The sequence below is a fragment of the Pseudooctadecabacter jejudonensis genome (assembly GCF_900172275.1).
GTDB classification, from domain to species: Bacteria; Pseudomonadota; Alphaproteobacteria; order Rhodobacterales; family Rhodobacteraceae; genus Octadecabacter; species Octadecabacter jejudonensis.
This window is the reverse complement of the sequence record NZ_FWFT01000004.1, coordinates 169,048-224,190: the sequence shown is the minus strand read 5'-3', so window position 1 is coordinate 224,190 and position 55,143 is coordinate 169,048. Positions and strand designations below refer to the sequence as shown.

General features: G+C 59.0%; 56 protein-coding genes (2 of these 56 cut by a window edge). 34 read left to right on the top strand and 22 right to left on the bottom strand.

Going from position 1 to position 55,143, the window contains the following annotated elements:
• Positions 1-2,531, top strand: partial view of a DNA polymerase III subunit alpha gene (dnaE, locus tag PSJ8397_RS13240; RefSeq protein ID WP_085865087.1) — the 3' portion only. Its footprint begins 976 nt before the window's first position; the window shows 2,531 of its 3,507 coding nt (coding positions 977-3,507); its start codon lies beyond the left edge, outside the window; its stop codon occupies positions 2,529-2,531.
• 114 nt (positions 2,532-2,645) lie between these two features.
• Positions 2,646-3,560, top strand: coding sequence for a hypothetical protein (locus tag PSJ8397_RS13235; RefSeq protein WP_085865086.1), 915 nt, complete (start codon positions 2,646-2,648; stop codon positions 3,558-3,560).
• Positions 3,561-3,625: 65 nt separating this feature from the next.
• Here the strand turns inward: PSJ8397_RS13235 and PSJ8397_RS13230 are convergent, their stop codons facing one another.
• The gene (locus PSJ8397_RS13230; RefSeq protein WP_085865085.1) at positions 3,626-3,829 is read right to left on the bottom strand and encodes a SlyX family protein; all 204 of its coding nucleotides are present in this window, start codon (positions 3,827-3,829) and stop codon (positions 3,626-3,628) included.
• Between the two features lie 125 nt (positions 3,830-3,954).
• Here PSJ8397_RS13230 and hisS point away from each other — a divergent pair, with 125 nt between their 5' ends.
• Genes hisS through hisG form a run of 3 tightly spaced genes read left to right on the top strand, consistent with a single transcriptional unit; the run spans position 3,955 to position 7,219 of the window.
• Positions 3,955-5,442, top strand: a complete 1,488-nt coding sequence (hisS, locus tag PSJ8397_RS13225) for a histidine--tRNA ligase (RefSeq protein ID WP_085865084.1) — start codon at positions 3,955-3,957, stop codon at positions 5,440-5,442.
• Complete coding sequence (locus PSJ8397_RS13220; protein WP_085865083.1) at positions 5,439-6,530, top strand: ATP phosphoribosyltransferase regulatory subunit; 1,092 nt, start codon at positions 5,439-5,441, stop codon at positions 6,528-6,530. Before hisS ends, PSJ8397_RS13220 begins: the two co-directional genes overlap by 4 nt.
• Positions 6,527-7,219, top strand: coding sequence for an ATP phosphoribosyltransferase (gene hisG, locus PSJ8397_RS13215; protein ID WP_085865082.1), 693 nt, complete (start codon positions 6,527-6,529; stop codon positions 7,217-7,219). The genes PSJ8397_RS13220 and hisG overlap by 4 nt, the downstream gene beginning before the upstream one ends.
• A 100-nt stretch (positions 7,220-7,319) precedes the next feature.
• Here hisG and PSJ8397_RS13210 read toward each other — a convergent pair whose 3' ends face one another.
• Positions 7,320-7,751 carry a DUF1489 family protein gene (locus PSJ8397_RS13210; RefSeq protein ID WP_085865081.1) on the bottom strand — a complete coding sequence of 144 codons (432 nt, stop codon included), beginning with the start codon at positions 7,749-7,751 and terminating at the stop codon, positions 7,320-7,322.
• Between the two features lie 102 nt (positions 7,752-7,853).
• Here PSJ8397_RS13210 and PSJ8397_RS13205 point away from each other — a divergent pair, with 102 nt between their 5' ends.
• Positions 7,854-10,145 (top strand): adenosylcobalamin-dependent ribonucleoside-diphosphate reductase, encoded by a 2,292-nt coding sequence (locus tag PSJ8397_RS13205; protein ID WP_085865080.1) that lies wholly within the window; start codon positions 7,854-7,856, stop codon positions 10,143-10,145.
• Between the two features lie 130 nt (positions 10,146-10,275).
• Here PSJ8397_RS13205 and PSJ8397_RS13200 read toward each other — a convergent pair whose 3' ends face one another.
• From PSJ8397_RS13200 to PSJ8397_RS13180, 5 genes are read right to left on the bottom strand one after another with little or no spacing between them, the layout of a single operon-like run.
• Positions 10,276-11,043 carry a hydroxypyruvate isomerase family protein gene (locus tag PSJ8397_RS13200; protein ID WP_085865079.1) on the bottom strand — a complete coding sequence of 256 codons (768 nt, stop codon included), beginning with the start codon at positions 11,041-11,043 and terminating at the stop codon, positions 10,276-10,278.
• Positions 11,040-11,690, bottom strand: coding sequence for a 3-oxo-tetronate 4-phosphate decarboxylase (gene otnC / locus PSJ8397_RS13195; protein ID WP_085865078.1), 651 nt, complete (start codon positions 11,688-11,690; stop codon positions 11,040-11,042). Before otnC ends, PSJ8397_RS13200 begins: the two co-directional genes overlap by 4 nt.
• Positions 11,687-12,955, bottom strand: a complete 1,269-nt coding sequence (gene otnK, locus PSJ8397_RS13190; protein ID WP_085865077.1) for a 3-oxo-tetronate kinase — start codon at positions 12,953-12,955, stop codon at positions 11,687-11,689. Before otnK ends, otnC begins: the two co-directional genes overlap by 4 nt.
• Complete coding sequence (gene ltnD, locus PSJ8397_RS13185) at positions 12,952-13,869, bottom strand: L-threonate dehydrogenase (RefSeq protein ID WP_085865076.1); 918 nt, start codon at positions 13,867-13,869, stop codon at positions 12,952-12,954. Before ltnD ends, otnK begins: the two co-directional genes overlap by 4 nt.
• A 45-nt stretch (positions 13,870-13,914) precedes the next feature.
• Positions 13,915-14,565 carry a GntR family transcriptional regulator gene (locus tag PSJ8397_RS13180; protein ID WP_085865075.1) on the bottom strand — a complete coding sequence of 217 codons (651 nt, stop codon included), beginning with the start codon at positions 14,563-14,565 and terminating at the stop codon, positions 13,915-13,917.
• A 137-nt stretch (positions 14,566-14,702) separates the two neighbouring features.
• Between PSJ8397_RS13180 and PSJ8397_RS13175 the strand changes: the two genes are divergently transcribed.
• The 9 genes from PSJ8397_RS13175 (at position 14,703) to PSJ8397_RS13125 (ending at position 23,682) form a co-directional block, all read left to right on the top strand.
• Positions 14,703-15,974: an ABC transporter substrate-binding protein gene (locus tag PSJ8397_RS13175; RefSeq protein ID WP_159453150.1), complete on the top strand. Its 1,272-nt coding sequence runs from the start codon at positions 14,703-14,705 to the stop codon at positions 15,972-15,974.
• 93 nt (positions 15,975-16,067) lie between these two features.
• Complete coding sequence (locus PSJ8397_RS13170; RefSeq protein WP_085865073.1) at positions 16,068-16,952, top strand: carbohydrate ABC transporter permease; 885 nt, start codon at positions 16,068-16,070, stop codon at positions 16,950-16,952.
• Positions 16,949-17,764, top strand: coding sequence for a carbohydrate ABC transporter permease (locus tag PSJ8397_RS13165; protein ID WP_085865072.1), 816 nt, complete (start codon positions 16,949-16,951; stop codon positions 17,762-17,764). The genes PSJ8397_RS13170 and PSJ8397_RS13165 overlap by 4 nt, the downstream gene beginning before the upstream one ends.
• A 12-nt stretch (positions 17,765-17,776) precedes the next feature.
• The gene (locus PSJ8397_RS13160) at positions 17,777-18,826 is read left to right on the top strand and encodes an ABC transporter ATP-binding protein (protein ID WP_085865071.1); all 1,050 of its coding nucleotides are present in this window, start codon (positions 17,777-17,779) and stop codon (positions 18,824-18,826) included.
• Positions 18,827-18,857: 31 nt separating this feature from the next.
• A complete protein-coding gene (locus PSJ8397_RS13155) occupies positions 18,858-19,976 on the top strand; it encodes a cupin domain-containing protein (protein WP_159453149.1) in 1,119 nt (372 codons plus the stop codon).
• Positions 19,976-20,779, top strand: coding sequence for an HpcH/HpaI aldolase family protein (locus PSJ8397_RS13150; protein ID WP_085865069.1), 804 nt, complete (start codon positions 19,976-19,978; stop codon positions 20,777-20,779). Before PSJ8397_RS13155 ends, PSJ8397_RS13150 begins: the two co-directional genes overlap by 1 nt.
• Positions 20,769-21,473 (top strand): alpha/beta fold hydrolase, encoded by a 705-nt coding sequence (locus tag PSJ8397_RS13145; protein ID WP_085865068.1) that lies wholly within the window; start codon positions 20,769-20,771, stop codon positions 21,471-21,473. Before PSJ8397_RS13150 ends, PSJ8397_RS13145 begins: the two co-directional genes overlap by 11 nt.
• Positions 21,457-22,170, top strand: coding sequence for an RraA family protein (locus tag PSJ8397_RS13140; RefSeq protein ID WP_407691749.1), 714 nt, complete (start codon positions 21,457-21,459; stop codon positions 22,168-22,170). The genes PSJ8397_RS13145 and PSJ8397_RS13140 overlap by 17 nt, the downstream gene beginning before the upstream one ends.
• A gap of 1,041 nt (positions 22,171-23,211) precedes the next feature.
• Positions 23,212-23,682: a Dps family protein gene (locus tag PSJ8397_RS13125; RefSeq protein WP_085865066.1), complete on the top strand. Its 471-nt coding sequence runs from the start codon at positions 23,212-23,214 to the stop codon at positions 23,680-23,682.
• A gap of 9 nt (positions 23,683-23,691) precedes the next feature.
• Here the strand turns inward: PSJ8397_RS13125 and PSJ8397_RS13120 are convergent, their stop codons facing one another.
• The 4 genes from PSJ8397_RS13120 to PSJ8397_RS17055 all read right to left on the bottom strand — a co-directional run bounded on the left by PSJ8397_RS13120 (position 23,692) and on the right by PSJ8397_RS17055 (position 24,898).
• Complete coding sequence (locus PSJ8397_RS13120) at positions 23,692-23,943, bottom strand: DUF1289 domain-containing protein (protein WP_085865065.1); 252 nt, start codon at positions 23,941-23,943, stop codon at positions 23,692-23,694.
• A 159-nt stretch (positions 23,944-24,102) separates the two neighbouring features.
• A complete protein-coding gene (locus tag PSJ8397_RS13115) occupies positions 24,103-24,579 on the bottom strand; it encodes a hypothetical protein (protein WP_085865064.1) in 477 nt (158 codons plus the stop codon).
• Positions 24,576-24,707 carry a hemin uptake protein HemP gene (gene hemP, locus PSJ8397_RS13110; protein WP_235000761.1) on the bottom strand — a complete coding sequence of 44 codons (132 nt, stop codon included), beginning with the start codon at positions 24,705-24,707 and terminating at the stop codon, positions 24,576-24,578. The genes PSJ8397_RS13115 and hemP overlap by 4 nt, the downstream gene beginning before the upstream one ends.
• 29 nt (positions 24,708-24,736) lie before the next feature.
• The gene (locus PSJ8397_RS17055; protein WP_159453148.1) at positions 24,737-24,898 is read right to left on the bottom strand and encodes a hypothetical protein; all 162 of its coding nucleotides are present in this window, start codon (positions 24,896-24,898) and stop codon (positions 24,737-24,739) included.
• Between the two features lie 271 nt (positions 24,899-25,169).
• Here PSJ8397_RS17055 and PSJ8397_RS13105 point away from each other — a divergent pair, with 271 nt between their 5' ends.
• The 6 genes from PSJ8397_RS13105 (at position 25,170) to PSJ8397_RS13080 (ending at position 30,963) form a co-directional block, all read left to right on the top strand.
• On the top strand, positions 25,170-26,081 hold the full coding sequence (locus tag PSJ8397_RS13105; RefSeq protein WP_085865062.1) for a lipid A-modifier LpxR family protein: 912 nt from the start codon (positions 25,170-25,172) through the stop codon (positions 26,079-26,081).
• 117 nt (positions 26,082-26,198) lie between these two features.
• Positions 26,199-27,263, top strand: a complete 1,065-nt coding sequence (locus PSJ8397_RS13100) for a Hint domain-containing protein (protein WP_085865061.1) — start codon at positions 26,199-26,201, stop codon at positions 27,261-27,263.
• Between the two features lie 338 nt (positions 27,264-27,601).
• A complete protein-coding gene (gene rpsD / locus PSJ8397_RS13095; RefSeq protein WP_085865060.1) occupies positions 27,602-28,222 on the top strand; it encodes a 30S ribosomal protein S4 in 621 nt (206 codons plus the stop codon).
• Positions 28,223-28,346: 124 nt separating this feature from the next.
• Positions 28,347-29,435, top strand: a complete 1,089-nt coding sequence (hisC, locus tag PSJ8397_RS13090) for a histidinol-phosphate transaminase (protein WP_085865059.1) — start codon at positions 28,347-28,349, stop codon at positions 29,433-29,435.
• Positions 29,432-30,361, top strand: a complete 930-nt coding sequence (locus PSJ8397_RS13085; protein ID WP_085865058.1) for a prephenate/arogenate dehydrogenase family protein — start codon at positions 29,432-29,434, stop codon at positions 30,359-30,361. Before hisC ends, PSJ8397_RS13085 begins: the two co-directional genes overlap by 4 nt.
• A complete protein-coding gene (locus tag PSJ8397_RS13080) occupies positions 30,358-30,963 on the top strand; it encodes an extensin-like domain-containing protein (RefSeq protein ID WP_085865057.1) in 606 nt (201 codons plus the stop codon). The genes PSJ8397_RS13085 and PSJ8397_RS13080 overlap by 4 nt, the downstream gene beginning before the upstream one ends.
• 122 nt (positions 30,964-31,085) lie before the next feature.
• Here the strand turns inward: PSJ8397_RS13080 and PSJ8397_RS13075 are convergent, their stop codons facing one another.
• The gene (locus PSJ8397_RS13075; RefSeq protein WP_085865056.1) at positions 31,086-32,087 is read right to left on the bottom strand and encodes a DUF2125 domain-containing protein; all 1,002 of its coding nucleotides are present in this window, start codon (positions 32,085-32,087) and stop codon (positions 31,086-31,088) included.
• A 65-nt stretch (positions 32,088-32,152) separates the two neighbouring features.
• Here PSJ8397_RS13075 and PSJ8397_RS13070 point away from each other — a divergent pair, with 65 nt between their 5' ends.
• The 3 genes from PSJ8397_RS13070 (at position 32,153) to PSJ8397_RS13060 (ending at position 35,992) form a co-directional block, all read left to right on the top strand.
• A complete protein-coding gene (locus PSJ8397_RS13070; RefSeq protein WP_085865055.1) occupies positions 32,153-32,674 on the top strand; it encodes a gamma-glutamylcyclotransferase in 522 nt (173 codons plus the stop codon).
• A gap of 69 nt (positions 32,675-32,743) precedes the next feature.
• On the top strand, positions 32,744-33,925 hold the full coding sequence (locus PSJ8397_RS13065) for a biopolymer transporter ExbB (RefSeq protein WP_085865151.1): 1,182 nt from the start codon (positions 32,744-32,746) through the stop codon (positions 33,923-33,925).
• Positions 33,926-33,928: 3 nt separating this feature from the next.
• On the top strand, positions 33,929-35,992 hold the full coding sequence (locus PSJ8397_RS13060; RefSeq protein ID WP_085865054.1) for a peptidoglycan -binding protein: 2,064 nt from the start codon (positions 33,929-33,931) through the stop codon (positions 35,990-35,992).
• 125 nt (positions 35,993-36,117) lie between these two features.
• Here the strand turns inward: PSJ8397_RS13060 and PSJ8397_RS13055 are convergent, their stop codons facing one another.
• The 3 genes from PSJ8397_RS13055 to gloB form a co-directional block, all read right to left on the bottom strand.
• Positions 36,118-37,059, bottom strand: coding sequence for a M23 family metallopeptidase (locus PSJ8397_RS13055; RefSeq protein WP_235000747.1), 942 nt, complete (start codon positions 37,057-37,059; stop codon positions 36,118-36,120).
• Positions 37,060-37,073: 14 nt separating this feature from the next.
• On the bottom strand, positions 37,074-39,395 hold the full coding sequence (clpA, locus tag PSJ8397_RS13050; RefSeq protein WP_085865053.1) for an ATP-dependent Clp protease ATP-binding subunit ClpA: 2,322 nt from the start codon (positions 39,393-39,395) through the stop codon (positions 37,074-37,076).
• Positions 39,396-39,607: 212 nt separating this feature from the next.
• A complete protein-coding gene (gene gloB, locus PSJ8397_RS13045; protein ID WP_085865052.1) occupies positions 39,608-40,369 on the bottom strand; it encodes a hydroxyacylglutathione hydrolase in 762 nt (253 codons plus the stop codon).
• Positions 40,370-40,430: 61 nt separating this feature from the next.
• Between gloB and PSJ8397_RS13040 the strand changes: the two genes are divergently transcribed.
• The 6 genes from PSJ8397_RS13040 (at position 40,431) to PSJ8397_RS13015 (ending at position 46,391) form a co-directional block, all read left to right on the top strand.
• Positions 40,431-41,177, top strand: a complete 747-nt coding sequence (locus tag PSJ8397_RS13040) for a methyltransferase domain-containing protein (protein ID WP_085865149.1) — start codon at positions 40,431-40,433, stop codon at positions 41,175-41,177.
• Positions 41,178-41,535: 358 nt separating this feature from the next.
• A complete protein-coding gene (locus tag PSJ8397_RS13035; RefSeq protein ID WP_085865051.1) occupies positions 41,536-42,096 on the top strand; it encodes a F0F1 ATP synthase subunit delta in 561 nt (186 codons plus the stop codon).
• Positions 42,096-43,634 (top strand): F0F1 ATP synthase subunit alpha, encoded by a 1,539-nt coding sequence (gene atpA, locus PSJ8397_RS13030; RefSeq protein WP_085865050.1) that lies wholly within the window; start codon positions 42,096-42,098, stop codon positions 43,632-43,634. Before PSJ8397_RS13035 ends, atpA begins: the two co-directional genes overlap by 1 nt.
• Positions 43,635-43,652: 18 nt before the next feature.
• Entirely contained in the window at positions 43,653-44,528 is an 876-nt protein-coding gene (locus tag PSJ8397_RS13025) for a F0F1 ATP synthase subunit gamma (protein ID WP_085865049.1), read from the top strand.
• 18 nt (positions 44,529-44,546) lie between these two features.
• Positions 44,547-45,968, top strand: coding sequence for a F0F1 ATP synthase subunit beta (atpD, locus tag PSJ8397_RS13020; protein ID WP_085865048.1), 1,422 nt, complete (start codon positions 44,547-44,549; stop codon positions 45,966-45,968).
• 21 nt (positions 45,969-45,989) lie between these two features.
• Positions 45,990-46,391 carry a F0F1 ATP synthase subunit epsilon gene (locus PSJ8397_RS13015; protein ID WP_085865047.1) on the top strand — a complete coding sequence of 134 codons (402 nt, stop codon included), beginning with the start codon at positions 45,990-45,992 and terminating at the stop codon, positions 46,389-46,391.
• 53 nt (positions 46,392-46,444) lie between these two features.
• Here the strand turns inward: PSJ8397_RS13015 and PSJ8397_RS13010 are convergent, their stop codons facing one another.
• On the bottom strand, positions 46,445-47,044 hold the full coding sequence (locus tag PSJ8397_RS13010) for an inner membrane-spanning protein YciB (protein WP_085865046.1): 600 nt from the start codon (positions 47,042-47,044) through the stop codon (positions 46,445-46,447).
• Between the two features lie 99 nt (positions 47,045-47,143).
• Positions 47,144-48,112 carry an SGNH/GDSL hydrolase family protein gene (locus PSJ8397_RS13005; protein ID WP_143515474.1) on the bottom strand — a complete coding sequence of 323 codons (969 nt, stop codon included), beginning with the start codon at positions 48,110-48,112 and terminating at the stop codon, positions 47,144-47,146.
• Between the two features lie 210 nt (positions 48,113-48,322).
• On the opposite strand from PSJ8397_RS13005, the gene PSJ8397_RS13000 reads away from it, so the two are divergent.
• Positions 48,323-49,525 (top strand): MFS transporter, encoded by a 1,203-nt coding sequence (locus PSJ8397_RS13000; protein ID WP_085865045.1) that lies wholly within the window; start codon positions 48,323-48,325, stop codon positions 49,523-49,525.
• A 97-nt stretch (positions 49,526-49,622) separates the two neighbouring features.
• On the top strand, positions 49,623-49,973 hold the full coding sequence (locus PSJ8397_RS12995) for an H-type lectin domain-containing protein (protein WP_085865044.1): 351 nt from the start codon (positions 49,623-49,625) through the stop codon (positions 49,971-49,973).
• 6 nt (positions 49,974-49,979) lie between these two features.
• Here PSJ8397_RS12995 and PSJ8397_RS12990 read toward each other — a convergent pair whose 3' ends face one another.
• A complete protein-coding gene (locus PSJ8397_RS12990; protein WP_085865043.1) occupies positions 49,980-50,996 on the bottom strand; it encodes a ribose-phosphate pyrophosphokinase in 1,017 nt (338 codons plus the stop codon).
• 97 nt (positions 50,997-51,093) lie between these two features.
• Here PSJ8397_RS12990 and PSJ8397_RS12985 point away from each other — a divergent pair, with 97 nt between their 5' ends.
• On the top strand, positions 51,094-51,690 hold the full coding sequence (locus PSJ8397_RS12985) for a 2-hydroxychromene-2-carboxylate isomerase (RefSeq protein ID WP_085865042.1): 597 nt from the start codon (positions 51,094-51,096) through the stop codon (positions 51,688-51,690).
• Positions 51,626-52,462, top strand: coding sequence for an alpha/beta fold hydrolase (locus PSJ8397_RS12980; RefSeq protein ID WP_235000745.1), 837 nt, complete (start codon positions 51,626-51,628; stop codon positions 52,460-52,462). Before PSJ8397_RS12985 ends, PSJ8397_RS12980 begins: the two co-directional genes overlap by 65 nt.
• Before the next feature lie 83 nt (positions 52,463-52,545).
• On the opposite strand, the gene PSJ8397_RS12975 is transcribed toward PSJ8397_RS12980, so the two are convergent.
• The 4 genes from PSJ8397_RS12975 to PSJ8397_RS12960 form a co-directional block, all read right to left on the bottom strand.
• The gene (locus tag PSJ8397_RS12975; protein WP_085865041.1) at positions 52,546-53,586 is read right to left on the bottom strand and encodes a threonine aldolase family protein; all 1,041 of its coding nucleotides are present in this window, start codon (positions 53,584-53,586) and stop codon (positions 52,546-52,548) included.
• Positions 53,587-54,057 carry a YcgN family cysteine cluster protein gene (locus tag PSJ8397_RS12970; protein WP_085865040.1) on the bottom strand — a complete coding sequence of 157 codons (471 nt, stop codon included), beginning with the start codon at positions 54,055-54,057 and terminating at the stop codon, positions 53,587-53,589.
• Complete coding sequence (locus PSJ8397_RS12965; protein ID WP_085865039.1) at positions 54,050-54,982, bottom strand: bifunctional riboflavin kinase/FAD synthetase; 933 nt, start codon at positions 54,980-54,982, stop codon at positions 54,050-54,052. The genes PSJ8397_RS12970 and PSJ8397_RS12965 overlap by 8 nt, the downstream gene beginning before the upstream one ends.
• A 61-nt stretch (positions 54,983-55,043) precedes the next feature.
• On the bottom strand, positions 55,044-55,143 hold the final stretch of the coding sequence (locus tag PSJ8397_RS12960) for a MaoC family dehydratase (protein WP_085865038.1). The gene runs 344 nt beyond the window's last position; only the last 100 of its 444 coding nucleotides appear in the window; its start codon lies beyond the right edge, outside the window; its stop codon occupies positions 55,044-55,046.

The following is a 55,143-nucleotide window of genomic DNA, read 5'->3' as shown; positions in this document are numbered from 1 at the left end:
TGGATTTTGAGCTGAAGATCATCGAAGGGATGGGATTCCCGGGCTATTTCCTGATCGTGGCGGACTTCATCAAGTGGTCCAAGGAAAACGCCATTCCTGTGGGGCCGGGGCGGGGATCCGGTGCGGGATCCTTGGTGGCCTACGCACTGTTGATCACAGACCTTGATCCTTTGCGCTATTCGCTTTTGTTTGAACGCTTTCTGAACCCCGAACGGGTGTCGATGCCGGACTTTGACATCGACTTTTGTATGGACCGCCGCGAAGAGGTGATCCGCTACGTTCAGGACAAATATGGCCGCGACAAGGTGGGGCAAATCATCACGTTTGGGGCGTTGTTGTCCAAGGCCGCTGTGCGGGACGTGGGGCGGGTGTTGCAACTGCCTTATGGGCAGGTCGACAAGCTGTCGAAGATGATCCCTGTCGAGGGCGTCAAACCCGTCAGCATCGAAAAGGCGCTGGCCGATGAGCCGCGGCTGCGGGAAGCGGCGAACAGCGAAGAGGTCGTGGACCGCCTGTTGACCTACGGCCAGCAGATCGAGGGGCTGTTGCGCAACGCATCCACCCATGCGGCGGGCGTGGTGATCGGGGATAGGCCGCTGGATGCGCTGGTGCCGCTGTATCAGGATCCGCGATCTGACATGCCCGCGACCCAGTTCAACATGAAGTGGGTGGAGCAAGCAGGCCTCGTCAAATTTGATTTCCTCGGCCTCAAGACGTTGACGGTGATCCAGAACGCCATGGATCTGATCCTGAAATCGGGTCGCGATATTCACATTGCTGCGGATGGCACGCAGCTTTATGAGCCTGCGGCGGGTGCTGTGAACGAGATCAACGCAATCCCGCTGGATGATGAGGCGTCTTATAAACTTTACGCCGCGGCCAAGACGGTGGCTGTCTTTCAGGTGGAATCCAGCGGCATGATGGACGCGCTGCGGCGTATGAAACCGGACTGTATTGAAGACATCATCGCGCTCGTGGCGCTGTATCGCCCCGGCCCGATGGAGAACATTCCGAAGTTCTGTGAGGTCAAGAACGGACTGTCTGAGCGGGACACCTTGCATCCGTCGATTGACCATATCCTGGATGAAACCCAGGGCATCATCGTCTATCAGGAACAGGTGATGCAGATCGCGCAGGAAATGGCGGGATACAGCCTTGGCGGGGCCGATCTGTTGCGCCGCGCCATGGGTAAGAAAATTCAAGAGGCGATGGACGCGGAACGGCCCAAGTTCATCGCCGGGGCCAAGGAAAACGGGGTCGACGACAAGAAGGCGTTAGAGGTTTGGAACCTGTTGGACAAGTTCGCCAACTACGGTTTCAACAAATCCCATGCGGCGGCCTATGCTGTCGTCAGCTACCAGACGGCATGGTTGAAGGCGAACCATCCGGTTGAATTCATGGCCGGTGTGATGAATTGCGATATTCATCTCACGGATAAGCTGGCGGTGTATTTCCAAGAGGTCAAAAAGGGGCTGGAGCTGCCATGGGTGGCCCCTTGCGTGAACACGTCTTTGGCGACGTTCGATGTGCAGGACGGCAAGTTGGTTTATGGCCTTGGGGCGCTGAAAAACGTCGGTGTCGAGGCGATGAAGCTGATCGTTGAGGCGCGGACCGCAGATGGTACACGGCCCTTTGCCACGCTGTTTGACTTGGCCCGCCGTGTCGATCTGAAACGTGTGGGCAAGCGGCCTCTTGAGATGTTGGCGCGGGCTGGCGCGTTTGATCAGCTGGACCCGAACCGTCGGCGTGTGTTCGACAGCCTTGATGCTTTGGTCAGCTATTCTGCTGCAATTCACGACCAGAAAAACTCCAACCAGGTCAGCCTGTTTGGAGAGGCAGGCGATGATTTGCCGGAACCAAGACTGAGTGCAGCCGCAGACTGGCTGCCTGCGGAACGGTTGGCCGAAGAATTCAAGGCCGTGGGCTTTTATCTGTCCGGCCATCCGTTGGATGATTATATGGCCGCGCTGAAGCGCACCGAAAAGGTGATGACGCTAGATGAAGTGATGGCCAAGGCCGAGAAGGGCCCCCATGTGGCCAAGATGGCGGGCACCGTGGCCGGGCGGCAGGAACGCAAATCTGCCCGTGGCAACCGGTTTGCCTTTGTACAGTTGAGCGATCCGACGGGACAATACGAGGTCACGATGTTCTCGGACACCTTGGAAAACGCCCGTGACCATCTTGAAACCGGCACGCAGGTGGTCGTTGCGGTCGAGGCCACGATGGAATCCGAGCAGTTGAAATTGTTGGGGCGGTCCGTGATGCCCGCGGATATGGCGGTGGCCAATGCGGGATCTTCGGGGCTGCAGGTCTTTATTTCGGATGCGGCAGCGATCCCCACGGTCAGCGATGTCTTGACCAATGCGTTGCGCGACAAGGTCAAGGGCGGGCGGGGGCCCATCCGGTTCACGATCGACGATCTGGAGCTGGGCGAAATTGATCTGGAGTTGGATCAGGATTTCCCTGTAAATCCGCAGATCAAGGGCGCGCTGCGGTCCCTCAATGGTGTGGTCGAAGTGCTGGAAATCTAGACCAAAGCCGACCGGCGAATGTTCGCCTGAGGGCACGCACCGGTAGACCTGAGGCGGGCACAGCGATAGAAAGCCATTAGGGAAGACCCGAACAGGGCAACGAGGGGGGCAGGCATGCGTGGTTTGGTTTTCGGGATCGGTGCGATCGCTTTTTTGGGAGGGTGCGGAAACCCGTTGGACGGCACCGCCCGTCTGAGTGAGGTGACGTCCAACGCGCCTTCTGCCTCTGTCGCGGCGACGCAAACCTCATCGGGGCAGGGCGGTTTGTTTGGGCGCCTTTTGAACCGCACGCCGGATGATCCTGCAAACGCCGCCGTGGCGGCCGCCCTTGCTGATGTGGCCACCACCGCAGACGTAGAGCCCGCAGCCGCTGCGGCAGACACACCTGCACGCGGGGGCCTGTTTGGACTGTTTCGCGGTAACCGATCCAGCACCGCAGAGGCGGAGGTGACACCTGCGCGCGCGCCTTCGCCCGCGCGTTTTGGCGGGCTGTTTGGCGGCGACGGCGCCAGCGATGCGCCCCGCACCGGCCCTGACGCCACGGATGTCGAGGCCGGCACAATACTTCCGTTTGCGCAGATTGCGCGGGTGTGCGGCGTTGGTCGTCGTGATTTGGGCACCGCCCTGGGATCTGGTGGCGGGTTTACTGTCTTTGACACCAACCCCAACCTGACAACGCCACGCCCGTTCTACATCACAGGGTTTGCAGACAATTGTGCGCGGACGTTTACTGGTGCTGTGACTGTGGCGGGCGATATCCAGACCCATGAATTTATCCGGTATCAACCCAGCAACGAACGGATTGCCTACACGACGGCAGACAATGCCTATGAGGCGATCAAGGCCAGTGTGTGTCGTGTAGGCCGTGGGCAGCCGTGCGGTGCGCGGGCGGACCGGCTGAACCGCAACACCTATTTCATCTCTGTCTACAGTTTCTTTGGCGGCACGTTCAGCGCTGTGCCAACTGAATGGGCGCAGATCCTGTTGCATGACGGATCTGTTCTGGCTGTTTCTGTGAAAGACGGCTGATGTTTGCGCGTGCTGCGCGTCTTGGAATTTGAGTTTTTCTGGTCAGATGAAGGGGCGGCCCCGCCCTACCAGTGGGGTGGTTTCTGATCGGCCAGCGGGATGGAGCCGCCTGCGTCGTATTCGCGGCTGGCTTCGCGTTCCATCAACATTTGCACGCGGTGGGTGAGGCGGCTGATCTCACGTTCTTGGCGTGCGATGATGTCGGACAACTCATCCACGGTGCGGGTGAGGTGGGCGATTTTTTCTTCGAGGTGCGTTTGATCGGACATGGGTGTCATATCGGCGGTTCGGGGCGGTTTGCCAAGCCCCCAATGGCGCGGCGGTGAAGGCTGTGGTTGCGCGGAGCGGGCCTGCGCGGTAAAGCGCGGACAGATCAGATGCAGGACCCCACGTCATGGCCAAGACCAAGAAGACACCCCGTCCCAAGGCGCAGACCCCCAAGGGCTTTCGCGACTATTTCGGTGCCGAAGTTGCGCAACGCACGCAGATGCTGCGCACCATCGCGGGTGTTTATCATCGCTACGGGTTTGAAGCCCTTGAAAGCAGCGGTGTTGAAACGGTTGAGGCGCTGGGCAAGTTTCTGCCCGATGTGGACCGCCCGAATGAGGGGGTGTTTGCCTGGCAAGAGGACGACGCCGAGGGCAAAGGCGATTGGTTGGCGCTGCGCTATGATCTGACCGCGCCTTTGGCCCGTGTTTACGCACAGCACCGCAATGACCTGCCGACCCCCTACCGTCGCTTTGCCATGGGCCCTGTGTGGCGCAACGAAAAGCCGGGACCTGGACGGTTTCGCCAGTTTTATCAATGTGATGCGGACACAGTGGGCAGCGGGTCTGTCGCGGCCGATGCTGAAATCTGTGCGATGTTGTCCGACACATTGGAGGCCGTGGGCATTGAGCGCGGCGACTACGTTGTGCGCATCAACAACCGCAAAGTGTTGAACGGCGTGCTTGAGGTCATGGGTCTGGGTGATGAGGCCCAAAAGGCTGACGTACTGCGCACGATCGACAAGTTCGATAAGGTGGGCGAGGCTGGCGTGCGCGAGTTGTTGGGCAAGGGGCGTCTGGATGCCTCGGGCGCCTATATCGACGGGGTTGGCCTGTCCGAGGTGCAGGCCGAACCTGTCATTGCATTCTTGACGTCTAAGGCAGGCGACACCGCTGGCACACTTGCGAATTTGCGCGCGGCGATCGGGGACAGTGCAACCGGTGCGGCAGGTGTGAATGAACTGCAGCAGATGGCAGATCTGCTGGACGCGGGCGGCTACGGCCCCGACCGCATCATTATTGACCCCTCGGTTGTGCGTGGCCTTGGCTACTACACCGGCCCCGTGTTTGAGGCGGAGCTGACGTTTGAGATCAAGGACGATAAAGGCCGTCCACGCTCCTTCGGGTCTGTCGCTGGTGGGGGGCGCTATGACGATCTGGTGAAACGGTTCACCGGTCAAGAGGTCCCGGCGACGGGCGTGTCCATTGGCGTGGATCGTCTGTTGGCGGCGCTGCATATGAAGGGGCGTTTGACCACCGACACCACCGGCCCTGTCGTTGTGACTGTCATGGATCGCGACCGGATGGCGGATTACCAAGCCATCGTCAGCGAGCTGCGCAGCGCGGGCATCCGTGCGGAGGTTTATCTGGGCAATCCCAAGAATTTTGGTAACCAGTTGAAATATGCCGATCAGCGCAATTCGCCCATTGCGATCATTCAAGGTGGCGATGAGTTGGCCAATGGCACGCTTCAGATCAAGGATTTGATCCTTGGCGCCAAGATCGCGGAAACCGCCACGCAAGATGAATGGGCGGAACGTCCGCAGCAATTCGAAATTCCGCGCGATGATCTGGTGGCCCGCATCACCGCGCTTTTGGCGGAGCAGGCAAAGTGAGCCTTGATCAAGCACGTCTGATCTGGGACCGCGCGCGGAACTATACGGATGTTCTGACGCAGCAGGGGGCTGTCCTGACCGATGCGGATTATCTGCAACCGGCCGACACGCTTTTGGATCTGTATGGCGAAGACATCCGTGCGCGCGCCTTTACGACGCAGGACCCCGCCCGCGGGGAAATGATGTTGCGCCCCGATTTCACCGTGCCTGTGGTCCAGACGCACATGGCCCACGGGGCAGAACCTGCGCGTTACACCTACATGGGCAAAGTGTTCCGCAAACAAGAAGACGGTGGTGATCGCCCGACAGAGTTCGTGCAAGTGGGCTATGAGGTCTTCGACGGCACCGACCCTGCCGCCGCCGATGCAGAAGTGTTTGCGACGATCGCGGGACTGCTGAACACTGTGGCCGCGACCCCAGTGACGGGCGACATTGGCATTTTGCGCGCCGCCGTTCGGGGGCTGAAAACGACCGAACGCCGCCGCGCGGCTTTGCAACGTCATCTGTGGCGCCCTGTACGGTTCAAGGCGCTGTTGGACCGGTTCGAAGGGATCACCCCACCGTCCAGACACCGGACCGATCTTCTGGCTCAGGCGGATCCAATGGTCGATGCGCCTGCGCTTTTGGGCCTGCGCTCTTACGCGGAAATCACGGCGCGCATTGATGCATTGAGAGAGGACGCGGCAGCGGCACCGGTCTCATCCGAAGAACGTGCGCTTTTGGATGCGCTTCTGGCGGTCGCGGAGACTGCACCAAATGCCTTGTCTGCCTTGCGTGATATCGCCGTAGACCTTCCGTCGATTGCGGCAGCTGTTGATGGCTTTGCGGCCCGCTGCGATGCGCTGGCTGCCCGTGGGGTTGCAGTGGAGACGTTGATGTTTGAGGCAAGCTTCGGCCGGACGTCGATGGAATACTATGATGGCTTTGTGTTCGGCTTCGCGTCAGCGGCAGCCCCGCACCTGCCGCCCATGGCCACCGGCGGGCGCTATGACGCGCTGACGACTGTCTTGGGCGGGGGCACGGGCGTTCCTGCTGTGGGCGGTGTGATCCGCCCTGCTCTGGTGATCGCAGCGGAGGACGTGGCATGACCCTCAAACTCGGTGTGCCCTCCAAAGGGCGTCTTATGGACAAGACGTTTAAGTGGTTCGAAGACCGCGGAATTACCTTGGCCAAATCAGGCAGTGACCGTGAATATGCCGGCCACGTCGATGGCATTGATGGTGTGGAGCTTGTGTTGTTGTCGGCGGGAGAAATTCCGCGCGAACTGGCAGCTGGTCGTATTCATCTGGGCGTCACGGGATCCGATCTTGTGCGTGAAAAACTGACGGCGTGGGACAGCCAAGTGGTTGAATTGGCCAAGATGGGCTTTGGCGGTGCTGACCTGATCATTGCGGTGCCTGACGGTTGGGTCGACGTTGATACGCTCGACGATCTGGACGCCGCTGCAGCCGCCTTCCGCACCACCCACGGGTTCCGCCTGCGGATCGCGACCAAGTACCACCGGCTGGTGCGGGAATTCCTGCGCGACAATGGCGTGGCCGATTACCAGCTGGTTGACAGCCAAGGGGCCACCGAAGGCACGATCCGCAACGAGACCGCGGAAGCCATCGCCGACATCACCTCCACCGGGGAAACCCTGCGCGCCAATGGCCTGAAAATTCTGTCAGACGGGATGATTCACGCCAGCCAAGCGACTTTGTTTCGCGGCCGGCGAAGTGAGTGGTCCCAAGACCAGAGAGAGATTTTGAGACAGCTGTTAACAACACTCGGCCTCTGACTTCTTTGGGTCAAAAATACCTGCCCCGCAGGGCCAGATTTTTGAATAAAAATCTGTAGCCAAAATTCGCAGAATTTTGGCCTCCCGCCCGCCGCAGGCGCTAGAGAACCCCAATTTCTGCCAGCGCTGCGTTCAATGTGGCAGGCAGTGGCTCCTCTGCCTCGCGCCCTTTCGGCAGGTCCATTGGCGCATCCTCGGCCTTCAGATAGCGCCATCCTTGAAAGGGCCGTTTGAGCGTCGGTACGACACGGATCAACTCAGGCTCCAACACCACGGCACAGCGTCGCACACCGTCTGCACTGTCGTATTCGTTAAATCGGTTGATGCGTTGACGACACAAAATGGACCCTTTGATGACCCAGTACATCGACCCACCGGCCAAAACCTCATCGGTGCGTTTGGGCCACATCCGGGTAATATGTCGCGGCAATCCATCCGGGGCTTGCGCGCGTTTGGTGTTTTGCCACGCAGCAAGGTCTGCTACGGTCTCAGTCCCGACAGATAATTTTTGCAGATGTAGGGTCTTGGTCATCTAAGTCTCCACACTATCTTCGCAATTCGTTTCGCTTACACACCACATCTGGTAGGTTAATCGTCCACCATCGATTCTGCCATCAAATACAGAGGTTCTTCCATGACCCGCTTTGCCGCCCCGATCGCCGAACAAATTTGGGACATGAAATATCGCCTAAAGGAGGCAGATGGGACGGCCATCGACCAATCCGTAGAGGACACATGGTCACGTATCGCCAAATCGCTGGCCTCCGTCGAAAAAGACCCGGCCAAGTGGGAACCGAAGTTCTACGCAGCGCTCGAGGATTTTAAATATCTGCCCGCAGGCCGCATCACCGCAGGGGCCGGCACGGACCGCAGTGTAACCCTGTTCAACTGTTTCGTCATGGGCACGATCCCTGACACGATGGTGGGCATTTTCGATGGCCTTAAAGAGGCCGCGCTGACAATGCAGCAGGGTGGCGGCATCGGTTATGATTTCTCTACGATCCGGCCCAAGGGTGCGATCGTCAAAGGTGTGGCTGCGGACGCCTCTGGCCCTTTGTCTTTCATGGATGTCTGGGACGCGATGTGCCGGACGATCATGTCCGCAGGATCGCGTCGCGGGGCAATGATGGCCACCATGCGTTGCGATCACCCTGATGTTGAGGATTTCATCACCGCGAAATCCGACCCCGCCCGCCTGCGCATGTTCAACATGTCCGTCCTGGTGACGGATCCCTTCATGGAGGCCGTGAAGGCGGACAGCACCTGGGATCTGGTGTGGGAGGGTGAGACCGTCAAAACCGTGCAGGCCCGCGATCTGTGGGATCAGATCATGCAGTCGACCTATGATTATGCCGAACCGGGTGTGATTTTCATCGACCGCATCAATGCCACCAACAACCTTAACTATTGCGAAACCATCGCCGCCACAAACCCGTGCGGCGAACAGCCCTTGCCGCCCTATGGCGCCTGCTTGCTGGGCTCAATCAACCTTGCGCGTTTGGTGGCCAATCCTTTCGAAGCCAAGGCCGAGATTGATGAAGATGCGCTGGGCGATTTGGTGGCCACGGCTGTGCGAATGATGGACAACGTCGTGGATGCATCCAACTTCCCGCTGGACGCTCAGGCGCAAGAAGCCGCTGCCAAACGTCGTATCGGGCTGGGCGTGACAGGCCTCGCCGATGCCTTGTTGATGGTGGGCCTGCGGTATGGCTCCGAGGAGGCTGCAGCGCAGACCGAGGACTGGATGCAGCTGATTGCCAACGCCTCGTACCGCGCGTCGGCTGAACTGGCCGCCGAAAAGGGCGCGTTCCCGCTGTATGACGCGGACAAATATTCAGCCTCGCCCAATGTGCAGGCTCTCGATGCGGAGGTGCAGGCGTTGATCGCTGAAAACGGCATCCGCAATGCGTTGCTGACCTCTGTGGCGCCCACGGGCACGATCAGCCTTTATGCGGGCAACGTCTCATCCGGGATCGAACCCGTCTTCGCCTATGCCTATACCCGCAAAGTCCTGCAGAAGGATGGCACACGGACCGAGGAAGAAGTCGTGGACTACGCCGTAAAGATGTGGCGCGACAAAATGGGCGACGCAGACCTGCCCGATTACTTCGTCAACGCCCAAACCTTGCCCGCCATGGATCACGTGCGCATGCAGGCGGCGGCGCAAAAATGGGTCGACAGTTCAATCTCCAAGACGATCAACGTCCCCGAAGACATCAGTTTTGACAGCTTCAAAGAGGTGTACATGGAGGCATGGGACACCGGGTGCAAAGGCTGCACCACCTATCGCCCCAACGATATTACTGGATCGGTCCTGAGCGTGGAGCCTGCCAAATCCGAGGACGCCGCCCAGGCGGAGGAGGCCGTGGCCGAGGTGGTGGCCGACCAGAACGCGGGCGACGTCATCTACATGACCGAGCCGCTGGATCGTCCCGAAGATCTTGAGGGCCAGACCTATAAGTTGAAGTGGCCGGACAGCGAACATGCGATCTACATCACCGTGAACGATATCATCCACCAAGGTCAACGGCGCCCGTTTGAGGTGTTTATCAATTCCAAGAACATGGAACATTTTGCCTGGACCGTGGCCCTGACGCGGATGATTTCCGCTGTGTTCCGGCGCGGTGGCGATGTGTCGTTCGTGGTTGAAGAACTCAAAGCGGTGTTCGACCCGCGGGGCGGCGCGTGGATTCAGGGCAAATACGTGCCGTCGATTTTGGCGGCGATCGGTGGCGTGATCGAAAAGCACATGGTCGCGACAGGCTTTCTGGCGGGCGAAGGCATGGGGCTGAAATCAGACCCCCAAGCCGATGTGGTTGCCATGGCGCCAAAGGGCAAAGCCTGTTCCAGCTGTGGCCAATACACCATGCGGATGGTCGAAGGATGCATGACCTGTTCCGACTGCGGCTATTCCAAATGCGGATAGGGACAGAGTCGTTGCTTGACGTTGTGCAGACACATAGAACCTAACCTTTGAGGGTTGTTTTTTGACCCTTTGGCACAAATCAAAAGGCCGCTGAGGGCTACGTCTTCAGTGGTCTTTTCTTTAGAAAATGCTACCCGGATATTTGTGCCTTAAGCCAGTCCAGCGAATGTGCTGTTTCACTGGTGGGCCTGTACTCCGCCCCGATCGGCGCGTCGTATCCGAGGCCCGCTATAACACCAAAAACATGATCGTAGTTGATTTCACCGTGATCCGGAGGGCCGCGATCTGGAACTGACGCGAATTGGATATGGCCGATGTGGGGCAGCAGATCTTTGATCCGATGGGTCAGATCGCCCTCCATCAGTTGGACATGGTAGCAGTCGAACATGAGCTTCAGATTGGGGGCCGCAACCTCCTCAAGGATGCGCAAGGCCTGATCCGTCGTAAGCAGGAAATACCCAGGCGCGTCGTATTTATTGAGGGGTTCGATCAGGATGGTGAGACCCGAAGACGCCGCCATATCGCAGGCATATTGCAGGTTTGCGACAAACGTTTGATGCGCCGCCTCGCCGATGGCGAACCCAGCCATGACATGAACATTGGGCGTGCCGATGACGGTCGCATAGGCGATGGCTTCGTCGATGGCCGCCCGGGCCTCTGCCTCGCGTCCGGGAAGAGCGGCAAGCCCGTTGTCGCCTGCCGAAACGTTTCCGCGGCGGGTGTTGAGCCCCAGCATCTGCAGTCCGGTTTCGGCCAGTGCGGCCTTAACTGTGTCCGCTGGCACCTCATAGGGCCAATGGCATTCCACCGCGTCAAACCCAGCGGCCTTTGCGGCACGAATGGCATCAGGGAGGGGGCGGTCGGTCCATAGAAAACCAAGATTGGCAGAGAATTTCATGCGTCCCACTCCACATCAAATTTGGTGATCAGGGCCTGCACTTGCGGTTCGGTCAGGCCGCGCGGGTTCATCCCGCGGGTCATCATGGCAAGGCGTGCGGTGTCTTCCAGTTCTTCAATGGCGTTGCATGCGGCCTCGATGTCCTTTCCGGCCACCACGGGGCCGTGATTGGCCAGCATGACCGCGCTACGCTTCCCTGCCAGCCCGCGCACGGCCTTGCCCATTTCAGGATCACCGGGCAGGAAGAAGGGCAACAGTTTCACGCGCCCCAGCTTCATGATCCCATAGGGTGTGAGAGGCGGCAGGAAGTTGTCTTCGTCAACGTCCGGCATCATTGACAGCGCAACCGAGTGGCATGAATGAAGGTGCACAACGGCACCCGCGGTGCTGCGCGTGTCATAAAAGGCGGCGTGCAGGGGCATTTCCTTGGTCGGCTTGTCGCCGCTGATCAGATGGCCTTGCGCGTCGAACCGCGACAGGCGCCCTGGGTCAAGTCGTCCGAAACTGGTGCCGGTGGGGGACACCAGAAGCCCGCCATCCTCCGTGCGGGCAGAGATGTTGCCGGTGCTGCCCCCTGTCAGTCCACGGTCGAACATGGATTTGGCCAGAAGGCAGATCTGTTCGCGCAGTTGGGTTTCAGTCGTCATGTGGAAAGTTTCGCTTGTGCGTCGGTAAAGAAGGTTTCGGACCCGAAGTTGCCGGATTTCAGGGTGAGTGCGATATCAAGTCCGCCTGACTGACAGTAGGTCCATGGCACGCCAGGCGCAATTTCTGCCCCAATGTTGAGCTGTGTCACACCAAGGGTCTTGGTGACGGCCCCCGACGTTTCGCCGCCTGCCACAATGATCCGGCGCGCGCCTGCGTCGCGCGCGGCCACGGCGCAGGCCGACAGCGTCGCCTCGATCAGTTCACCAGCGGCGGCGACCCCCAGCTTGTCTTGTGCGGCGCGCACGCTTTCGGGGTTTGCGGTGGCATAGACCAGCGGGGCTTTCGACAGATCTTGCGCGGCGAGCCAATCCAGCACAGGACCAGGGCCGTTTTCGGTCAGCGCGAGGGGATCCAATTGATAGGACGCCGCGCCAGTTGCTTTGTAGTGGGCCACTTGCGCATTGGTCATGGCAGAGCAGCTGCCTGACAGCACGATTGTTGTGTCGTTAAGCTTCGGTGCAACGGCCTTGGGGGCATCTGCCGATAGGACGCCATCGGCCAGATACAAGGCGGGCAGGGGCATGGCGACCGCACTGCCGCCTGTCATCAGTGGCATGTCGCGGCATGCGTCGGCGATGACATAAAGGTCTTCGTTGGCGACGGCGTCCACCACCACATGGGCCACGCCTTGTCCTTTGAGGGTGTCCAACCGCGCCCGCAGCGCCTGCGCCCCTTGCGCGACGGTTAGCCGGTCGGCCAGACCGGTGGCTTTGGTGACTTGCGGACCCAACAGCCGCATCAGGTTGCTGTCCCGCATCGGTGTTAGCGGGTGGTCCTTCATCGGGCTTTCAGACAGGGGCTGTTGGCCTACAAACAGATTGCCCATGAAGATTGAACGCCCGTTTTCCGGGAACGCCGGACAATAGATCGTCTGATCGGTGCCCAGATCATCCATCAAGGCCTCGGCGACAGGGCCGATGTTGCCCTCGGGCGTGCTGTCGAAGGTGGAACAGTATTTCCAGAAAAATCGTTTGGCCCCCGCCGTTTGTAACCATTTGAGGGCGGCCCGTGTCTCGGCCACGGCCTCAGTCACCGGGGCCGTGCGGGATTTCAGCGCGATGACTTCAAACGCGGCGGGGTCGGTGGGTGGCTCGGACGGGATGCCAATGCGCAAGCTGACCCGCACACCGCTGCGGGCCAGCAGTCCGGCAAGATCGGTCGCGCCCGTGAAATCATCAGCGATGCACCCTAAAACCGTTGTCATATGTCTTCTCCTGGCAGCGTAAGCTTCGCGTTACGTGCATAAACCTTGGCGACTGCGGCGTCGTCTTCCCATCCATGGCCCATGCCCGCCGCTGCAACGAATTGCTGAAGCGCCGCAGCTGTAACCGGTGCGCTGAACTGCGCTGATTTGGCCACGTCCAAAACGATACCCAAATCCTTAGGCCAAATGTTCACCGCGCTGTGCGGCGTATAATCCCCGGCCACGATATGGGGCGCGCGGTTCTCCAACATCCAACTGGTGCCAGCACATTTGCTGATGACGTCAACAAACGTATCGGGCGTGATCCCTTGGGTCATGCCAAAGGTCAGGGCCTCGGCCATCGTCGCGATGTGAACACCTGCCAAGAGCTGGTTGACAGCCTTCATGGCGCTGCCCGCTCCGGCCTCGTTGCCAAGCTCAAACACGGTCTCGGCGATACTGTCCAGAAGGGGCCGCGCCGCGGTGAAAGCTTCGGGCGTGCCGGAGGCCATGATCGAAAGCTGGCCGGTTGCAGCCTTGGCCGACCCGCCCGAAATAGGGGCATCCAGATAGTGAATGCCGGCCTTCAGACAGCGCGCGCCCATGTCTTTGGCGAAGTCCGGCGGGACCGTCGCACAGGCCAGAACGACCGCGCCAGCCCTCAAGTGCGGGACGATGCCGGTGGCGCCGAACAGGACGTCTTCGGTCTGGGCGGCATTCAGAACAACAACGGCGACGGCATCCAAAGTGTCCGCAACCTGGATCAAGTCACCGGATTGGCCGCCCTCTTTCCGGAATGCGTGGACTTGATCCTCGTTTACATCGGCCCCCCAAACCTTGTGACCCGCCCGCAAAGCCGAGGATGCGATTCCATAGCCCATGGACCCAAGCCCGATGGTCGCGACGTTGTAGCGCGTGTTGGGTTGTAGGCTCATCTGGTCTCCGAAAATTCTGGTGGCAGCTGTCTTGGTTCGAATGGATCAGGCCGTGAAGCGCCCAAAGCGGCGTTCGTAGCTTTCCCGATAGGCTTCAGCCGAGGCAGGAAGGTGCGCGCGAACCGCTTTCACCAGCTTTTCAGATGACGTGCCGCGCATGGCTTCAATGATGTCAAAGTGCTGCTGTACGATGGTTTGCATATGGCCCTCGTCCTCGTATTTGATCACGCGGATCGGTTGGGCGACGCGGGCGTGGTTCGCGATCAGGCGCGCCAGACGCGCGTTTTCGCAACATGAGAACTGAAGTTCGTGAAACTCTTGGTTCAGCCAGAAAACTGTTCGGTAATCCTTTGCAAGAATCGCCTCTTTATGACGGCCTGCGACGTCTTCCATTTTTTGCAGAATGTCCGGTGGGCAGGGCAGCGGCGTTTGCGCGGCCGCCGCGGTTTCAAGGATAATTCGGACGCCATAAAGATCGTCGACCTGATCGGGCGTGAACTCTACCACCTCCACGCCCTTGTTCGGCTTCCGGACAAGCAACCCGCGTGATTCGAGGGCCGCGAAAGCCCCGCGGACCGCATGCCGTTTGGCGTTGTAATGTTCCATCACCCGGTCTTCGATAATTCGGGCGCCGGGCGCATATCGGCCAAAAATAATGTCGTCTTCGAGCTCTTCTTCGAGCGCACGTTCAGGCATGAGGCCCCCCGCAAATCACTTATTTTTATGGTGTATCACGTCCTTGTCTCGCTCACCAGAATAAAATTATCAATAATCTTATTGACGAAATGTTTGCATTGGCCCTATCAATTGACGGGTCACTAGGGAGGACAATTATGAAGAATCTTACGAGCAGCCTTGCGATTGCTGCATCACTTTTCGCCACCTGCGCACTGGCATGGGAAGCCACGGAAGGGCGTCCGTTCGAGGGCCAGACCGTCAACGTTCTGGCGGTGAAGTCCAGCCAGTTTGAGGCGCATGAAGCACGGGTCGCGGCGTTTGAAGAGGCCACCGGTATCGACGTCGTTTACGACTACATCCCGTTCCCGAATATGAAAGAAGCGCTGACCACAGAAATGGTCGCGGGTGGGGATTACGACGTTGTGTCCGTGATGGACCAGTGGGTCACGTCGCTGGCGATGTTGATGGAGCCGATCAACGACGAAATCGCAGCGCAGGGCACGGACCTGAGTGATTTCCCCCAGGCGCACATGCGTCACGGCTATATCGGTGATGATCTGGTCGGCCTGCCTGTGCGCGGCCACGTCCAGCTGATGTTTTACCGCAAGGACTTGTTTGAGGCCGCTGGCCTGACCGCGCCGTCCACATGGGAAGAGATGGTCACGACCGCCAAAGCGGTACAGGAAAGCTCTGACGCGGCAGGCATTGCGCTGCCGTATGGAAAGCTGAACGGCCAGAACCTGATGGTCTGGATGAACCTGCTATGGGGCAATGGCGGCGATCTGTTTGATGCAGATGGCAATCCGGCCTTCAACTCTGACGCGGGTGTCGCTGCGACGGAAACATATGTTGGCTATCTGGCCGAGGAAATCGTCCCTGCAGGGTCGGCGGTGTTTGTCGAACAGGACGCGGTCAACAGCTTTAAGCAAGGCAATTCCGCCATGCTGCCCGTCTGGTGGTGGGTGAATTCCCAGCTGACCGATCCGGAGCAGTCCACGCTGACAGCAGATCAGGTCGGTTTCACGTCCTTGCCGTCTGTCGCTGGTGCAGACCGGTCGACCTTTACCAACACATGGATCTTCGGGGTCACCCAAGGATCTGACAACAAGGACGCGGCTGCGGAGTTCCTGGGTTGGCTGACAGACCCTGCGTTGGAGCGTGACGTGCTGTTGGACCCTGAGCTGTCCGAAGTTGTGGCAGTGCATATGTCCAACCTGACCGATGCTGAGGTCAATGCCCGTTGGGGTGGTATGCATCAGGCAGCTGCCGATGCGCTGGCCACGGCCGAGGGTATCGAGTTCGGTGACAACTGGCCACGGATTGCGCTGATCCTCGAGACAGCGATTTCAAGCCTTGCCTCTGGTGAGGAAACCGACGTCAAAGCTGCTCTCGATGCGGCTGCTGAAGACATCGCGGCGATCCGCTAACGCGTCTCCCATGGGCCGGGCGGCCCTCCACAACACTTTGGCCGCCCGGCTCTAAACGTCTCACCACCATCCTTCCCAAAGCGAGGTATCCCCGTGCAAGACCGGTTGCTTCCCTATTGGCTGCTAATTCCGGCTTTCGTCATTGTTTTGGCGACGACGATTTACCCGCTGGCCTATTCATTTTTCACATCCTTCCGTGCCTGGGACCTTACACAGTCTCGCAGGCCCGAAGGCTTTGTCGGCTTGGAGAATTACGTCTACGCCGCATCCGAGGAACAATTTCTGAATTCCCTTTGGGTGACATTCATTTTTGTCATTACATCGGTTTTTCTGACGGTCGTGCTGGCCATGGCGCTGGCCTTGCTGCTGCGCCGCAAGGGGCCGATGCACACCTTCACGCGCATCGTGCTTATTCTGCCGTTCGCCATGAGCCCCGCGCTGATCGGCGTCAGCTATCGCTTTATGTTTAATCCCGAATTCGGCGTTCTCGCCAAAGGGTTGGGCGCAGTCTTCCCCGCCCTCGAAGGTGTGCCGTGGTTGGCGGACCCGCAACTTGCGATGGGGATCCTTGTGCTGACAGATGTGTGGCATTGGACGCCCTACATGACGTTCATGTGTCTGGGCGGCCTTGCGTCGATTCCCCGTGAAACCGAGGAAGCCGCGCGGATCGACGGGGCATCCAACCTGCGGATCGTTTTCGGGATCATCCTGCCACAGATGAAGGGCGTGATTGCGGTCATGGCCGTGCTCAAGACCATCTTTGCCCTCAAGATGTTCGATCAGGTCGTTACACTGACAGGCGGCGGGCCCGGTACATCGACCGAAACGCTTGCTTACTTTATCTTCAACGTGGGCTTCCGCTGGTTTGACATGGGCTATGCCTCAGCGCTCGCCTGGATCCTGACGGCGATCATGATGGTCATCTCAATCTGGTATGTCCGCATGCTTCTGTCTGAAAAGAAAATGGCCACAGCATGAGAAAAACACTTTCATATCTCGGCGAACGTGCGCTGCTCGTCCTTGTCTCGGTTATCGTGCTGTTCCCGATCGTTTGGATGTTCCTAACCGCGTTCAAGCAATCCCGCGATGCCTATTCCGTGTCGCTGAATTTCAAGCCGACGCTGCAGAACTTTGTCACTGTGTTCTCGGACCCTTGGAACCTTGGTTCGATGGTGCTCAACTCGGTGATCGTGGCCACTGTCACGGTGGCGATTGCGGTGCCCTGTGCGACACTTGCGGCCTATTCCTTCAGCCGGTTTCGGGTCAAGGCGCGCAAGTTCCTGTTCTTCCTGATCCTGTCGACGCAGTTTATTCCCGCCGTCGTCATCGTGCTGCCGTTCTTTTTGATGTTCCGTCAGCTGGACATGCTGGACACGCGGCTGGCGTTGATCATCGTGAACCTCGCGATCGTGACGCCTTTCGTCATCTGGATGATCAAGGGGTTCATCGACGCGATCCCCACGGACAGCGAAGAGGCCGCGATGATCGACGGGGCGTCACGCCTGCGGGTGATCAAGGACATCGTCCTGCCCGTGGCCGCCCCCGGCATCATGACCTCGTCGATCTTCTGTTTCATCCTGACGTGGAACGAATTTCTGTTCGCCCTGATCCTGTCGCGACGGGACGCGGTCACACTGCCTGTGGGCCTTGTCAGCTTCCGCACCGAACAGGGCGACCTGTGGGAGTTGATGAGCGCAGCGGGCGTCATGATCACCGTGCCGATCTTCATCATGGCATTGTTCATCCAGAAACATTTTACGCGCGGCATGACGGCCGGCGCGGTCAAATAAGGAACCAAAGATATGGCCGAAGTCCGTCTTGTGGATATTGAAAAGAAATACGGCAATTTCCTTGCCGTGCCGCAACAAAGCCTGACCATCGAGGATGGGGAATTTCTGGTGCTGCTGGGCCCGTCGGGCTGTGGCAAGACCACGACGATGCGCATGATCGCGGGGCTCGAAGACATCACCGCAGGCGACATCATGATCAAAGGGGAGCGCGTGAACGACAAGCCGCCCAAGGATCGTGACATCGCCATGGTGTTCCAGAACTACGGTTTGTATCCGCATATGACCGTGCGCCAGAACATCGAATATCCGCTCAAACTACGTGGAGTAGCCAAGGCCGATCGTCGCAAACGGGCAGAAGAAACCGCAGCCAAGGTGGAATTGGATGCCCTGCTGGAACGCCGCCCGTCTGAACTGTCCGGCGGTCAGCGTCAGCGTGTCGCCTTGGCCCGCGCGATTGTTCGGACCCCGTCGATCTTCCTGATGGATGAGCCTTTGTCGAATCTGGACGCCAAGTTGCGTGTGACGATGCGGGCGGAACTCAAGCATCTGCACCACGAATTGGGTGTCACAACGGTCTATGTGACCCACGACCAGATGGAGGCCATGACCCTGGCAAATCGGGTCGCCGTTATGCGTGAAGGTCGGATTGTGCAGCTGGACACACCCAAGAAGATTTATGCCGAACCTGCCGATCTGTTTGTGGCGGGCTTTATAGGGTCGCCTTCGATGAACCTGATTGACGGCACCGTGTCAGGGGGTGTTTTCCGCGCCGAGGGCGTCGACGTTCCGATCGACATGCCCGACCGGGAAGGCGTGGTCTTGGGCATCCGCCCCGAAGAGCTTGAGATCGCACCGGGGGGCGCGGCTTTCACCGGCAAGCTTTATGCCCTAGAGCTGACCGGCGACAGCACTTTGGTCACTCTGCGGGCGGGCAAAACCAGCGTCTGTGCGCGCGGCCACGCCGACTTTGAGGCAGACATCAATACAGATTGCCATCTTGCCCCGAAAGACGGCGCAAGGTTCCACCTTTTCGACCGCGCCTCGGGCGAGCGGTTGATCTGAACACGACGAGGGAGAAACGCACATGGACATCATGACACAGGACCTGGCGGAGGCACGGCACGTCAAACGGGAAGATTACGTGTCCTGCACAGTGGCCTTCATCGACTGCAAAAAACCGGGCAGCCATTTGAAAGAGAACTATTCGATCATCGGGCCGGGCGTGACGTCGTCAGATGATCAAGTGATCAACCTTCCCGAGGCCCATGGGTTCAACATCGGCGCCGCCGCCATGCCCAACGGGATCACCAACAACCTGCACATCCACTTCACCGCAGAGGTGTTCATCGTGCAGGCCGGTGAATGGACTTTCCGCTGGGGATCGAACGGCGAGAATGAGATCAAGGGAACAGCAGGCGATATCGTCTCTGTGCCCACGTGGATTTTCCGCGGCTTTACCAACACCGGTCCCGATGACGGCTGGCTGTTCACGATCCTTGGGGGCGACAACACAGGCGGCGTTATCTTCCACCCCGAGATTATCCGCGAGGCTGCCGATTATGGCCTTTATATCTCGTCCGACAACCGCCTGATTGACACATCGCGCGGCGATGCGGTGCCCGACGAGAGCGGGCGCATCCCACCCATGCCTGATGAAGACGTGGCCGCGCTGCGTGAGGTCGGGCGCGACGAGATGATGTCACGGATCGTGGCCAAGAACGCACGCGATTTCAAACCGGGCTTTATTGACAGTGGTCTGCCCGGACGCGGTGCCGAACTCGCGCCGGTCATCGGCCACGGGATCACCCAGAACCGCGAACATGCAGCGCCCATCACCAACCCCCACGGGTTCTCGGCAGAATGGTTGCGCTTGCCTGCCGGTGGCACCGTCGGACCCTTTACGTTGGACGAAAAGATGGTGCTCATGGGCCATGAGGGACGGATGTGCATTGAATACGTGGATGGCGGCGGTGCGACGGTTGAGGTGAACGCATGGGATACCTATTCGGTGCCCGCGTCGCGTCAGATCCAGATCACAGCCCTGGACGATGTCACCGTAGAGGCGCTTTTGGTTGTCACGGGGGATCATCGCAAACGCCCCGCCTTCAAGGCTGAGGTCATTGCCGAGGCGTTGGACGCAGGACAGGGCCTTGATGCGGGGGGCTTCGTGGCCAAGGCATCACTGCTGCCCACCTACGGACGAGCAAGCTGATGCGGGCCAATACAATTCGCAAGAGGCTGGCCGACGGCAAAACCGTGATCAACGGCTGGCTGTCAATCGGATCGGGCTATTCGGCCGAAGGGATCGGCCATTCGGGCGCTCATGCTGTGACAGTTGATTTGCAGCACGGGATGCTCGATTTCTCGATGGCGCTACACATGCTGCAGGCGATTTCAGCCACGCCCGCGATGCCTCTGGTGCGGGTGCCCTCGCTTGACCCGCCGAAGATCATGCAGTTGTTGGATGCAGGCGCGTACGGTGTGATCTGCCCGATGATCTCAAGCCCAGAGGAAACACGAGAGTTTGTCGCCGCCTGTCGGTATCCCCCTCAAGGGAACCGGAGCTTTGGGCCGTCTCGTGGGCTTCTCTATGGGGGGGGAGACTATGTCGCAAAGGCGAATGAGACGGTCATGGCGATACCGATGATCGAAACCGCAGAAGCTGTTGAGCGGATAGACGAGATCCTCGACGTGCCTGGCATCGACATGGTCTACATTGGTCCCAACGATTTGGCGTTTGAATTGGATGGCGGCGTCAGCGTACCGCGCACGAAATCGGAGGCCGCCCTCGATGCTGTTCTGAAGGCCGCGACCAAACGTGGCATCCCCTGCGGCATCTTTTGCAGCGGCGCAGAGGAGGCCAACAAACGGATCGCACAGGGCTTCTGTCTTGTGACGCCGGGCAATGATTTTGCCCATCTGACACGGTCGATGAAAGAGGCCGTGGCCCAACTGGTCGCAGAAGATGAGCGGGGCGATGCCGGCCTGGAAAGAACTGCGACCAATGGCTATTGATGAACTGATCGAACGTGACTGGATCCTGCTGCCCGGAACCTTGTGCACCGAAGACGTTTTTACACCGATGTTGGAGGCCATAGGCGTGCCATTGCACCAAAGGCATGCCATCCGGCTGGATCGCCCAACGATTGAAGATTACGCAGAGGTCTGCACCCGCAGCGAAGGGGCCGTCGTTTGCGGCTTTTCCCTTGGCGCAATCGTGGCCGCGCATCTGGCCGATCGCCTAAAGGCCGCGCGGATCATCCTGTTCGGCGTCAATCCCCTTGCGGACGATCCCGCCAAGGCGGAGGGGCGGCGTGCTTTGGCGTGGGATGTGATTATGAAAGGCGGTGGGGCAGCACTGGACGCACGGTTGCCGCCTTTGAACGGCGCTCGTCCGGATGTGGCCCGCGCAAAAGTTCTGGGGATGGCAGAGAGGGCAGCGGCTGACTGCGATGCGCAGACGGCCCTCGCCCTGTCGCGTCCTGGCGCGTTGGGGGTTTTGGCCAAGACCGAGTGTCCGGTGCTGGTCCTGACGGGGACGGATGACACAATGGCACCGCCAGAGTTGGGCCGCCAAGCGGCGGACGCGGCCCCCAGGGGGCAGTTTTTTCCGCTGACCCGTTTGGGGCATTACGCCTTGCTGGAATCGCCTGCGGCCTGCGCCGTGGCCTTGCACAACATGGAGGCCCGTCTTGAACGCGCCGCTTGATCTGGATCCACTGATTGCGCGCCTGCGCAGCTGCGACACGCCCACCGTGTGCAACGCCATCGAAGTGGCCCAAGGCAGGCGTGGGTTTGATGGCTTTACCCATGCCACAATGCAGTGGTCCGGTCCCGTTGACGCGCGAATTGTCGGTTTTGCGCGGACTGCCAAGATCGCGGGGCGCGTTCCTCCGTCCGAGCCCACGGATGTGATCCGCGCGCGACGTATGGAATATTTCCGTGCGATGGCGGCGGGGCCGCGTCCTGCAGTGGCGATAGTTGAGGATGAGGATGGTGAGGCCGCAATCGGCGCATGGTGGGGTGAGGTTCATGCGCAGGTCCACAGCAAGGTTTTTGGGCTGCAAGGGGCTGTCACCAATGGTGTGATGCGGGATCTGGGCGATATGCCGAATGATTTTCCGGTGCTGGCTGGCAAAATTGGGCCCAGCCATGGCTTCGTCCATGTCCGGGACATCGGAACACCGGTGACGGTTTTTGGAATGCAGGTCTCCGAAGGGGATCTTGTCCATGCGGATCGACATGGTGCCGTCGCAATCCCGCCTGAGGTTTTGCCCAAACTGAATGCCGCCTTGGATGTCTTGTTCACGTCCGAAGAGATCGTCCTTGGCCCGATCCGCGACGGCACCGTCACTTTGGCTGAGTTTGAGGCGCTTTGGGCGGATTTTGAAAAGGCCCGCACCTGAGCCGGTCTCGCGGCAGTGCTGCCGTCCAGAAAGGCGCATATATTAAAAGGGCATCGCAAAGCGGTTGGCATCTGCGCCGCTGATCCTCTCTTCGGGGCGTGCAAAGGTGTAGCCATCAGGGCTGCATCGTGGCGGGTTCTTATGGCTCCACCCGATGCCTGACCCTTACAGTTTGCTGCGTTTGCAGACCACCACCAGAGGTGACACTCTGTCTCCGGCAATGGGGAAGACCACCGATACACTCGGACGGGGCGACTGTGCTGTGGTCGTGACCCTATCCGCCGTCTATCTGGCGCCGAGGTTACCCGTCACCGTCACCACGAAGATATGGGCCACCTCAGCGCCGCTGCCAAACACGACTTCATTCTGAAACGCCGATAGACATCTGCGGATGGGATCAGGCGCAAACCTTTCATCTCCCGCTAATACCTTATAGATATACTCAGGAATTAGATTGAGCGAATCGAACACCCCTTTTGCACACGGACCCGTTGACCATGTCGTCATTGCCCCTGCACAGTTATAAGGCCGAAGCCAAGAAACGACCCCAACCCGCACAGGTTTTGACGGGCTCAGAGCGGGGCACGTTGAATGCTTTGCGCATGGTTGCGATGGCCTGTCGATCTGCTGCGCGGACGGACTTGTTTCAGGCTTGTGCCTTATTGTCCGGTGAAAGATCGGTCGCCCAAGACGCCCACGCTCGGGCTTTGACGCGCGGCCTGCATCAAGCACTGGGGCGCAGACCGTTATTTTACCGCTCAGGCGAGGTTGATGTCACGTTTGATGAGGCCTGGATCATCCGTGCGATCAGTGCGTCCCGCACAGGGGATTTTGACAGTTTTCAGTTTCTTTTGCGCTCGCGCATCGCGAAGCCTTACCGCCGTCAGATCGCGTTCTTGGTGCACGCAATTGCCGAGCGTTTCTGTCAAGATTAGAATAATTCTAAAATAGGTCTTGCAAGGTCCGGTCTTAGGGTTAAATTATTGGTCAGCCAGCCAACGCCAGCCAAATTATTGCAATTCGATGATGACGGAGACGACCATGACACAAACTGCAATGGCATTGAGCACTGACGCACAGGCCGAGATCGGCGAGGCGCTCAACCAGTGTGTGGCCGAAACCTCCGTGGCGACAATGTTGGCCCAGAATTTTCACTGGAACGTCAAAGGAATGTCCTTTGGTCCACTGCATGATCTGTTCCAGAAAGTGTACGAAGACCACTTTGTGGCCCAAGATGATCTGGCCGAACGCATCCGCGCGTTGAATGTCCATGCCGAGGGCACATTGGCGGGTATGATCAAGCGGTCCAAAGTTGACGAACATGACGGGCACGCGACCGATCGAGAGATGATTGCCAAGCTGCTTGAGGCGCAAGAAACGCTGGCCGCGACTTTGGCAGGTGCTGGGGAAATCGCAGCCAAGCATGGCGATACGTTGACCGAGGATTTGTGCATCGCACGCGGTCAGGAGCATGAAAAGTTTGCTTGGTTCCTTCGGGCGCACCTCGCCTAAAGCTGCGGATCAACCGGGATCGGGAAAGGGCGCTTCGACGCCTTTTTTCGTGCACTTTTTAGCGTAGGCAATGCGCCAGCCGCTGTAGGCACCCATTTGGTCCTGTTGGGCCATCAGCATTTCGACGAAACCCGCACGGTGGCTGTCTTTCTTCAGCCCCTTGAACAAAGACTTTTGCGCTTTGGTCATGGAACATCCGATGCAATGACCTTGCCGTTTGAATTTGCAAACATCGATGCAGGGACTTGGTGTTTTGGCCATGGCGTAGGGCTCCGGCTGGGTAGGGTAGGGGCGAGGCGTATCAACGACCTTGAATGTGATGTAAGATGGCTTTGTCTTATTGAAAGGTGACTTTTCGACACCAAAAGTGTGAGGGTTTGATCGCCAAATCTGACGTGAGGGTGTTAAGACGTTTTCTCTTTAGTGAAGTGTCCGAGGGGTGACCTCGGGTGCGATGTCGCGCGGGGCGGCAAGACACATCCGTTTCAAGGCAAAGCCCACGTCCGCGGCCAGTGACGCCAAGAGAGGAGCCACGTCGGCCCGTACCAATAGCGTGGCAATCAGCATGGCATCTTCACGTTCACCCAAGGCCGCCGTGGCGATAAAATTGGCAAAGCAACTTTCATCAGCCCCAAGGCATTTGCAATGTATGCCGTGCCGCATCAGCGGGCGCCGGCCATGCTGGGCGCACAGGCTGCACAGTTGATCAAAAGACTTCAGCGCCCGACGCCCCTGATCGGCGCCCAAGGTATTGGCAAAGTCGGTCCAGACCTGCGATTTCGCGTCAGGCCCGTCGGACCAAAGCCGCAGGTAAATCACCGATGCCGCCTCAACAGCATCGAGTTCGGTCAGATAGCCCACGGGTGCGCCGCCGCGTCGGTGTGTGGCGTTGGTCATTTTGTCAGGATCAGTTTGCCAGCCCGCGTGATGCGCAGGGTGTAGGTTTGAGTGCCGAGGATGATCTGTGCGGTGTCGCCACCTTTCACGAGGTCTTCGGCGCGGTAGGCCGGTGGCCGGGGCATCATGTCTTGCTCAGCGGGGGCGGGCAAAACGGTCATCCTTTATTCTCCTGCTGTGTCGGTTTTTGTTCAAACAGGGCCATCACTTCGGCTGTGGTCACCTCGTCCATGACCGGAAGCTGTTCATAAAGTTCAGCCCGCCCTTTGCGCCGTGGTGCTGGCACAGAAAAGGGCTTTGATGTTTGGTCATGCGGCATGGTGCTGTCCGGCTCTGGCAATGAGGTTCGGTCGGGCTTGCACGCGATGAGGCGCGTTGGCTGGACACTGTAAAGCTGAGTGATTTTGTCAGAATTGTCAACCTGACAAATTTAGTAAGGTTTATTGCACAGTCATTGCGCGCGCTCTTCCTGCGCTGTTGCCATCAAAGCGTGGCGACAATGACATAATTTGACCGGAATTGTTTCTTAACACTCAACACCTAAGAAGGGCGCGGTCTATAGATGACTGCCTTAGACATGGGATTTGACGATGCGAAAACTGTTCATTCTTCTGGCGGCTGTAATCCTTGCCAGCCCCGCTGCCGCGTTTGAACGCGAACAGATCGGATTTGGACGTTTGTTCACCAACGATTATTTTGGCGACAACGAAGACCGCTGGCGCACAGGGTCTTATGCGTTTTCTCTCGTACAGGGGCCGCCGTGGTCTGGCACAGCGCCGACTGAATTCGGCGCGCTTCTGGAATATCGGTTGCGGTCGGAAATTATTGCGCCCGCTGCCTTGAACGGCGCCGGATCGGATGATCGCGCCTATGTGGGCGCTTTGTCTGCCGGCCTTCACAGCCACATCAGCAAAGGAAACTGGGATCTGTCTGCCGGGATTGATCTGGTCGTGACGGGACCGCAGACTGGATTGGCTGATGCGCAGGATTGGTTCCACAATCTGGTGGGCGCGCCCGCCGTTGGGGCCATTGTCTATGACAACCAAGTCAGCAACGCCGTCTATCCGACCCTTTTGGCCGAGGCTGCCTATACAATGCCACTGGCCGCCAACGCGACCCTGCGCCCGTTTGCCGAACTGCAATACGGCGTCGAGGATCTTATCCGCGTGGGGTTTGATGTCTTGATTGGTGGTGTCCTAGAGGGCGATTTGATGATCCGTGACAGCCCGTCCGGGCAGCTTTATGCAGGCGTGGACAGCGGCCAATACGGGACCGGTTTTGTCTTTGGCGCTGACTATGCGCACGTTGGTGACAGTGCCTATTTTCCGGCAAGCTTTGGCACAGATGCAACAGATGAACGCTGGCGCGTGCGCGCAGGGTTTCATTCGCGATCTGCAGCGGGGACGTCACTTTTTTACGGTTTGACGTACCTTTCAAAGGAATTCGTGGGCCAGGACGAAGGGCAACTCGTCGGTTCACTGAAGCTAAATTTCAACTTCTAAAGAAATAGTTAACGCCCGGCCTTAAAGTGTCTTGATTTGCCGTAAACGCCCTTTGTAGGGTGTCTGCATAACGGACCCCGCGCCAAATGACGGGGCCAGACAGAGGCAGTAACGGGCATGAAGACGGGCTTTAAGGGCACGTTCGTCATCTCATGGTCACAGACGGAACTCGATGGGTTCTGGTCCGCTCCGCTTGAAAACTTGCGGGTGGGCACGTCATGGGGCTGGACGGGCGAAGCGGTGCGGGTGGACGGACCCGCAGATATTCTTCCATTGGGCGACGCCGAAGGCGAAGCGGACTTGCGCAAGCGGGCAGCGCTGTCGGTGCGACGTTTGTTGAAGGCCGTCGAAATCAACACCAACCGTCTGGATTTGGTGGAGGTTGAGCCCGCAGCCTCGGATCAGAGTTTTACGATCACCGATGGTCGCGACACATGGACAGTTACGCTGATCGAAGGGGCCACGCCGTCGGCGCGATTGTGTATGTTCGTGGGGGAAATGCCGCCGCGCATGACGGATATGTGGATCGTCAATCACACGGTTGAACTGGCGTCGCGCGACCAAAACGACGACCCGGCGGGTGGCGTCATTTGTTTTACACCCGGCACGATGATCCGCACCGAAGACGGTGTGATGCCTGTTGAGGCAATCCGCGAAGGGTTGAAGGTTCAGACGAAAGATAATGGTTGCCAAGAGGTGTTGTGGACCGGATCGCGCCGGATCACGGGCGCGCGTCTTTATGCGATGCCGCATCTGTGCCCGATCCGGTTGCGGGCCGGATCACTGGACAATGATGTGCCGGACGCGGGTCTGTTGGTCAGCCCTGATCACCGCGTCATGGTCAAAGGCGCGCGGGCGCGTGCGTTGTTCAACACCGACGAGGTATTGGTCACCGCGCGTGATCTGGTGAACGATCAGTCGATTTACGTGGATCGGTCCATGCGGCAGCTGGACTACATTCACATGCTGTTGCCGCAACATGAGGTGGTGTTTGCCAACGGGGTCGAAAGCGAGACGTTTCACCCCGCAAGTGCGGGGCTCGATCATCTGGATGCGGATGCGCGGGCGCGTTTGTTTGCGCAGGTGCCCGAGATTGAAGCCGATGCAAATGCTTATGGCGCCTACGCCCGTCGGGTTGTTTCCGCGACCGAAGCTGCCATCCTGCGTCACGACGCCGCGTGATTGCACTGTGACGACGCGCCGGCGCTCTTTGGCGATGCCAAAGACGCCCCGCCCGCCGTCCCGTTTGCCTGCCGGCGGCAGGTATTTTTGACCCAAAGAAGCAAGGGGTGTTGACTCCCTTACGGCGCGCGCGTAACGGAGCGGCTCATTGGTGTTGGTGGTCCCCGTAAGGGGGTTCCTGTCGGGGGTTCGCCCCAGAGGACAACGCCCTTCAACGCGCCAGTGGACGGCGCCGGATCGTACGACGGGTCAATCGCAAAGCGCGACCAGAACCCACAACGTGGGAGCCGGTTTTCGGACGCGGATGACGGCGCACCAAAAAGGAAGGAGATCAGCAGATGACAAAGAGAACTGCTGCCAAGTACAAGATCGATCGCCGTATGGGCGAAAACATTTGGGGCCGCCCCAAATCGCCAGTCAACCGTCGTGAATACGGCCCCGGCCAGCACGGTCAGCGCCGCAAGGGCAAACTGTCCGATTTCGGTATTCAGCTGCGCGCCAAGCAGAAGCTGAAAGGCTACTACGGCGATCTGACGGAAAAACAATTCCGCCGCATTTATAAGGAAGCCGAACGTGTCAAAGGCGACACCGGTGAGAACCTGATTGGTCTGCTGGAGCGTCGTCTGGATGCTGTGGTTTACCGTGCCAAGTTCGTCCCGACTGTCTTTGCGGCGCGTCAGTTCGTGAACCACGGCCACGTGCGTGTGAACGGCAAGAAGGTCAACATCCCGTCTTACCGCGTGAAAGAGGGTGACGTGATCGAGATCCGTGATCGCTCCAAGCAGAATGTCGCCGTGTTGGAGGCCGTTGGCCTGCCAGAGCGGGATGTGCCCGATTACATCGAGGCTGATCATTCCAAAATGACAGCGACCTTTGTGCGTACACCTGGTCTGGGCGATGTGCCCTATCCGGTGATGATGGAACCGAACCTTGTGATCGAATATTACGCACAGAACTAAACCGGTTCATCGCGACAGGCATTTCAGCCGCATCCACGGGTCGTGGGTGCGGCTTTTTCGTATGTAGCTGGCCTTGCCGCGCGGGGCCGATTAGAAGTGCAGTGCACGGGGGGGACAGACCAAGATGAACACGATCAAGCCGCAACCTGGGATTATGGATATTGCCCTCTATGTGGGGGGGAAATCGTCGGTGGATGGGATGGAGAATGTCCTGAAACTGTCGTCGAACGAAAACCCTTGGGGGGCGTCCGAGGACGCCAAGGAGGCGCTGGTGCGCGCCTCCTTGTCCATGCATCGGTATCCTTCGACGGATCACGGCAGTTTGCGGGACGCCATCGGGGACGTCTGGTCGCTGGATCCTGCGCGGATCATTTGCGGCAACGGGTCAGGCGAATTGTTGATGATGATCGCGCAAGCCTATGCTGGCAAAGGCGATGAGGTGCTGTTCACGGAGCACGGATTTGCCATGTATCCGATCTATGCAAATGCCAATGGGGCCGAGCCTGTTATCGTGGCGGAACGGGACCGTGTGGTTGATGTGGATGCATTGCTGTCGGCCTGCACGAAAAAGACCAAGATTGTGTATATTGCCAATCCGGCCAACCCTACCGGGACAATGTTGGGTGAGGCGGATTTGACGCGGCTTGCCGATGGGTTGCCGAAGGGCGCCCTTCTGGTGCTCGACGGGGCCTATGCAGAGTTCGTGGAGGGGTATGATGCGGGGGCGTCGTTGATTGATGCGCGCGACAACGTGATCATGACGCGGACGTTTTCAAAGATATACGGGTTGGGGGGCGCGCGCATCGGGTGGGCTTACGGCCCGCAACAGGTGATTGACGTGCTGATGCGTTTGCGGGGGCCGTTCAATTTGTCTGCGCCCGCTCTGGCAGCTGCTGAGGCTGCGATGCGCGATGTGGCGCATACGGAAAAATGCCGGATCGAGAATGCCAAGCAGCGCGAGTGGCTGGCCCATGCCTTGTCCGAGATCGGCATCCCGTCTGACACGTCTGAGGCCAATTTCATTTTGGCGCGGTTTGCGTCTGAAGAGGAGGCGAAGGCCTGCAACGACTATCTGACCTCACAGGGGATTTTGCTGCGGTATGTCGGCAACTACGGCCTGCCAAACTGCATCCGGATTACCGTGGGAGATGAGGCGTCGTGCCGTCGTGTCGTCCATGCCATCGGCCAGTTCAAAAAAGGGGCCAAGACGTGAGCGTGATTTACCAACGTGTGGCCCTGATCGGGCTGGGCCATATTGCGTCTTCCATGTTTTGGGGGATGAAAGCTAGCGGTTTGGCAGACGAGGTAACGGGTTATGCCCGAAGCGCCGAGACCCGCGAAACGGCGCGTGAGATTGGCCTGTGTGATCGCGTGTGTGACAGTGCGGCTGACGCTGTTGAGGGGGCTGATCTGGTCGTGCTGTGCGTGCCCGTGGGCGCAATGGGCGCTGTTGCCCGCGATATTGCACCCCACCTGAAACCTGGCGCGACGATCAGTGACGTCGGATCTGTCAAACGTGCGGTGATCGAAGCGGTTGAACCGCATTTGCCGGAGAGCGTGCATTTTGTTCCTGCGCATCCCTTGGCAGGGACAGAACAATCCGGGCCTGCCTCCGGCTTTGCGGAGCTTTTTCACAACCGGTGGTGCTTGCTGACGCCTGCGCGCGCGGATGCGACAGAGGTGGCGAAACTGCGTCGGTTCTGGAAGGGGTTGGGGTCCAAGGTGGACGAAATGGACGCGGACCGACATGATTTGGTTCTGGCCGTGACATCCCATGCGCCGCATCTGATTGCTTATACGATGGTTGGTGTTGCGGATGATTTGCAACGGGTGACTGAAAACGAGGTGATCCAGTTCTCGGCCACAGGGTTTCGGGATTTTACGCGGATTGCGGCCTCTGACCCGACCATGTGGCGGGATGTGTTTTTGAGCAATAAGGACGCGACATTGGAAATTCTTGGCCGGTTTACAGAAGAATTGTTTGCCCTGCAAAGGGCAATCCGGCAGGGCGATGGGGACCATCTACACGATTACTTCACCCGCACCCGCGCGATCCGGCGCGGCATTATTGAGGCGGGTCAGGATACGGATGCGCCAAACTTCGGCCGCGGCGCACACAGCACGGGACGCGCGGAATGATTGCACGCGCGGGATTGTTGGCTGCGGCGTTTGCGTTGGCGGGCTGTGGTCTGGGGCGCGGCGATGAGCCTGCTTTGCCTGTGGAAGGCAGTGTTTGCGGCGATGTGAGCTTGCGCGGCGACGTGATCGGTACGGTTGACGGCCCCGGTGCGTGCGGCATTGAGAATGCCATTTTGTTGCGTGAAGTGGATGGGGTTTCCCTGTCGACACCTGCGCGGATCAATTGCGATACGGCGCGCGCTTTGAAAACATGGGTCAACGATGGGGTGCGGCCAGCGGTCGGGGACACGGGCGGGGGCGTTCAATCCTTGCGCGTCGTCGCCCATTATTCCTGCCGCACGCGCAACAACCAACCCGGTGGCCGTTTGTCTGAACACAGTTTTGGTCGCGCGATTGATATTGCGGGGATCGGTTTGGAGGACGGCACCGAGATGACCTTGCTGACGGACTGGGATGGGCGTTACGCCACCCAGTTGAGGGCCATGTGGCGCGCCGCTTGCGGGCCGTTTGGCACGGTTCTTGGCCCTGAAAGCGACCGGTTTCATCGCGATCATTTTCACTTCGACGTCGCCGATTACCGATCCGGCAGTTTTTGTCGGTGACCTTATTGTGCGGCTGCGCCGCGCGTGATTATGGGGGGCTTCGGGACGGTGAGCCCCTTTTCGCCAGCGGAATATTTAACGGTGACGGTGGATTTAGGTATTTTTGACCCAAAGAAGCGGGACTAGCGCGAGATCATCGGCCCAATCGGGAAATTGCCGATCGACATTTGGCCGTCGGTCACGCGCAAGGTCAAAGTGAGTGTGTCGTCGATATGGGGTGTTTCGTCGAGATTGCGCACGATCTCGGTCACGAGGAAGCGGCGATCCGCGTCGATCATGCCGTTGGCGACGCCCAGGGTGATCACGGTTTCCCAATTTCGGGTCGTAACGGTGACGGACCCGTCCAATGCGCCGTTTTGATTTGGGGCGGCTTCGCCAATTGCGGTCAGGGCGATGTCCCCCCAATTGAGAGAAAGCTCGGTCAGGGTGATGGCGTCAATCTGCGGCGGGGTGTCCTCGTTTGCGTTGAGTTGCAGGGGCTGGGACAGGGTGACGTCGCTGTCGATCCGCAGGTTTTGGATTAGTTGTGGCAGGGTGCCCTGTGGGTCCAGAAACCTGCGGGTGTTTTCTGGGAGCACGATGGACCGCATTTCCGCGAAGACATCGTAGGTTTGTGTCGTGTCGGGCGACAGCCGCATCGCTGCGATGGCCTGTGCCATGGCGAGTTCGGCGCCGTCTTCTGACCTAATACGGGGGTTGTCGAGGGTGACAGTGGCGTTCTGAAACTCCAGCGCGGTGGACGGGCGCACGCGACCCGAAGCGCGCATATCATTTGTCATCACCTGATAGTCTTGCCCCGCAAAGCCGATGGTCTGCTCGGGCGGAAAGACCGCAATGACTTCGTTCGGGCGGTAGGCCAGCGCCAGAAGCTGAAAGACTGGCGCCGACCATGTTGTGCCCGTGGCGGGGTCCGCAAATTTGAAATCAACCACCGTGGTGTCGAACCGAGAGGGAAAGCCGCGCGTGTTCAGACTGGTGTAGCTGACATCGTAGGGGCCCTCGTTTGCCTGATCCAGGGCTTCCGTCAGGTGGGTTTCGACCTGCGCGCGGCCCACGAACCAATATCCGCCGTAAAGGGCGGCCGCGATCACCGCGAATGCAATGAGGGCGAGGGTTTTGCGCATTTTTGGCCCTTTCGAAGCGTGTTTGATTGGTGTTTAGAGGAGGGCAATCGAAAGGACCATAACCGATGACAATGTGGGTGTTTGGATACGGATCACTTTTGTGGAATCCGGGCTTTGACGCGGCGGAGGCCGTCACGGCGACCTTGTCGGGATATCACCGCAGTTTTTGCATGTTGTCGGTCCACCATCGCGGAACAGAGGACAAGCCGGGGTTGGTTCTGGCGCTTGATCAGGCGGAGGCGGACTGTGTGGGCGTTGCGTTCCGCGTGGCTGAGGCCGAGGAAGAACGCGTGCTGGCAGATTTGCGCGCGCGGGAATTGATTTCGTCCGCCTATCTTGAAGCCCACGTGCCGCTGTCTCTGGAAGACGGGCGCGTCGTCACGGCGCTGGCTTATGTGATCAACCGCGATCACGCGCAGTATTGCCAGTTCGATTTGGAAACGCAGGCGCAGATGATTGCGCGGTCTGTTGGCGGGCGCGGCCCGAACCCTGAATATCTGTATAATACCGCCGCGCATCTGACCAAGATGGGCATTGATGATCCCGATATGGACTGGCTGGTCGCCCGTGTGCGGGCTTTGACATAAATTTGTTTGGGGAATGGCCGCTTAACCATTATGTTGCGCGTAACAAACAACAAAGAGGTGCCTGATCCCATGGCAACAGGGGACCCCAAGGCCGAGCCGCAGTTTTCACAACCCTTCACCCAGATCATTTCGATGCTGGTTGCTTTGGGATTGGTGGGGGCTGGTGTCTTTTTTGCATTGCCGCAGGTCGGACCCGTGTTTCTGGCCAATCCGTATTTGAACGGCTTTATCTTTCTGGTCTTTGTGATCGGTGTTTTGTCGTGCTTTGGGCAGGTGTGGCAATTGATGAAATCGGTCGCGTGGATCGAAGGGTTCGCGGGCGAACGCCAAGGCAGCCAAATCACCAAAGCGCCTGGGATGCTGGCACCCTTGGCCACGCTGTTGCGGTCGCGGGGCGCGCGGATGCAGCTGTCGTCGACCTCATCACGTTCAATCCTCGATTCCGTTTCACAACGGATTGATGAAAGCCGCGAGATCACGCGATATATTGTCAACACACTGATCTTCCTTGGTCTTTTGGGGACGTTTTATGGGCTTGCCACCACGGTGCCGGCTTTGGTTGAAACGATCCGGTCCTTGTCGCCCCAGGAAGGTGAGAGCGGGGCAGAGGTCTTTTCGCGGTTGCAATCGGGTTTGGAAAGCCAGCTGGGCGGGATGGGCGTGGCCTTTGCGTCGTCCTTATTGGGGTTGGCGGGGTCGTTGGTTGTTGGCCTGTTGGAGATTTTTACAGGCCACGGCCAGAACCGGTTTTACCGTGAGCTTGAGGAATGGCTGTCGACGATCACCCGCGTCGGGCTGGCCGCAGGGGACGAGGCCACGGGCGATCAGGTCGCCATGGCAGGTGTGGTCGACCATATGGTCGAGCAGATGGAACAGATGCAGGGCATGTTCGCCGCATCTGAGGCCGCACGGACCGATACAAACGACAAGATTGCGGCCTTGACCCATGCTGTGGAACAAATCGCGTCAAGCACCGGTCAATCGGATGCAGCCGCCCAACTGTCCCGTGTCGCTGATGCGCAAGAGGGGTTGATCACCGCGCTGAAAGACACCGGCATGGAAGGCATTGATGCCGAAAGCCGGATGCGGCTGCGGTCTATTGATGTGGGACTGTTGCGGGTGCTTGAGGAAATGGCCGCAGGTCGTCAGGAAATGGCAGAGGTGCTGCGCGCTGATTTGGCGGAGTTGACCAAAGCCGCCCGTCAAGGCAACCGCATTGCGCGACGGTCCAACCAACAGGACGACGGTTAAGCCATGGCGCTGAGCCGCAGAACCGGCGCGCGGTTTCAGGCGTCTATTTGGCCGGGGTTCGTGGATGCGATGACCGGCTTGTTGCTGGTTTTGATGTTTGTTCTGACCATCTTTATGGTGCTTCAGTTCGTTCTGCGTGAAACGATCACCGGTCAGGAAACGCGACTCTCAGAACTATCGGCAGAGGTGGCGGCCCTCACAAATGCATTGGGTCTGGAACAAGACCGGTCCGCAACGCTGGGCGCGCAAGTGGGCAATCTGTCGACGGAATTGACGGCGTTGCAAGATGATCTGTCCGAAAGTGAGGCCTTGGCCCAGCAGCAGAACACGTTGATTTTGCAACTGACACAGGAACGCGATGGGTTGACAGCCGATCTGTCCGACGCACAAAGCCGTATCACCGGATTTGAGGCGCAGGTGGCGGGGTTGCTCGCTGAACGTCGGACCGCAGAAGCCCAAATTGCGGATCTTGAAGGGCGCGAGGCTGAATTGCTGAGCGAACAAGAGGCGTTGAACCTGGCCCTTGCGCAAGCTCGAACAGAAATTGATGCCAGTGCAGAGGCCGCGCGGCTGGCAGCGGCACGCCGTGAGGCGTTGGAGGCGCTTGTTGCGGACCTCGAAGATCAAGGGGCGCAGGCCGATGCGCAAATCTCTGAGCTGGAGGCCGCGCGTCTGGCCGATGCGGCCGCCGCCCAAGCGTTGCGGGACCGTTTAGCGGATGCCGATGCGGAATTGACGGCCATGACCCTCGCCCTTGAAGAGCAGCGCCAACAGGCCGAAGACACGTTGACGTTGCTGGCCGCCGCCCGCGCGGCGCAGGCCGATCTGGATGAAAATCTTACGGTTGCTCTTTTGGCGCAGCAACGCGCCGAAGAGGCGATGGCGCTACTGGGGACGGAGCGCGCCGATCTTGAAGCGCAGCTTGCGGCTGCCCTTTTGGCACAGACCCAAACCCAAAGCACAACGCAAGAGCTGCGCGATCAAATGGCCGAGGCCCTTGCATCGCTGGACGCGAGCGAAGCCACCGCAGATGATTTGCAAACGCAGTTGACCGCGGCCCTTCTGGCGCAAACTGAAACGACGGGCGCGGTTGAGGATCTGCAGGCGCGGCTGTCTGCGGCCTTGATTGCGCAACAAGATATCGCAGGTACTTTGTCCGACGTTGAGGCAGAGCGGGATGCCCTGAATGCGACGCTTGCTGAAACAGCTGGGGCGAGGGCCGTTCTGGCAGATGAATTGGCCGATGCCGTCGCGGCCTTGGCAGCGGCGCAAAGCCAGAGCACGGAGGCGCAGGACGAAAGTGAACGGCGCTCGGCGCTGCTGGCTGAAGCCAACGCCGCCCTTGCGCAGGAAGAGGCCTTGTCCGCCGAAAGCCAGCGGCAGGTGATTGCGCTGAATGAACAGGTTGCGACGCTTCGGGCGGAACTGGGCCAGCTGCAAGGGCTTCTTGATCTGGCAAACGATGCGGATGCAGCAGCGAACGTGCGGATCGAAAGCCTGAGCCAGGATTTGAACACGGCCATGGCCCGCGCCTTGTTGGCCGAGCAACGCAACAATGCCCTTGAGCAAGCAGAGCTTGAGCGACTGGCCGCCGAGGCAGAAGAGTTGGAGCGCTTTAGATCAGATTTCCTAGGCGCTTTGCGCGATGTGTTGGAAGGGGTCGACGGCGTGCGGATCGAAGGCGACCGGTTTGTGTTTTCGTCAGAAGTTCTGTTCGAACAGGGCGCGGCGGAGCTGTCCCCCGAAGGCGAGCGTGAAATTGCAAAAGTGGCGGCCATCCTGCGTCAGGTTGCGGGCGAAATCCCCGACGGTATTGATTGGGTCATTCGGGTCGATGGCCATACGGACAACGTGCCGCTTTCGGGCCTTGGAGAGTTTGCCAACAATTGGGAGTTGAGCCAGGCGCGGGCGTTGTCGGTGGTGTTGTATATGGTGAATTTCCTTGGCATTCCGCCGGAGCGTCTGGCGGCGAATGGGTTTGGCCAGTATCAGCCCCTCAATTCTGCAAATACCGATGAGGCGCGCGCGCAGAACCGGCGTATCGAGTTGAAATTGACGGAGCGGTGACCAAATTGTGCGGCTACGCCGCCCGTTATTTTTGGCGCATGTGGCGGCTGTGAGCCTGCCTGCGGGAAGGTTTGGTGTCGTGGAGAGGGTTGGATAAAGGTATTTATGACCCAAAGAAAGCCGGATCAGGGTAGAGTGATCTCGACGCTTTGCCGACCGAGTTCGATGCCCCCGCGGAGGTGGGCGACATGCCCGACATACAATCCGGATGGCCATCCGTCCTCTGGTGGGTTTCGTCCGCCTGCGCGAAAGACCAGGGCTTGTTCGCGGTCCAGCGTGTTCTCGGTATAGAAAATGGGCCCGAGAGGGCCATTGATTTCGATGGACATCACATCATCGGGGCGGGCGCCGAAGGCATAGCCCCAAACGACGATGGGGGCTGTTGGGGACAAGACCTCAGCGGACGCGGTGCCTGCTTTGACGTCACTGTACTCCGGGATGCCAGTGCTGAACCCTGACGCCAGCATCCCGCCTTGCGGCGACGCAAGAGGATCTGCCCACAGGGTCGCGACATTTGGGGCGGTGCAGCTGGCGTCTTCATTGGGGTCGAACGGATCAACGACCACACCGTTTTGTCGCACTGTTAGATGGACGTGAGGGAATTGGGTGCGGCCGGATAAGCCGATTTGGCCTAAAGGTGTGCCCGACGCCACGAAATCACCGGTGGTCACGGTGACGGAGCCCAGCGCCAAGTGGCAATATTGGGTTTCCCATCCGTTATCATGGCGCAACACCACGCCATTTCCGCAATCGCGGCCCCGTAGGTTTGCGGCATTTTCTTCTGTGTAAAGGACATCATCCATTCCGTCGCGGACCCCTGTGACGGTGCCTGCGGCTGCAGCGAGAACGTTGATGCCCTCGTTCATATCCCGAAGGGTGGGGACTGCGAAATCGGTGCCTTGATGCCCGTCATAGGTCAGCCCGCCGCACATGAAATTGATGGCACCTGGCCCGGAGTCCTGATCGACGTAATTTTGGATGTAGCATGTGGTGCCCAAGGTGCAGTCGACCGGTACATCCAACAAAAAGTCCTGCGCCATGGCGGGCATGGCGCAGGAGATGATCACTGGAGCGAGCCGTCTCAATCTGCAGCGAGCAGTGGGGGTTTGTCGTTTGAGATGCGGGCATTCTCCGGCGGTTCGATCTGCAGATCAAGTTCGCCCTTCTTCACGCCGACTTTCACGAGACCACCTTTTGCCAGCTGGCCGAACAGCAATTCTTCGGCCAGCGGCTTTTTGATATGCTCTTGGATCACGCGACCCAAGGGGCGGGCACCCATGCGATCATCATACCCCTTTTCAGCCAGCCACTCGGCGGCGGGCTTTGTGAGTTCGATTGACACGTTACGGTCCATCAGTTGCGCTTCGAGTTGCAGCACGAACTTTTCGACCACCTGCAAGATGACGTCCTGACCCAATGGAGCGAAGCTGACGACAGCATCCAAACGGTTGCGGAATTCCGGCGTGAATGTTTTCTCAATCGCCGCCGTATCCTCACCCGTGCGGCGATCCCGGCCAAAGCCGATGGCGGATTTTGCCATTTCGGACGCGCCCGCGTTGGAGGTCATGATAATGATCACATTCCGGAAATCCGTGGTCCGGCCATTGTGATCCGTCAGCTTACCGGCGTCCATGACCTGCAACAGGATGTTGTAGACGTCAGGGTGGGCCTTTTCCATTTCATCCAGCAGCAGAACGCAGTGCGGGTTTTGGTCGACACCGTCGGTCAACATGCCGCCCTGATCAAACCCCACATATCCCGGAGGCGCACCGATCAGGCGAGAGACCGCGTGTTTCTCCATATATTCGGACATATCAAAGCGCAGCAATTCAACACCCAACGTGTCGGCCAGTTGTTTTGCCACTTCCGTTTTGCCCACACCGGTCGGGCCGGCGAACAGATAGTTGCCGATGGGCTTTTCAGGTTCACGCAGGCCTGCGCGGGCCAGTTTGATGGCGGAGGACAAGGCTTCGATGGCTTGATCCTGGCCAAACACGACGCGTTTCAGCGATGCCTCGAGGTCTTTCAGCACCTCTGCATCGTCTTTGCTGACGTTCTTTGGTGGAATGCGCGCGATCTTGGCCACGACAGCCTCGATCTCTTTGGCGCCGATGGTTTTGCGGCGTTTGCTTTCGGTGACCAGATGTTGTGCCGCACCTGCCTCGTCGATCACGTCGATGGCTTTGTCGGGCAGCTTGCGGTCGTTGATGTAGCGCGCGGCCAATTCAACAGCCGTTTTGATCGCATCGGCCGTGTATTTGATCTGATGGTGATCTTCAAAATATGGCTTGAGGCCTTTGAGGATCTTGATGCTGTCCTCGACCGAAGGTTCGGTGACGTCGATCTTCTGGAAACGACGGCTCAGCGCGCGGTCTTTCTCAAAATGTTGGCGGAATTCCTTGTAGGTGGTGGACCCCATGCAGCGCAATTTGCCGCCCTGAAGCGCGGGCTTGAGCAGGTTGGAGGCATCCATCGCGCCACCAGAGGTCGCACCTGCACCAATCACGGTGTGGATTTCGTCGATGAACAGGACTGCATCGTCGTGCTCTTCCATTTCGGTCATTACGGCCTTCAACCGTTCTTCGAAATCTCCGCGATAACGCGTCCCGGCGAGCAATGCGCCCATGTCCAGAGAATAGATGGTGGTTTCGCCCAAAACCTCAGGCACTTCGCCTTCAACAACTTTCTTGGCCAGGCCCTCAGCGATGGCGGTTTTACCGACGCCTGGGTCGCCGACCAACAGCGGGTTGTTTTTGCGGCGGCGGCACAGCACCTGCACGCAGCGTTCAACCTCATGGCTGCGCCCGATCAGCGGGTCGACATCGCCCTTCTTGGCTTTCTCGTTCAGGTCCACGCAGTATTTTGCCAACGCGGATTCTTCTTTGCTACCTTCCGCGGTTGCCTCAGCCTCATCTTCGATGGACGGGGCGCCCGAGACGGGGCGGCTTTCCCCGAAAGCGGGGTCTTTGGCGACACCGTGGGCGATGAAATTCACAGCATCGTAACGGGTCATATCCTGATCTTGCAGGAAATAGGCCGCGTTGCTTTCGCGTTCTGCAAAGATGGCGACCAGCACATTCGCACCGGTCACTTCCGTCCGGCCTGACGACTGCACATGGATCGCGGCGCGCTGGATGACGCGCTGGAATGCGGCCGTTGGCACGGCCTCGGATCCCTCAACCTCGGTCACGAGGGTGGACAGGTCGTCGTCGATAAAGTCCTCAAGCGTTTTGCGCAGATCATCGAGATTGACTGAACAGGCTTGCATCACGCGGGCGGCGTCCGGTTCGTCCAGCAGGGCCAACAACAGATGCTCCAATGTGGCCAGTTCATGTTTGCGCGCGTTCGCAATCGCCAAGGCGGAGTGAATGGACTGCTCAAGCGTGGTCGAGAATGATGGCACCTTGCGTGCTCCTCTTGATCGGGGTCTTGCCGGGGATCTTTGGCCCGAAAACAGGGTGGACCGTCGGCCCGACATTACCGTGGCCTCTTAAGGTTAAGTTTTGGCTTATTTTCCGCAGCTTCAAGGAAAAAATTGCCACATGTCTGTTACATTGGGTGATGCTGTGGCCCAAACCTGCATCTTTTCAGGGGGTTGCCGAGTTTTTCAGCATCTTAGAAAGCGTCACGTTTTTTGCGAACATGGGCAAAGACCTCAGCCGGGGGGGCGTCGGGCATGCCGACGGCTTTTTTCAACGCGGGCACATCGGCCCGCAGAAATGGGTTTGTTTGTTTTTCTAAAGCTAACGTTGAAGGAACTGTGGCCTCCCCCTTTGATCGGGCGGCGGCCACTGCGTCTGACCGCGATATAAGGTCTGGATTGTTCGGTTCAATGGTCAGCGCAAAGCGGGCGTTGGTCTGGGTGTATTCGTGGCCCGAACACACACGGGTGTCGTCCGGAAGCGCGCGCAGTTTCTGCAGGCTGTCCCACATTTGTGCGGGCGTCCCTTCGAACAGTCGGCCACATCCAAGGGCCATCAAACTGTCGGCGGTGAACACGATGCCGGATTTGGGAAAGTAAACGGCGATGTGGCCCACGGTATGGCCGGACACATCAAAGACCTCGGCCTCTTCCCCACAGATGGTCAGGCGGTCGCCCTCGGCCACCGCCAGATCCAGCGGCGGCAGGCGGTGGGCGTCGGCACTGGCACCAATAACGCGGGTGTCAGCGCGCAAGGGGTCCAGACCATCCACATGATCCCAGTGATGATGGGTCAGCAAAATATCGGTCAACGTCCAGCCTTGCACATCAAGGGTGGCTTGAATGGGCGCGGGCTCGGGCGCGTCGACAAGCAACGTCTCACCTGTGTCTGGGTTGTGCAGCAGAAAGGCGTAATTGTCCTCGAGGCAAGGGATTGTCAAAAGTGTGAGAGGCATGGCGCTTGGGTCCGGTCTTGCTATGGTGGGATCAGTTTTGACCAAATGCCAGGGATCGGCAATGCATCTGGACGTGCATGATCTTCGCGAATTCTATTACCGCAGTCCGTTGGGGCGTGCGGCACAAAAGGTTGTGCGGGACGAACTGGTGCAACTTTGGCCGAAAGCAACGCGAGAGACGGTTGTGGGCTATGGGTTTGCCGTGCCCTTGCTGCGTCCGTTTCTGACGGACGCGCGGCGGGTCATTGGCCTGATGCCGGGGCCACAAGGGGTGATGCCGTGGCCTGCGGATGCGCCAAACGTGAGTGTGCTGTGTGAGGACACCTTATGGCCCGTGGCGTCCGGGGTGGTGGACAAACTGGTTTTGATGCACGGGCTAGAAACGTCAGAGCATCCCTTGGCGTTGCTTGATGAATGCTGGCGGGTTCTTGCGCCGCAGGGCAGGGCGGTGTTCATCGTGCCCAATCGTGCGGGGCTTTGGTCGCGGTCGGACCGGACGCCGTTCGGGTTTGGCCGTCCGTATTCATTGGGCCAGCTGGAACAGCAGTTGCGAGACACGGGCCTTATCCCGACGCACACGTTGTCGACCCTGTACCAGCCCCCCTCATCCCGGCGCATTTGGCGCAAAATGGCAGGTGCGATGGAACGGTCGGGGCGGCATTTGCCGCTTTTCACCGCAGGGGGCGTCTTGATGGTTGAGGTGACAAAGCAAGTGCCGCAACCCAAACGACCGGGCCTGACAGAAGCCGTCAAAAAGCCCCTTCGCGTTCTGGAAGGCATGGGCGGTCCGGTGGTGAAGCCCGTTTAGGGGGCCGCGCGGTGCCCGTGTAAACCGGCGCTGGGCCTGCCAAAGATGGCGCGGGCGTCCGATCCGATGTCGCAAATCAGAATCAAATTTGACCTAGCGTGACCGCATTTGTGCGACCCGTGTGCCAAAGAAGGTGCCTCAAACCGTCGCACCCCCAGCAACGGCGGCGAAAAACACCAACCGATCAAGGCCTTCGATACGTTCATAATTTGGTGACATGGGCGGTTGCTACACCGCACACCCTCTGCTACATCCGCCCTGATTTTACCGCCTCTGCTGTTGCAGGGGGACCAAAACGCCCCGTCAGACCCCTGTTTTCGCAGGCTGACTGACGGGCCAAGACATCGGAAGGGTGGACGTGTCCGAACCAGCTTCGATCTCCTCCGGCATCGCTGATCGCTATGCCACAGCCGTCTTCGACATCTCGAAAGACGCAAAAGGCCTCAAAGGTCTTGAAACAGATATCAATGCCGTGTCGGCCGCGCTGGACAGCAGCGACGACCTGCGCACCTTGATCTCGTCCCCGCTGTACAGCCGTGATGAACAGGGTGCCGCGATTGCCGCCATTGCAAAGAAAATGAAACTGTCCAAAACCATGACCAACACGCTGGCGCTGATGGCGTCCAAGCGTCGACTGTTCGTGGTGCCCCAGATGATCGCATCCCTGCGTGACATGCTGGCGCGCGAAAAGGGCGAAGTCACCGCTGACGTGGTGTCTGCCAAGGCCCTGACCAAAGCGCAGACAGACAAGCTGGCCAAGACGCTCAAGGCGTCCATCGGCTCTGCTGTGAATATCAATGCGACCGTTGATGAATCCCTCATCGGCGGTCTTGTCGTTAAGGTAGGCTCCAAGATGATCGACACGTCGGTCAAAGCGAAGCTTGCCGCCCTCCAGAATACCATGAAAGAGGCCCGATAATGGCGATCCAAGCTGCGGAAATTTCCGCGATCCTCAAGGACCAGATCAAGAACTTCGGCCAGGACGCCGAAGTGGCCGAGGTTGGCCGCGTTCTTTCCGTCGGTGACGGTATTGCGCGCGTCTTCGGTCTGGACAACATCCAGGCCGGTGAGATGGTCGAATTCCCCGGTGGCATTCAGGGTATGGCCCTGAACCTCGAAGCCGACAACGTCGGCGTTGTGATCTTCGGGTCCGACCAAGACATTAAAGAAGGCGACACCGTCAAGCGGACCAACGCCATTGTGGACGTGCCAATCGGTGACGAACTGCTGGGCCGCGTTGTTGACGGTCTGGGCAACCCGCTGGACGGCAAAGGCCCGATCAAGGCGAAAAAGCGCGGCGTGGCCGACGTGAAAGCGCCGGGCATTATCCCACGTAAATCTGTGCACGAGCCTATGGCAACCGGCCTGAAATCTGTGGACGCGATGATCCCTGTTGGCCGCGGCCAGCGAGAGCTGATCATTGGCGACCGTCAGACAGGTAAAACAGCCATCGCCCTCGACACGATGCTGAACCAGAAGTCCTACAACGAAGCTGCGGGCGACGACGAGAGCAAGAAGCTCTACTGCGTGTACGTGGCTGTGGGTCAAAAGCGGTCCACAGTGGCCCAGCTTGTCAAAAAGCTCGAAGAAAACGGCGCGATGGAATATTCCATCGTTGTGGCTGCGACGGCATCCGATCCGGCCCCGCTGCAGTTCCTTGCCCCTTATGCTGCGACAGCCATGGCGGAACACTTCCGCGACAACGGCCGTCACGCGCTGATCATCTATGATGACTTGTCCAAGCAGGCTGTAGCCTATCGCCAGATGTCGCTGTTGCTGCGTCGCCCACCAGGCCGCGAAGCCTATCCTGGTGACGTGTTCTACCTCCACTCACGTCTGCTGGAACGCTCTGCGAAGCTGAACGAAGACAACGGCGCCGGTTCCTTGACAGCCCTGCCTGTCATCGAAACCCAAGGTGGTGACGTGTCTGCGTTTATTCCGACAAACGTGATTTCGATCACCGACGGTCAGATCTTCCTGGAAACCGAGCTGTTTTATCAGGGCATCCGTCCTGCGGTGAACACTGGTCTGTCCGTGTCCCGCGTTGGCTCCTCCGCCCAGACGAAGGCGATGTCTTCGGTTGCGGGCCCAGTTAAACTGTCGCTGGCCCAGTACCGCGAAATGGCTGCCTTTGCGCAGTTCGGCTCCGATCTTGACGCCGCCACCCAGCAGCTGCTGAACCGTGGTGCACGTCTGACAGAGCTGATGAAGCAAAAGCAGTATTCGCCACTGACCAACGCCGAAATCGTTGTGATCATCTTCGCAGGCACCAACGGCTACCTCGACAAGGTCGACGTGTCCGAAGTGGGCGCATGGGAAGAGGCACTGCTCAAGCATATGCACAGCAACCACGCTGATGACCTCGATTGGATCACGAACGAAGATCCCAAAATCAAGGGCGACGCCGCGGACAAGCTGAAAGCAGCGCTCGACGCATTCGCCGCTGATTACGCCTAAGGGAAAGGAATTTAGGCTATGCCTAACCTTAAAGACCTTAAAAATCGGATCGAGTCGGTCAAATCGACCCGCAAGATCACAAAGGCCATGCAGATGGTGGCCGCCGCAAAACTGCGGCGGGCCCAGGACGCGGCTGAAATGTCCCGCCCCTATACTGAGCGTTTCAACGCGGTGATGGCGGGCCTTGCAGCGGCGGCTGGTGACAGCGAGGGCGCGCCTAAGCTTCTGTCCGGCACGGGCGCTGATCAGACGCACCTGTTGGTGGTGATGACAGCAGAACGTGGCCTGTGCGGCGGCTTTAACGGCAACATCGCCAAATTGGCCCGTGCCCATGCGGCTGAGCTGAAGGCGGCTGGTAAAACAGTCAAGGTCATCACGGTCGGCAAGAAAGGCCGTGACGCGATCAAACGCGATTTGGCAGACAGCTTTGTCGGCCATGTGGACCTGACCGAAGTCAAAAACGTCGGCTACGACACGGCACAGGATATCGCTCGCGATGTGCTGAACCGTTTTGACGCCGGTGAATTTGATGTGGCCACGATCTTTTACGCGAAGTTCCAGAACGTCGTGACACAGATCCCCACCGCTCAGCAGGTCATCCCGTTCGAAGTGCCCGAAGGCACAGAGGTTGAGGACGGCGCGCTTTACGACTACGAGCCCAGCGAAGAGGCCATCTTGGCCGATCTGCTGCCGCGCGGCGTCGCAACGGCGATCTTCTCGGCCTTGCTTGAAAACGGCGCCTCGGAGCAGGGCGCGCGGATGTCCGCCATGGACAACGCGACCCGCAACGCAGGTGAGATGATCGACAAACTGACCATCGAATATAACCGCTCGCGTCAGGCTGTGATCACCAACGAGCTGATTGAAATCATTTCCGGCGCGGAAGCGCTGTAAGAAACCGGAGAAACGATAATGGCAAATAATGGCAAAATCACCCAGGTGATCGGCGCCGTTGTGGACGTGCAGTTCGGCGATGAGCTTCCGGCCATCCTCAACGCACTGACCACAGACAACAATGGCAAAGAGCTGGTGCTCGAAGTGGCCCAGCACCTTGGTGAAAACACCGTGCGTGCCATCGCTATGGACGCAACAGAGGGCCTCGTGCGCGGTCAGTCCGTGACAGACACCGGCGGGCCGATCTCCATTCCGGTGGGCAACGCGACCCTCGGCCGGATCATGAACGTGACGGGTGAGCCTGTGGACGAACAGGGCCCTGTGAAAACAGACGCGCGCCGCTCCATCCACGGCGAAGCGCCCAAGTTCGAAGATCAGGCCACCGAGTCCGAGATCCTCGTGACAGGCATCAAGGTCATCGACCTGCTGGCCCCCTATACCAAGGGTGGTAAAATTGGCCTGTTCGGCGGTGCCGGCGTGGGCAAGACCGTTCTGATCATGGAATTGATCAACAACATCGCGAAGGTGCACTCTGGTGTGTCCGTGTTCGCCGGTGTGGGTGAACGGACCCGTGAGGGCAACGACCTTTACCACGAAATGATCGAATCCGGCGTTATCGTCCCCGATAACCTCGAAGATTCCAAAATTGCGCTGGTCTATGGCCAGATGAACGAGCCTCCAGGCGCACGTATGCGGATCGCTCTGACGGGTCTGTCCCTGGCGGAACAGTTCCGTGACGACACCGGGTCCGACGTTCTGTTCTTCGTGGACAACATCTTCCGCTTCACGCAGGCCGGTTCCGAGGTGTCCGCGCTTCTGGGTCGTATCCCGTCTGCTGTGGGCTACCAGCCAACGCTGGCCACCGACATGGGCGCCATGCAGGAACGTATTGCCTCCACGAAAGGTGGCTCGATCACCTCCGTGCAGGCTGTGTATGTGCCTGCGGATGACTTGACCGACCCTGCGCCGGCCACGTCCTTTGCTCACCTTGACGCGACGACCGTTCTGGACCGTTCGATCTCTGAAAAGGGCATCTATCCGGCTGTGGACCCGCTGGGCTCCACCTCTCGCCTGCTGGATCCCCAGATCATCGGGGAAGAGCACTACAAGGTCGCAACTGACGTTCAGCAGATTCTGCAGCGTTACAAATCCTTGCAGGACATCATCGCCATCCTCGGCATGGACGAACTGTCTGAAGAAGACAAAATGACTGTGGCCCGCGCCCGTAAGATCGAGCGTTTCCTCAGCCAGCCGTTCGACGTGGCGAAGGTCTTTACTGGGTCTGACGGTGTTCAGGTTCCACTGGAAGACACGATTTCGTCCTTCAAAGCGGTTGTGGCTGGTGAATTCGATCACCTTCCCGAAGGCGCCTTCTACATGGTTGGCGGCATCGACGAAGTGAAAGCCAAAGCCGAGAAAATGGCTGCCGACGCAGCCTAAGTCAGAAGTTAGGAGCCAAACATGGCAGACTTCAAATTCGACCTTGTCAGCCCAGAGCGCCGTTTGGCGTCTCTGGATGTGACCGAGGTTCAGATCCCGGGCGCGGACGGTGATATGACGGCCATGGCCGATCATGCGCCGACCATCACGACCTTGCGTCCCGGCATCCTGAGCGTGACGCACGCCAAAGGCACCGACGATTTCTTCGTCTCTGGTGGTTTTGCGGAAATCACAGGCGGTGCCGTGTCCGTGCTGGCCGAAAAAGCGATGCCCAAGGGTGACGTGACCAAGGCCCATATGGATGAGCTGATTGCCAAAGCCGATGAAGTGCATGAGGCCGCCTTGGCCAGCGGGACCGGTGCCGATGACGCTGCCCAAATGCGCGCCACATTGGTCGAGGTCATGGGCTCGATCGGGCTATAAAGCCTTCAATTCTTTAAAAAGGGCGTCCCCTGGGGGCGCCCTTTTTGTTTGGATCAGCGTCCTTTTTTGGCCGAGATGTTGTCGATGAACAGACCGATCTGCGTCAGGAAAAACAGCACGATCAAGACAGGCATCACCAGCGTTTCAAAAAGCACCCAGAAGCTTTCCGATTGGGTGCGCCAGACCACCTCATTCGCCGCCGCTGACAGCACAAATACAACCGTCAGTCTCCGGGTTAGGATCATCCACCCCCTTTTGCGCAAGGGGATCGAATCTTCCATGATGTATTTCAGCCAGGACTGACCACGCAGCAGCCCCAGCCCAAGCAGGCCGGCCAGCGCAAGGTAAATTGCCGTCGGTTTCATCTTGATCAAATCAGGATCATTCAGCCAAACGCCAAGGCCGCCAAACACCGCGATCAGCAGGGTCGCGGCCACCTGTATCCGCGCAATTTTTTGGGTCAGAAACCAAAAGGCGCCATTGGCCACCAGAAAGATGGGGATAAATGCGGCCGTCACGGCGATAAATCCGCCATATTCGGTTTCACCGACCTGAAACGTGTCCGCCCGAAAGATCAGGTAGGCCAGGAGATAGCCAAAGACGGGACCAAATTCCAAGGCGGCGATTACACCGCGTGAGGGGGGTCGTTTCATGATGTTCAATCGCCTTGGCCACCCATCTTGGGTACAGATACTTGCCGATTATGAATGAAATATGGCTTGAGGCCGCCGCAAATCCAACATCGTCGTGGGCTAGTTGGCCGTCACCACTTTCGCGACCGCGACCACCGGCATGTCATACATGCTTTCATCCATCGTGCTGACGACCAAGAACGGTTCGGCGGGGGCTGGGTCCAATTCGGCAAAAATGGCATCGCAAATGGCGCCGCGCTGAAGATCGAAGAAGGTCTCGGACGCGGCGGTGTTGGGATGGAACGGATCCTTCACGGTGCCGTTGGCACGTCTGCGAAAATGACTGGCGTTGCCAAGATTGGCCGCGATTGTTTCTGGCGTGGCCCCTTCGACAAAAGTGCACTGTTGCCCCACCACATCGAACGCGGCCTGTAAATTATCTTGCGCCCGCAGACGTAGGTCGACCGTGTTCTGGCGATAGGCCGGGGCGGTCGTCATGAAGATGCAGGCTTGATCGTCGGGCAATTGCGCCATCATCTCAGTCACGTCCTGGATCGCCCGTTCGGGGCTGTCGGCCCACCGTCGCGCGGAATTGCCGAGGAAGTTGAAGACCACCAGACTGGGATCATAATAGTCGTCCCGAAACATGTGTTGCAGGGGGGACTGACCGGCGGCACAGAACTGGTAAGGCGCGCCCTGACCGATTTGCACATATTGATTGCCGCTTGTGTTTTGATACCCGTAACTCCCCGCGTTCACACGCCACGTCGGATCGACCTTGCACACGGTGTCCTTGGCCCGCCCACCCGTCGCGATCCACGACGGAACGGAGGTCGATCGCACCCCAATGACGGAAACACGCGATTGATCCAATTGGTCAAGCTGGGTGGATTGTGTAGCAGACATCGCGCAATTTTCATGAAGGTTGCTGAAGAAATCCAGAAACACAGGGCCCGCGCCAAAGGACAACTGGCTGTCGCCGAGGATGAGGATATCCGGCGGCGTAAAGTCTTCTGCCAGCGCGGGTGCTGCGCAAATTGCCCCGCACATCGCCAGAACACGCAGTTCCCACGTAAGTGTTTTCGTCACTGTCACCGTCGTCTTCCCCTATGCGGCGCGGACATCATTTCCCAAGGCCGTCCTGCGCGTATGACACATGGTGATCGAAATTCTCTTAACAGGCCAACGACAGATGTTCACAACTTCGCGTGTATGTTGAAAGGTTACTGACACGACGATGTCAGCAAAGCCCGCCCCTGCGCCTTGCGTCGGAGGGGCAAAACCTGTCACGACAGACCCATGAACAATCGCGCCTACACCTTTATCCTGATCACCTTGATGATTGATGCCATCGGCATTGGCATCGTCTTTCCGATCATGCCCGACCTGATGGATCGTGTGGGCGCGGGCAGCACCGGGGAGGGCGCGTTCTGGGGCGGGATCCTCATGGCGTCCTACGCGGGCGCGCTGTTTTTGTTCGCCCCTGTGATCGGATCGCTGTCGGACGCCTATGGGCGCAAACCCGTTTTGTTGCTGGCGCTGTTCGTTCTGGCCGTGGATTACGTGATCATGGCCATGGCAGAGGTCTTCTGGGTTCTGTTGGTGGGCCGCATTTTGGCAGGTGTCGCAGGCGCAACCTACACGACCGCCACCGCCTATATTGCTGACATTTCATCCGCCAAGGAACGGGCCGCGCGGTTCGGGATGATTGGTGCGGCCTTTGGCATCGGGTTCGTGTTGGGGCCTGCCTTGGGCGGGATCGCCGCTGAATGGCACATCACGGCCCCGTTCTGGATTGCCGCCGGTATGGCCGGACTGAATGTGCTGTTTGGTCTGTTCGTGCTTCCTGAAAGCCTGGCCCCCGAAAAACGCCGCGCCTTCGGACGACGGGATCTGAACCCCTTTGGTGCGATCTTTCAGGCCTTTCGCATTCCGGGCCTTGCGATTCCGCTTATCTGTTTGTTCGTTTTCGAATTCGCCAACATGGTCTATCCGACCCTTTGGGCGTTTTTCACACGTGAATTGTTTGGATGGTCCACGCTTTATATCGGTATATCACTGGCTGGTTATGGCGTGCTTCTGGCCCTTGTGCAGGGGGGCTTGATGCCGGTGATGATCAAACGGATCGGGGAATTTCGGACGTTGCAACTGGGCTTTGTCTCGGCCTTGGTTGGGTTGATCGGATTTGGCGTGATTTCAACCGTCACAGGCCTGATCGTGTTTTTGCTTTTGGCCGCTCTGTCGGATTTGACGCCTCCGATGGTGACGGCCATGGCGTCCAACACGGTGGACGAAGACCGGCAGGGCCTTGTGCAAGGGGTCATCGCGTCCCTGTCATCCATCGCCGCGTTCCTGGCCCCCCTTGCCGTGACGGGCATCTTTGAACGCTTCGTCGATGATGCAGGCCTCTACCTGCCTGGCGCGCCGTTCCTGATCAGTGCTTTGATGATCCTGCTGATTGCCCCCCTCATCTGGCGCTTGCGCCCCCTCGCACAATCCTGATCCAGGTCCGGCCTTTGCCATGGCAAAGGCCGGCTAGAATTGCTTTCTCCCGAAGGGTGTGAGACCGTCACCTTGGGTATTGGATAACGAGACGACAATGAAACGGATGCGCAATCACTTGATTGGGGTCGATCACGGCGATGTTGTGATGTTCTCTGATTTTGAACATGACGGCGTGATGTGGACGGGCGATGGCGCGCGGCAGGTCCGCGCCCATGTCGAGTTTTCCGAAAGTTACCGCACACCACCTGTCGTGATCACGACCTTGTCGATGTTCGACATTTCAAACGGGGCCAATGGCCGCGTTGATGTTCAGGCCGAGGACATCACACCCGACGGCTTCGCCATCGTGTTTCGCACATGGGGGGACAGCAAAATCGCCCGCGTCCGCGTGGCCTGGCAGGCCACGGGAGAATTACGTCAAGAGGGCGACTGGGACGTCGGCTAATCAAGCCTAGACGCCCGAATACATGCCTTCGTAGATCGGCTGCAGGGTATTGTGATCGAAGAGCGAAGACACCGATGTGCCGTTCCACGTATTCATGATGGCCTGTGCGAACATCGGTGCCGTGGGCACGATGCGAATTTTCTCTGACCCCAGAACAGCCTCGGTCGGTTTGATGGTGTCTGTGATCACCAGATGTTTCATGACCGACTTGCTGATCCGGTCAATCGCTGGGCCAGAGAGCACCCCGTGGGTGATATAGGAATGCACTTCCTTGGCACCATGGTCCATCAGCACCTCGGCCGCTTTGCACAGGGTGCCTGCGGTATCGACGATGTCGTCCACGATCAAGCAGGTCCGGTCCTTGACGTCACCGATGACGGTCATTTCAGCTACTTCACCGGGCTTTCCGCGACGTTTGTCGACGATCGACAAAGGCGCGCCAATGCGTTGCGCCAGATCACGCGCGCGGGCCACGCCGCCCACATCGGGGGACACGACCATCACATCATCGCGGCCCTTGAAATGGTGCATCGCATCCAGCGCGAACACCGGCGCCGCATAAAGGTTGTCCACAGGAATATCGAAGAACCCCTGGATCTGGGTGGCATGCAGGTCGAGGGTCAAAATCCGCTCAATCCCCGCCTCGACCAACATATTGGCCACCAGTTTGGCCGTGATGGGCGTGCGCGCCTTGGACCGGCGATCCTGCCGGGCATAGCCAAAGTAAGGGATCACAGCCGTGATCCGCTGGGCGGACGACCGGCGCAGCGCATCGGCGATCACCAACAGCTCCATCAGGTTGTCGTTGGCAGGGTTCGATGTGGACTGGATGATGAACATGTCCTCACCACGCACATTCTCAAACACCTCAACAAACACCTCACCGTCGTTGAACCGCTCCACCCGCGCATCCACAAGGCCGACATTGATGCCGCGGTGCATGGACATCCGTTTGGCGACGGCTTGCGCCAAGGGTGTGTTGGCGTTGCCTGAAATCAGCTTCGGTTCGATGAGGTTGGGCATGTTCGGTGTCCTGAGGATGACAGATTCGTGACGTTGACACCGCGTAGCATGGAAGTAGCCTGCGACCAACAAACCACGCACCAATTAGGGGGCCCAAATGCCACATATCGACTACTACTTCGCGACGATCTCTCCGTTCACATACCTCGCGGGGCCACAGTTCGAAGAGGTCGCCCAAAAGCACGGCGCGACCGTGACTTACAAACCGCTGGATATCATGGGGCTTTTCGGTCGCACAGGCGGCGTGCCCCCAAAGGACCGCCATCCCAACCGGCAAGAATACCGCCTGCAAGACATGCGCCGCCGTGCCATTGTCACGGGCCTTCCGTTCAACATGAAACCGGCCCATTGGCCCACGAATATGGCGCCCTCGTCCTATGCAATCATCGCGGCGCAGAACACGGGCGCCCCTGTGGGGGCTTTGGTGCAGGCCCTGTGCCGCAGCTGCTGGGCCGATGACAAAGACATCTCCGACGACGCCGTGATCCGCGCCTGCCTTGAAGAAACAGGTTTCGATCCGGCCTTGGCTGACAGCGGCCTTCTCGAAGGGGCGGAAACCTACGCCGCGAACTTGGAAGAGGCCGTCGCCAAAGGTGTCTTTGGCGCGCCCTTCTTCATCTCCGACAAAGATGAACGGTTCTGGGGCCAGGACCGGATTGACGATCTGGATCGGCACCTATCCGGCGAATTCTGACCCCATGCCTGTGATTGCGGGCCACGAAATCTGGGTCAAACAGACGGGGCAGGGTGACCCGTCCCGTGTGTTTGTCCACTGCTCGCTCGGCCGTGGCCTGTCCCTGATGCCCTTGGCCGAAGCCATGCCCAAGGGCACCAACACGCTGTTTGATCTACCGGGCCATGGCACATCCGCGGGATGGACAGGAAACGACTACCACAGCGACTGCCTCGCCATTCTTGAGGCCCTCACGACGGGCCCGACCCATGTCATCGGCCATTCCTTTGGGGCCACGGTCGCGCTGCGGCTGGCCATTGAACGCCCTGAACGTGTGACACGTTTGACGTTGATCGAACCCGTGCTTTTTGCAGCCGCAGCCCCAGAGGCGCGCGCGGCCCATGAACACACCTTCGCGCCGTTCACAACAGCGTGGAAAAACGGCGACCGAGAGAGTGCGTCGCGCCTGTTCACATCCATGTGGGGGACTGGCCCCGCATGGCATGACCTGCCAACCCGCAACAAACACAGGATCATGGACCAGATACACATGATTCCCGCCACAGCACCCGCCATTGAAGAAGATGTGCACAAACTTGTGGCGCGGCTGGGTCAAATCAGGTGCCCGACCGATTTGATCGAAGGCGAAAACAGCCAGCCTGTGATGGGCGCGATCCTGGACCGTCTGGCTGCTGATATCCCCAACGCCGCCCGAAGCCAGATCGCGGGCGCGGATCACATGGTTGCGATCACCCACCCCGCTGAAGTCGCAAAAGCCCTCGCGCGCGCGTGAGCCTCGCCTTCATCTGACCCGAAAACTCCCGCCGGAGGCATCAACAAAATTCGTCGAATTTTGTTGCCCGCCCGCCGCAGGCGTCAGCCCTTCAGGGCTGCCAAAAACGCATCCACGCCCTCGGCCCCAACAGACCAATCGCACACCAAACGCCCCAGAACGGGCGCATCAGGGTCGCCGTCGGCATCGCCCATCAAATAGTACTGCGCCCCTGCGGCCTGTACCTTGTGGTGCAGGGCACGTGGCATCTCGAAGAACATCAGATTGGCTTCGGGCTGATAGGGGAAAGTCACCGCGTTCGTGGCCTGCAGGCCCTGTGCCAAACGTTGGCCGCTGGCATTGGCTTTGGTCGCCAGATCATGCCACAGGTTGTCCTCCAGATAGGCCACCATTTGCGCGCTGAGATAGCGGTGTTTGGAAAACAGATGCGCCCCCCGTTTGCGGCGCAATTCAAATTCCCACGCGTGTTTGGGGTCGAAAAACACCACCGCCTCGACGCCCATCAAACCGTTCTTGGTGCCGCCAAAACAGACACAATCGATGCCCGCTTTCCACGTCATCTCGGCGGGGGTGCAGCCCAGCGTGACAATCGCATTGGCAAACCGTGCCCCGTCCAAATGGGTGGCGAGGCCAAATTCGCGGGCCACAGCAGTCAACGCGGAAATTTCATCCAGCGTGTACACCGTGCCTTTTTCCGTCACCTGCGTGATTGATACAGGCCCGCGTTGTGGGCCGTGCACGCCGCGGGTTTGTTCCGCCTCAATTGCTGTCCGCAATGCATCTGGCGTCATCTTCGCGTTGGTGTCCTCAACAAACGTCAGCTTGGCGCCGGAATAAAATTCGGGCGCGTTGCATTCGTCTTCGTTGATATGGCTCATCTTGGTGCAGAAAATTGCGTCCCACGGGTTGGCCAATGTGCCAAGTGCGATGGAGTTCGCCGCCGTGCCTGTGGCCACCAGATAGACTGCAGCCTCGGGCGCTTCGAACAGGTCGCGGATGCCTTGGCGGACACGGTCCATTTCCGCGTCGGCGCCGTAGCCAAAGCGGTAGCCTTCGTTGGCGCGCAGCATGGCCTCCATGACATTTGGGTGGGCCGGGCCGGAATTGTCTGAAGCGAAAAACATCTACAAAGGCTCCTCAATGATATGGGTTTCCCAGTCGTCGTCTGGCGTGTTGGCTTCGGACACGGTCATGTCTTGGACGGACACGCCCGCATCATGGACCGACTGCGCCGTGCCTGAGATCAGCGGATGCCAATCGAACAGCGGTTTGCCTTCGTGGACAAGGCGGTAAGCGCAGGTTTGCGGCAGCCAGTACATATGATCCGTGATGGTGGCCGGTGTCAGCACAATGCATTCAGGCACAAACCGGTGGCGGATGTCATAGGCGCTGCAGCGGCAGGTGCTGTCGTCAAGGAGTTTGCACGCCACGCGGGTCAGTGCGACCTCTCCGGTGTCTTCATCCTCAAGCTTGTTCAGGCAGCATTTGCCACAGCCGTCGCACAGCGCCTCCCATTCGGAATTCGTCAGCTTTTCCAATGACATATGGGACCAAAAAGACGGGCGTATGTTGTCGCGGTCGATGGGGTCAGACATTGCGCAGGATGTCCCGCGCGCGGGCGCAATCGGCGTCCATCTGGGTGATCAGCGCCTCAAGCCCGTCGAACTTTTCTTCGCCGCGCAAATACTCGACCAAGGCGACGGACAGGGGGGTGCCATAAAGATCGCCAGAAAAATCAAAGACAAAGGTTTCGCAGTTGGGGGTGTTCACCCCGAACATGGGCCGCACCCCGATGGAGGCCGCCCCGTCGTAGCTGCCCTGATAAGGCCCGCTGAGCACGTCAACCTTGACCGCATAGACGCCGAATTTAGGCGGGTGTAGCCCGTCGATGGACATATTCGCGGTGGGATAACCCAGTTCGCGGCCACGTTGTTCGCCGGTGATGACCGGCCCGTCGATCCGGTGCCAATGGCCGAGCATCTTGGCCGCATCGCGGGGCCGGCCTTGGGCCAGCGCGTCGCGGATGGCGGTGGACGACACCTCAACCCCGTTGTTTTCAAACATCGGGGCAACCGTGACATCGAAGCCCATTTCTGCGCCAAATGTCTTAAGATTTTCGATATCGCCCGCACGGCCTTTGCCAAACCGGAAGTCAGCCCCCACGACGACATGGGTCAGGCCCAGCGCATCGGTGAGGATGTTTTGCGCAAATTCGCGCGGTGTCAGAGCGGCGAGGGCATCGTTGAACGGCACTTCAAACAGCACATCAAGCCCCAGTTTTTCAAGGCGATTTGCCTTGGCGTCGGCGTTCATCAGGCGGAAGGGCGGGGCGTCGGGGGCGAAGTATTCGCGGGGGTGTGGTTCAAACGTCAGCACGCCAAACGGTGCGCCTTTGGCACAGTCGCGCGTCAGGTCCAGAACGGAGCGGTGACCCAGATGCACGCCGTCGAAATTGCCCAAGGCCACGGCAGCGCCACGGTCGTCGGGGGAGATGAAGGCGGGGTCACGTAAAATGCGCATGACGATGTGCTAGCGCGGGTTTCGAGGCGGCGCAAGCAAGGGCCCGAAGATGACGGGCCTGTTAGTCGAATTTGCGCGACGGAGCGAGGACCACCGCCTCCCCCTTCAGGACCTTTTTGCCGTCGATGGCGCAGTGCGTGTCCATGGTCACGCGGCGTTTG

What these genes read in the sequence shown, in the direction of transcription:
- otnK (WP_085865077.1), bottom strand. Translation starts at nt 12,955, where the DNA reads ATGACAACGGTTTTAGGGTGCATCGCTGATGATTTCACGGGCGCGACC.
- hisC (WP_085865059.1), top strand. Translation starts at nt 28,347, where the DNA reads ATGAACACGATCAAGCCGCAACCTGGGATTATGGATATTGCCCTCTAT.
- PSJ8397_RS12985 (WP_085865042.1), top strand. Translation starts at nt 51,094, where the DNA reads ATGCCACATATCGACTACTACTTCGCGACGATCTCTCCGTTCACATAC.
- PSJ8397_RS13205 (WP_085865080.1), top strand. Translation starts at nt 7,854, where the DNA reads ATGACCCGCTTTGCCGCCCCGATCGCCGAACAAATTTGGGACATGAAA.
- PSJ8397_RS13080 (WP_085865057.1), top strand. Translation starts at nt 30,358, where the DNA reads ATGATTGCACGCGCGGGATTGTTGGCTGCGGCGTTTGCGTTGGCGGGC.
- atpD (WP_085865048.1), top strand. Translation starts at nt 44,547, where the DNA reads ATGGCAAATAATGGCAAAATCACCCAGGTGATCGGCGCCGTTGTGGAC.
- PSJ8397_RS13120 (WP_085865065.1), bottom strand. Translation starts at nt 23,943, where the DNA reads ATGGCCAAAACACCAAGTCCCTGCATCGATGTTTGCAAATTCAAACGG.
- PSJ8397_RS13000 (WP_085865045.1), top strand. Translation starts at nt 48,323, where the DNA reads ATGAACAATCGCGCCTACACCTTTATCCTGATCACCTTGATGATTGAT.
- PSJ8397_RS17055 (WP_159453148.1), bottom strand. Translation starts at nt 24,898, where the DNA reads ATGCCGCATGACCAAACATCAAAGCCCTTTTCTGTGCCAGCACCACGG.
- otnC (WP_085865078.1), bottom strand. Translation starts at nt 11,690, where the DNA reads ATGACGACTGAAACCCAACTGCGCGAACAGATCTGCCTTCTGGCCAAA.
- ltnD (WP_085865076.1), bottom strand. Translation starts at nt 13,869, where the DNA reads ATGAGCCTACAACCCAACACGCGCTACAACGTCGCGACCATCGGGCTT.
- PSJ8397_RS13100 (WP_085865061.1), top strand. Translation starts at nt 26,199, where the DNA reads ATGAAGACGGGCTTTAAGGGCACGTTCGTCATCTCATGGTCACAGACG.
- PSJ8397_RS13145 (WP_085865068.1), top strand. Translation starts at nt 20,769, where the DNA reads ATGGCTATTGATGAACTGATCGAACGTGACTGGATCCTGCTGCCCGGA.
- atpA (WP_085865050.1), top strand. Translation starts at nt 42,096, where the DNA reads ATGGCGATCCAAGCTGCGGAAATTTCCGCGATCCTCAAGGACCAGATC.
- PSJ8397_RS13015 (WP_085865047.1), top strand. Translation starts at nt 45,990, where the DNA reads ATGGCAGACTTCAAATTCGACCTTGTCAGCCCAGAGCGCCGTTTGGCG.
- PSJ8397_RS12970 (WP_085865040.1), bottom strand. Translation starts at nt 54,057, where the DNA reads ATGTCTGACCCCATCGACCGCGACAACATACGCCCGTCTTTTTGGTCC.
- PSJ8397_RS12965 (WP_085865039.1), bottom strand. Translation starts at nt 54,982, where the DNA reads ATGCGCATTTTACGTGACCCCGCCTTCATCTCCCCCGACGACCGTGGC.
- PSJ8397_RS13200 (WP_085865079.1), bottom strand. Translation starts at nt 11,043, where the DNA reads ATGAAATTCTCTGCCAATCTTGGTTTTCTATGGACCGACCGCCCCCTC.
- PSJ8397_RS12995 (WP_085865044.1), top strand. Translation starts at nt 49,623, where the DNA reads ATGAAACGGATGCGCAATCACTTGATTGGGGTCGATCACGGCGATGTT.
- PSJ8397_RS13065 (WP_085865151.1), top strand. Translation starts at nt 32,744, where the DNA reads ATGGCAACAGGGGACCCCAAGGCCGAGCCGCAGTTTTCACAACCCTTC.
- PSJ8397_RS13155 (WP_159453149.1), top strand. Translation starts at nt 18,858, where the DNA reads ATGACACAGGACCTGGCGGAGGCACGGCACGTCAAACGGGAAGATTAC.
- PSJ8397_RS12980 (WP_235000745.1), top strand. Translation starts at nt 51,626, where the DNA reads ATGAACGGTTCTGGGGCCAGGACCGGATTGACGATCTGGATCGGCACC.
- PSJ8397_RS13040 (WP_085865149.1), top strand. Translation starts at nt 40,431, where the DNA reads ATGCATCTGGACGTGCATGATCTTCGCGAATTCTATTACCGCAGTCCG.
- hisS (WP_085865084.1), top strand. Translation starts at nt 3,955, where the DNA reads ATGGCCAAGACCAAGAAGACACCCCGTCCCAAGGCGCAGACCCCCAAG.
- PSJ8397_RS13165 (WP_085865072.1), top strand. Translation starts at nt 16,949, where the DNA reads ATGAGAAAAACACTTTCATATCTCGGCGAACGTGCGCTGCTCGTCCTT.
- PSJ8397_RS13150 (WP_085865069.1), top strand. Translation starts at nt 19,976, where the DNA reads ATGCGGGCCAATACAATTCGCAAGAGGCTGGCCGACGGCAAAACCGTG.
- PSJ8397_RS13125 (WP_085865066.1), top strand. Translation starts at nt 23,212, where the DNA reads ATGACACAAACTGCAATGGCATTGAGCACTGACGCACAGGCCGAGATC.
- PSJ8397_RS13075 (WP_085865056.1), bottom strand. Translation starts at nt 32,087, where the DNA reads ATGCGCAAAACCCTCGCCCTCATTGCATTCGCGGTGATCGCGGCCGCC.
- PSJ8397_RS12975 (WP_085865041.1), bottom strand. Translation starts at nt 53,586, where the DNA reads ATGTTTTTCGCTTCAGACAATTCCGGCCCGGCCCACCCAAATGTCATG.
- PSJ8397_RS13210 (WP_085865081.1), bottom strand. Translation starts at nt 7,751, where the DNA reads ATGACCAAGACCCTACATCTGCAAAAATTATCTGTCGGGACTGAGACC.
- hisG (WP_085865082.1), top strand. Translation starts at nt 6,527, where the DNA reads ATGACCCTCAAACTCGGTGTGCCCTCCAAAGGGCGTCTTATGGACAAG.
- PSJ8397_RS13060 (WP_085865054.1), top strand. Translation starts at nt 33,929, where the DNA reads ATGGCGCTGAGCCGCAGAACCGGCGCGCGGTTTCAGGCGTCTATTTGG.
- PSJ8397_RS13175 (WP_159453150.1), top strand. Translation starts at nt 14,703, where the DNA reads ATGAAGAATCTTACGAGCAGCCTTGCGATTGCTGCATCACTTTTCGCC.
- PSJ8397_RS13115 (WP_085865064.1), bottom strand. Translation starts at nt 24,579, where the DNA reads ATGACCAACGCCACACACCGACGCGGCGGCGCACCCGTGGGCTATCTG.
- rpsD (WP_085865060.1), top strand. Translation starts at nt 27,602, where the DNA reads ATGACAAAGAGAACTGCTGCCAAGTACAAGATCGATCGCCGTATGGGC.
- PSJ8397_RS13070 (WP_085865055.1), top strand. Translation starts at nt 32,153, where the DNA reads ATGACAATGTGGGTGTTTGGATACGGATCACTTTTGTGGAATCCGGGC.
- PSJ8397_RS13160 (WP_085865071.1), top strand. Translation starts at nt 17,777, where the DNA reads ATGGCCGAAGTCCGTCTTGTGGATATTGAAAAGAAATACGGCAATTTC.
- PSJ8397_RS13010 (WP_085865046.1), bottom strand. Translation starts at nt 47,044, where the DNA reads ATGAAACGACCCCCCTCACGCGGTGTAATCGCCGCCTTGGAATTTGGT.
- hemP (WP_235000761.1), bottom strand. Translation starts at nt 24,707, where the DNA reads ATGATGCCCCGGCCACCGGCCTACCGCGCCGAAGACCTCGTGAAAGGT.
- PSJ8397_RS13180 (WP_085865075.1), bottom strand. Translation starts at nt 14,565, where the DNA reads ATGCCTGAACGTGCGCTCGAAGAAGAGCTCGAAGACGACATTATTTTT.
- gloB (WP_085865052.1), bottom strand. Translation starts at nt 40,369, where the DNA reads ATGCCTCTCACACTTTTGACAATCCCTTGCCTCGAGGACAATTACGCC.
- PSJ8397_RS13235 (WP_085865086.1), top strand. Translation starts at nt 2,646, where the DNA reads ATGCGTGGTTTGGTTTTCGGGATCGGTGCGATCGCTTTTTTGGGAGGG.
- PSJ8397_RS12990 (WP_085865043.1), bottom strand. Translation starts at nt 50,996, where the DNA reads ATGCCCAACCTCATCGAACCGAAGCTGATTTCAGGCAACGCCAACACA.
- PSJ8397_RS13025 (WP_085865049.1), top strand. Translation starts at nt 43,653, where the DNA reads ATGCCTAACCTTAAAGACCTTAAAAATCGGATCGAGTCGGTCAAATCG.
- PSJ8397_RS13230 (WP_085865085.1), bottom strand. Translation starts at nt 3,829, where the DNA reads ATGTCCGATCAAACGCACCTCGAAGAAAAAATCGCCCACCTCACCCGC.
- PSJ8397_RS13105 (WP_085865062.1), top strand. Translation starts at nt 25,170, where the DNA reads ATGCGAAAACTGTTCATTCTTCTGGCGGCTGTAATCCTTGCCAGCCCC.